We start from the raw sequence: 56371 nt of genomic DNA, 5'->3' as shown, positions 1-56371 counted from the left end.
CGCTGCGATCCGGAGCCGTTCGCACCGCGCACGGTGGGCTCCACGAGCTCGGTGCGAGCCCAGTAGTCCAGCTGACGGTAGGTGATGCCGGCGGCACGGGCCGCCACGGCGCCGCGGTAGCCGACCTCGTCGTCCATCGCGGGCAGACCGTCCGTGAAGAGGAGTTCGGTCACGAACCGCGGGTCGCCTGCGAGCTCATCCGCATTCATCTGAAATCCTCCCTGGAACGGTTATCTCCACGGTAGAGCAGGGTCCCGGCACCGGCAACGACATCCGTGCGACGCCGAAGGTGTGTCGCAATCAGTTCGTTACGAAAGGATCCGGGTGAGCGCGTCCTTCACGAAGAGTGTCCGCACATCGTCGATCCGCGTGGCCAGCTCCGGGGCCAATTCGTTGGCGCGAGCACGGGACGCCGCGTCCGTGCGACGCAGCAGCGTGGAGAGCGCCGACTCGATGAGCGACACCTCACGCTCGGCGCCCTGCCGCAGGGAGCGCAGGTGCCGAGGCTCGATGCCATGCCGATCGAGGGCGACGAGCCCGCGGAGCAGCGCGACGGTGGATTCCGGGTACGTCTCCTGGGCGGTGATGACACCCGTGCTGATCGCGTCGTTCAGCAGCTGTGGTCCCGCGCCCGCCGCGGCGAGCAGCTCCTCGCGGCGGTAGCGACGCGGCGCAGGGGCGATGGAGGGCGGCGGCGCGAGCGCGGCGGTCTCGCCGGACGCCTCCGCGTCATCGAGCTGCTCGCGGATCACGCTGAGCGGAAGGTAGTGATCCCGCTGCAGCGTGAGGCCCAGACGCAGCCGCTCGATGTCGGACGCGGAGAACTTGCGGTAGCCGGATTCGGTGCGGGAGGGGCGGACGATGCCCTGCACCTCGAGGAACCGCAGCTTGCTGGAGGTCAGGTCGGGGAACTCCGGGGTGAGGCGGGCGAGCACCTGACCGATACTCAGCAGGCCCGCGGACGCCGAGCGTTCGCGGGCGGGATTCGCCGCCATCAGGCGTTCGCCGCGCGGTCGAGCGGAGAAGCGAAGAAGTTCAGACGGAACTTGCCGACGCGCAGCTCGGAGCCGTCCGCGAGGGCGCTGCGATCGACGCGCTCCCCGTTCACGTAGGTGCCGTTGAGGGAGCGCTGGTCGATGATCTCGAACGTCGTCCCGGTGCGGGTGATCTCCGCGTGACGACGGGACACCGTGACGTCGTCGAAGAAGATGTCGGCCTCCGGGTGACGACCGACGGTGGTGACGTCGGTGTCGAGGAGGTATCGGGCGCCGGCGAGGGCGCCGGAGCGGACGAGCAGCAGGGCGGAGCCCGAGGGCAGCGCCGCGATGGCCGACTGCTCGACATCGGTCAACTCCACGCCGAACGGCACGAACGACAGATCGGAATCGTGTCCGAACGTCTGCGTCACATCGTGTCTCGGCTCGCCGGAGCGATGGATGGCGGCTTCACCGGCCGGTCGGCTGTCGCTGTCTGTCACTGTGCCCTCCTGGTCGTCCAGACTATCCGATCCGAAGGGGTGCGCGGGAGGCCGCTTTCGCACTCAGCGGTCCCATACCGGGGATTCATAGGCTGGACTCGTGAAGACCACAGCCCTGCGCCGCACGGCGGCCCCGATCGCCCTCGCGGCCACCCTCCTCGCCGCGTTCCTCGTCCTCTTCTCCCCGCTGTCGGCCTCGGCCCACGACGCCCTCGTGTCGTCGTCGCCCGCGGCGGACAGCAGCGTGGAGACCCTGCCGTCGGAGCTGACCCTGACGTTCAGCGCCAAGCTCATCGACGGGGAGGGTGCGACGGAGGTCGTCGTCACCGACCCGGACGGCGAGTCCGTGACCGACGGCGCCCCGACGGTCGACGGCGCGATCGTGACCCAGCCCCTGACCGGTTCGGGACCCGCCGGCGAGTACCACGTCGTGTGGAAGGTCGTCTCGAGCGACGGTCACCCGACCTCTGAAGAGTTCTCCTTCACCGTCACCGTCGGCGACGAGGGCGCCGCGACGGACGAGCCCACCACCGCTCCCCCGACGGCGGCACCGACGACGGAGCAGACCGCCACCCCCGAGGCGACCGCGACGACGACGCCGGACGCCGGAGAAGACGTCGGAGCCGCTCCGGCATGGATCTGGGTGCTCGTGATCCTCGGCGCGCTCGCGGTGCTCGCCCTCGTCCTCTGGCTCACCCTGCGCGGTCGTCGGCGCCCCGCTCGGACCGATTCCGACGCCCCCTCGGAGCGATAGGCTTAAGGCATGCCACATTACGACGTCGTCATCCTTGGTGCAGGTCCTGGCGGATACGTCGCTGCGGTTCGCAGCGCACAGCTCGGCCTGTCCACCGCTATCATCGAGGAGAAGTACTGGGGTGGTGTCTGCCTCAACGTCGGCTGCATCCCTTCCAAGGCGCTCCTGAAGAACGCGGAGATCGCGCACACCCTGAACCACAAGGCCGACTTCTTCGGGATCTCCGGAGAGTTCACGATCGACTACGGCAAGGCGTTCGACCGCAGCCGCGTCGTCGCGGACGGCCGGGTCAAGGGCATCCACTTCCTCATGAAGAAGAACAAGGTGACCGAGTACGACGGCCGCGGCACCTTCACCGGCCCCAAGGCCATCTCCGTCGCGAAGGCGGACGGCTCCACCGAAGAGGTCACGTTCGACAACGTGATCATCGCGACCGGCTCCAAGGTGCGCCTGCTCCCGGGCGTGCAGCTCAGCGACAACGTCGTGACCTACGAGGAGCAGATCCTCTCCCGTGAGCTGCCGAAATCCATCGTGATCGTCGGTGCCGGCGCCATCGGCATGGAGTTCGCCTACGTGATGACGAACTACGGCGTGAAGGTCACGATCATCGAGTTCCTCGACCGCGCCCTCCCCAACGAGGACGCCGACGTGTCGAAGGAGATCACCAAGCAGTACAAGAACTACGGCGTCGACATCCTCACCTCCACCAAGGTCGAGTCGGTCGTCGACAACGGCTCCTCCGTGACCGTCTCGTACACGGGCAAGGACGGCCAGCAGGCGTCGATCGAGGCCGACAAGGTGCTCATGTCGGTCGGGTTCGCCCCGAATGTCGAGGGCTTCGGACTCGACAAGACGGGTGTGAAGCTCACGGAGCGCGGCGCGATCGACATCGACGACCACATGCGCACCAACGTCGAGGGCATCTACGCCATCGGCGACGTCACCGCCAAGCTGCAGCTCGCCCACGTCGCCGAGGCGCAGGGCGTCGTCGCGGCCGAGACCATCGGCGGCGCCGAGACCATGACGCTGGGCGACTACCGCATGATGCCGCGGGCGACGTTCTGCTCGCCGCAGGTGGCCTCGTTCGGACTGACCGAGCAGCAGGCCAAGGACGAGGGGCGCGAGATCAAGGTCGCGACCTTCCCGTTCATGGCCAACGGCAAGGCCCACGGCCTCGGCGAGCCGGTCGGCTTCGTCAAGCTCATCGCCGACGCCGAGCACCTGGAGCTCATCGGCGCGCACATGATCGGCCCCGACGTGTCGGAGCTGCTTCCCGAGCTCACGCTCGCACAGAAGTGGGACCTCACGGCTCTCGAGCTGGCCCGCAACGTGCACACGCACCCGACGCTGTCGGAGGCGCTGCAGGAGGGCTTCCACGGCCTCGCCGGCCACATGATCAACTTCTGATCCGACGCCTCGAGAAGGCCCGGTCCGCGCATCGCGGATCGGGCCTTCTCGCGTCACAGACCGCGCATGGTGATGAGGCCGGTGGTCCACCCGCGCAGCGTCGAGGAGCCGAGCACGCCGACCAGGCCCTCCCGCGCAGCGACGACCGGCGCGATCGCCGGAGCCCCCATCGCCATGAAGAACGCAGAACGACGATGCGCCTTCCGCGCGGTCCGCTGGACCTCCCGGGCGAAGCCGTCCAGGACCGGGACGGCGCCCCGGTCGGTCCGGCGCAACGCGTCCCGGAGCCGGAGCGCATCCGCCCAGCCGAGGTTCATGCCCTGACCGCCGATGGGGCTCACCTCGTGCGCGGCGTCCCCGAGCAGGACGATCCGTCCGCGGTGCAGCCGCCGAGCCGCGTGCTGAGCGGCGCGGAACGACGAGACCGCCGCCGCGGGGTCCACGTCGAGGAGGTTCCCCGTCCGGCGCCCGACGATGTCCGCCAGCTCGCCGGCGGACGCCACCGTCCGGTCGCCGTCTTCGCGCACCACCCAGCGGCGCCGTCCACCCGGCAGCGGGAAGGACTCGACGAGACCGTCCGGCTCGAAGTACAGCACGGCGCGATCGTCGGCCTGCGGATCGTCGACGTCGAGCATCGCGTAGCCGGCACTCCCCGACCGCCGACCCCAGCCGGCGCCGAACGCCGCCCGCAGAGGACTCCGCACACCGTCGGCGACCACCACGACCGACGCCGTCTCCTCGACGGGCCCGTGCTCACCGTCGATCCCGACCCGGACGAGCGGACCGTCGTCCTGGACGGACCGGACGGCGGAGCCGAACTGCAGCGCATCGGGTCGCAGCGTCCGCAGGCGGTCGCGCAGCAGCTCCTCGGTGCGGGGCTGCGGCAGCGTGAGGATGGGACGCTCGGGAGGGAAGGTCAGGGCGGCGAGCCGTCGCCCGCGGCTGCGGACCTCGCCGCTCGACAGGCGGAGCGCCGCGGAGCGGACGTCGGCGCCCACTCCGGCGGCGTCGAGGGCATCGAGCCCCGGACGATGGATCCCGATCGCCCGCGTCTGCAGGCCGGGCGCGGCGCGACGCTCGCATACGCGCACCCGACGACCGTCCTGCGCGACGAGACAGGCGAGGAGCAGCCCGACCGGACCGCCCCCGACCACGAGGACGTCATGGTCGACCATCCCCACCCTCCCAGCGCAGCTCCAGACGAGCGGGCAGGTGCGAGCGCACCTCCCAGCCCGGCGGGGCGACGGCCGCGAGCTCCTGCGGCGTGTACGAGCGGCGGATGCTCAGGAGACCGTCGACCCGGATGAAGGACCCGGCGAGGAGGTTCCGCGCGAACGGCCAGGTTCCTGCCGCGAACGCCCCGTAGGCCAGGCGGCTGCGGGCGATGTCGTGGTGGGAGATGAGTCCTCGGTCACCCACCAGCGCACGGGAGTCGTCGAGCACCGCGTGCAGTGCTGCGGCGTCGAGGTGGTGGAGGACGTGGTTGGAGAGCACGACGTCATAGGTGTCGCCCGCCGCCACGAGGTCGCAGGAGAGCGCATGGCGATAGTGGATGCCTGCGCCGTCGTCGTGCGCCGAGGCCCAGCGGATCGCACGCTCGTCGGCGTCCAGAGCGGTGATGTCGGCGCGGAGGCCGTCGCGTCGCAGTCTCCGGACGAGGTCGCGGCACAGGTCTCCCCCACCGGCACCGATGTCGAGGATGCGCAGCGGACGCCCGGCCACCGCCCGCGGGCGGATGTCCCGCCGATACAGCCGCCCGGGGCGGGAGACGACCGCGTTGACGGCGCTGAAGCGCCCGTACGTGCGACCGAGCGCCTCCTCGTCGGCGGCGGGGTCGTCCATGAGCTCGACGAGGTCGACGGCGCGCGCCGACAGATCCACGCTCACGGTGCGGGTGCGACGACGGTCAGCAGCGCGCTCTCGGCGGTGAGCCCCGGGCCGAAGGCCATCGCCGCCACACGGTCGCCGGGTTCCGCATCCTCCTGCTCGAGGATGCGCTTCAGTACGAACAGCACGGTCGCACTCGACATGTTCCCGTACTCCCGGAGCGTCTCCCGCGCCGGTCGCAGCTGCCCGTCACTCAGCGCCATCCGCTCCTGCACGCGATCGAGGATGCTCCGCCCGCCGGGGTGGATCGCCCAGTGGCGCACCCGGTCGCCCACCCGCCCGGCGGCGAAGGCCTCCGCCAAGCCGTCCTCCCGCCCGTAGAGCGGCGCGAGTGCCCCGATGATCGACTCGCCGATGATCTGCGGGACGGCGGTGGAGAGGATCATCTCGAAGCCGGAGTCGCCGATCGTCCAGGCCATGTCGTCCACGCCCTCCGGCACGATCGCCGTGTGGAAGCCGTCGAGCCGGAGCGCGGGGACGGTCGTGGGAAGGTCCCGTGCCGTCACGATCCCGGCGGCCGCCCCGTCGGCGAACAGGGAGGAGGCGACGATGGTGTCCGGGTCCTCGGAGGAGCGCAGGTGCAGGGTGCACAGCTCGACGCTGACGACGAGGACGACGGCGTTCTCGTCGGCCGCGCAGAACTGGCCGGCGGCGCGGAGGGCCGGCATCGAGGCATAGCACCCCATGAAGCCGAAGTGATAGCGCTGGACGGCGTCGGACAGGCCGAGCCCGCGCACGATCTCGTACTCGGGGCCCGGGGCGTGGAAGCCCGTGCAGGAGACCGTGATGACGTGCGTCACGTCCGCCGGGCTCAGGTCGGGGTCCGCCTCGAGGGCGCGGCGCGCGACCTCGACGAAGAGACGGGAGGCCTCGCGCGTGTAGACGTCGTTGCGTGCCCTCGTACCCGGCGCCAGCAGCTGCCCGGAGACGCGATCGTAGAACAACGGGTCGTCCGGGGAGGCGTCGTCGGCCAGCTCCGCGATCACGGTGTGGCGCGTGTCGATGCCGGAGACGTTGAACGACGTCGCCACGATGCGCTGCGCCAGCCGTCCCAGGCCGGGCTGGGCGGCGAAGACGTCGCGCACCTGCTCCTGCACGAGGACGGTCTCGGGGACGATCGTCTGCAGCGATCGGAGCACGGGCGGTCGACTCATGTGGTCACTCAACCACCCTGCAACCGCACGCGGAAAGGGGTTGCATCCGAGGAGTCGGCGGCCTAGAAGCCGAGAGCCCGGGCGAGCTTCGAATCGGAGCCCGCCTCACGGCCGCCGGCGGCGTGCACCGCACGCTCGACCGCCGCGAAGAACGCCGCACGACCGGCGTCGTCGGAGGGGCCTGCGGGGCCGAGCTCGACCTCCCACTCCCGCCAGGCTCGGCGAGTGCCGCTGCGCAGGTCGGTCGCGCGCACGTGGTCGTCCACGAACTCCGCCACGACGCCGTCCGGTCCGGTGAGGAGGTAGGCGGTTCGGTCGTTCTCGATGCGTGCGAGAGGCTCCAGCGGCGCAGTGGTCCAGGCGGCGATCGCTGCGCGCACCGCCGTCGGGACCTCCTCGCCGCCGAGGGGCCAGCCCTGCTCGACCCGGCCGTCGCCCTGCCGCGGGCCCTTGATGTGCCAGCCCTCGTCCGGTCCCCCGGAACGACGGCGCACCGCGACGCCGGCGCGGGCCAGCGTTCCGTCCGCGGTGTCCAGGTAGCGGGCGTCGAGAGCGCGATGCTCACCGGGCGAGACCGCATCGACGCCGGGGATCGCCGTCCAGTCGGGCAGGGGCGTCCCGTCGTCGACGTCGTACTTGCGCTCGACCTCGACGGTGCGAGAGGGCTCAGTCATCCTCGAGCGTGAGGTCTTCGAGGGCTTCCTCGAACCAGTAGTCGATCTCGGTGGGGCCGTCGCCCTCGCCCGTGTTCTGCGGCTCGCCGCGGCGGTTGTAGACCACCTGCGTCTCGCTGTAGGGGACGATCAGCTTGTCGTCCGCATCGTCGTCGAGGGGGATGATCTGCCCGTCCAGCGGGCCGCCGTGAAGTCGTGCGAGTGCCATGTGCCCAGGGTAGCGCCGCCCTCCCCCATTCGGGGCGACCTGCACGGTCAGCCGCCGAGGACGCCGAGGACGGCCCCCGCGATCATCCACGGCCCGAAGGCGATGCGGGTCCTCCGATCGGCCCGGCCCGCGGCGAGGAGCACGAGCGCGTAGACCGCTCCGAGCACGAAGGCGGACACCGCGCCGAGGAGGAAGGCCCCCCAGCCGTGCCAGGCGAGGACGAGCCCGATCACCAGGGCGAGCTTCACATCGCCTCCGCCCATGCCCGCCCGGCTGAGCAGCCGCAGGGCCGCATAGAAGCCGCCGAGCACGAGGGCTCCGAGCAGGCCCCGCCCCAGAGCGGCGGCGTCGGTGGTGACGACGGCGTCGGCGACCGCCGCCAGGAGCAGCAGGAACAGGGTCGGCAGCACGATGCGGTTCGGGAGCCGGTGCGTGCGCGCATCGATCACGGTCAGCAGGATGCCGATCGCGAGGAGGCCGCCGTGCACGAGGCCGAGGAGGGCGAGACGGATGTCCATCCCGGCAGGGTAGGGGGATCCGGGACGGCGCGGAGCGCACTGTGGACAACCCGGAGGGCGATGTCGGATGTACGAACTAGCGTCAGTCGCGTCACTTGCTTTATTCGTACATATCTTCGAGGATGGACACATGGGGATCGGGCTCGATGCGATGACCGCGCTCTCTCCGACCAGCGATACCCGCGCCGGAGAGGTCCTGCGACTGCGCCGCGAGATCAGCCGGATGCAGCGGCGGCGCAGCGAGCACACCCTCCTCCCCCTCGATCCCGCCTTCGCCGCGCTGCTGCCGGACGAGGGACTGCAGACGGGCACCTCGTACACCGTCTCCCCCTCGCCCGCCCTCGTGCTCGCCCTGCTCAGCGCCTCCTCCGGCCGCGGGCACTGGTGCGCGGTGATCGGCATGCCCACCCTGGGGGTCGAGGCCGCCGCCGCCTACGGCATCGATCTGAGCCGGCTGATCCTCGTCCCCGAACCGGGGGACCGCTGGCTCGCCGTCGCATCCGCGCTGGCCGAGGTGGTGCCCCTGATCGTCGTGCAGCCCACGACGAGGGCACGCGACGCCGATGTGTCCCGACTCAGCGCCCGTCTGCGCGACCGCGGGTCCACGCTGCTCGTGGCGGAGGAACCGGGCGCGGGGCGCTGGGCGCAGAGCGAGGGGACCATCCGGCTCCACGACCCGGACTGGCATGGGCTCGGCGAGGGGTGGGGGCTGCTCTCGGACTGCACGGTGACGGTCACGGCGCGGACCAGGCACAGCCCTCGCGCCTCGAGCGTGCGCGTCCGACTGCCCGGCGGACACGGAGCCGTGGAGACCGCGGCCGCGGAGCTGACCGCTCTGCCGCCGCTCGCTCCCTCTGCGACGGGCAGCGCCGTGGCGACAGACGATGCTGTGGCCGGGTCGTCCGACCTCCTCTTCTGGGCGGAGGCAGGATGAACGCCCCGCTCCGCGTCCTCGTGCTCTGGTTCCCCGATTGGCCGCTGCGAGCGGTGCTGGGCGGAGGCCCGCACCCGCCGACGGCCCTGGTGCAGGCGAACACGGTCGTCGCCTGCACCGCATCGGCCCGCGCACACGGCGTCCGCATCGGCCAGCGCCGCCGCGTCGCCCAGGGCCTCCTCTCCTCCTTGCAGGTCCTCCCCCACGACGCCGAGAAGGACGAGCGTGCCTTCGTTCCCGTGCTGCAGCTCATCGAGAAGCACGCCCCGGGCGTGACGCTGCTGCGCCCCGGCCTCGCGATCCTGCGCGCCCGCGGCATCGCCCGCTATCACGGCGGGGAGACCGAGGCGGCGACAGCCCTGTCCGCGGTCCTCGCCGCTGCCGGCTTCCCCGAAGTGCGTGTCGGCGTCGCCGACGGACCCTTCACCGCCGAGATCGCGGCCCGAGGAACGGCGTCCTGCACGGTCGTGCCCCCGGGCGGCTCCCGGGAGTTCCTGGCCCCCTACCCCGTGCAGGTGCTCCGCGACGAGCAGATCAGCGATCTCCTCCTCCGCCTCGGCGTGCGCACTCTCGGCGAGTTCACCGCGCTCGCCCCTCTCGACGTCCGCGACCGCTTCGGCGAGCACGGTGCCCGCCTGCAGGCCCTCGCCGCCGGCGCCGACTCCCGACCTCTGGCTCCCCGGCCGCCCGACCCCGAACTGGCCAGGACCATCGAGTTCGAGTCCCCTCTCGGGGGCACCGACCAGGTGGCCTTCGCCGTGCGGCAGACCGCCGATGCCGTGATGCTCGCTCTGGCGGACGCGTCGCTCGTGTGCACCGAGGTGCGGATCGACCTGACCGACGACGACGGCGCCGTCCACTCCCGCACCTGGCTGCACCCGACGAGCTTCGACGCCGCCGACCTCGTGGACCGCGTGCGCTGGCAGCTGGAGGCGCTGGCCGCCCTGACCGCGAGCGCGCCCGTCGACGAGGCGAGGGCATTCGGGGGCATCGTGGCCGCCCGTCTCCTCCCCGTCGCGGTGGATGATGCGGCCCACCACCAACCGGGGCTCTTCGGCTCGGGTACCGATGAGCGACTGCATCACGCGGTCTCCCGGGTGCAGACCATGCTGGGGCATCAGGGCGTGGTCACCGCCGCCCTCTCCGGAGGGCGCTGGCTCGCCGATCGTCAGGTGCTCACGCCGTGGGGCGAGCGCCCGGTCCCGCCTCGTGATCCACGGTCCCCCTGGCCGGGGAGCCTCCCCGACCCTCTCCCCTCCGAGGTGTTCCGCCCACCGCGCCCCATCGGCGTCGTCGCCGCGGACGGGAGCACGATCGACGTCGACGATCGCGGCGCCCTCACGCATGACCCCGCCCGCATCGACGGGGCGACCGTACAGGCCTGGGCCGGGCCGTGGCCCGTGCACGAGCGGCGGTGGAGCACGGGCGGTGGCAAACGAGGCCACCGGCTCCAGATCGTCGACGACCGTGACCGCGCCTGGCTGGTCTTCCTGGCCGGCGAGCGCTGGTGGGCCGAGGGGAGGTACCGCTGATGGGCTGGCACAATCCGCCGTTGACCTGGGATCAGCTCGAGCGCACCCTCAGCGGCGAGTCCACTCCCGAAGCGACCTCCGCACCGCGGGGGCTCCGCCCGGATCCCGGACCGGTGAGTCGTCCGCGGAAGCTCGTCCCCCCGACCCTCCCGGAGCGCCCGGAGGAGGCGGTGCCCTATGCCGAGCTGCACGCGCACTCGTCCTACTCCTTCCTCGACGGGGCGTCCTCCCCCGAGGATCTGCTCGCGGAGGCCGAGCGTCTCGGCCTGAGCGCGCTCGCGCTCACCGACCACGACGGGTTCTACGGCGCCGCGCGCTTCGCCGAGCTGGCGGAGCTCATGGAGCTGCGGCTGCAGACCGTCTACGGCGCCGAGCTCTCCCTCGACCTCCCCTCCGCTCCGCAGGGGGCCGCCGACCCGCCGGGCACGCATCTGCTCGTGCTCGCCCGGGGCCTCGAGGGGTACCACCGCCTGTCGGGGGCGATCACTGCGGCCCAGCTCCGCGGCGGAGAGAAGGGACGCCCGGTCTACGATCTCGACGAGCTCGCGGCGACCGCCGACGGGCACTGGACGATCCTCACCGGCTGCCGCAAGGGGGCGGTACGACAGGGGCTGGAGGCCGGGGACGCCGCCGCGCCGCTGCGCCACCTCGTCGACCTCTTCGGACGCGACAACATCGCCGTCGAGCTCTTCGACCACGGCGATCCGCTGGACACCCGGCGCAACGACGACCTGGCCGACCTCGCCCGCCGGATGCGGCTGCCCGTCGTGGCGACCAACAACGTGCACTACGCCCGCCCGGATCAGGCCCCTCTCGCCGAGGCGGTGGCCGCGGTCCGCGCGGTCCGGAGCATGGACGAGCTCGACGGCTGGCTCCCGGCCCATGGCGGCGCGCACCTGCGCAGCGGCGCGGAGATGACGGCGCGCTTCCGGCGGTACCCCGGTGCGATCTCGCACGGCCTGGAGCTGGCTGCGGCCTCGGCCTTCCCACTTCGGATGGCGCGCCCGGCCCTCCCCCGCCAGGACGTGCCGACGGGACACACCCCGATGAGTTGGCTGCGGCACCTGGTCTGGGAGGCGGTTCCGTCGAAGTATCCGCGGCTGGACGAGGACGGCCGTCGGCGCATCGCCCGCGAGCTCGACGTGATCGAGGAGAAGGACTTCCCCGGATACTTCCTCATCGTGCACGGCATCGTGGCGGAAGCCCGGCGACGCGGCATCCTCTGCCAGGGCCGGGGTTCCGCGGCGGCGAGCGCGGTCTGCTACCTGCTGGGCATCACCGCGGTCGATCCGATCCTCTACCGTCTCCCCTTCGAGCGCTTCCTCGCCACCACCCGCACGGAGGAGCCGGACATCGACGTGGACTTCGACTCACGGCGCCGGGAGGAGATCATCCAGTGGGTCTATCGGGAGTACGGCAGGGAGCGGGCGGCCCAGGTGGCGAACGTCATCCAGTACCGTCCGAAGAACGCGGTCCGCGACATGGCCAGAGCCCTGGGGCACTCCCCGGGGCAGCAGGACTCCTGGTCGCGGCAGGTGGACGGCTGGGGATCGGGACTCGAACCCGTCGAGGGCCACGACATCCCCGAGACCGTGCTCGACTACGCAGCCGAGCTGCTGAAGGCTCCGCGGCACCTGGGGATCCACTCGGGCGGCATGGTCCTCACGGCCCGGCCGGTCGGCGAGGTGGTGCCGGTCGAGCACGCCCGCATGGAGGACCGCACCGTCATCCAGTGGGACAAGGACGACGCCGCCTTCATGGGGCTGGTGAAGTTCGACCTCCTCGGCCTGGGCATGCTCGCGGCGCTGCAGCACTGCTTCGACCTGGTCCGGGAGGCGACGGGCGAGGAGTGGACGCTGGAGACCCTGCCGAAGGAGGAGGCCGGCGTCTATGACATGCTCTGTCGGGCCGATTCGATCGGCGTCTTCCAGGTGGAGTCCCGCGCGCAGATCGGGCTGCTCCCGCGGCTGCAGCCGCGGCGCTTCTACGACCTCGCCATCCAGATCGCCCTCATCCGCCCCGGGCCCATCCAGGGCGGCGCCGTGCACCCGTTCGTCCGTCGGAAGATGGCGAAGGACAAGGTGGACGAGGCCAACCGGGAACGGGAGGCCAGGGGCGAGCCCCCGGAGGAGTTCCCCATCCCCTACCCGCACAGCGACCTCGAGGACATCCTCGAGCGGACACTCGGCATCCCCATCTTCCAGGAGCAGCTCATCCAGATGGCCACGGCCGTCGGCGACTGCACGGCCGACGAGGCCGACCTGCTGCGCCGGGCGATGGGGTCGAAGCGGGGCCTGGAGAAGATCGAGAAGGTCAGGGACAAGCTGTACGCCGGGATGGCGCGCCGCGGGCTCGTCGACGAGGCCGCCGACCGGATCTACGCGCAGATCCAGGCGTTCTCGAACTTCGGCTTCGCGGAGTCCCATTCGCTGTCCTTCGCCCTGCTCGTCTACGCGAGCTCGTGGTTGAAGCTGCACTATCCGGCCGCCTTCCTCGCGGGCCTGCTGCGGTCGCAGCCGATGGGCTTCTACTCCCCCGCGACCCTCACGGCAGATGCCCGTCGACACGGCGTGGAGGTCCGGCGCCCGGATCTCCACCTCTCCGGCGCCACCGAGACCCTCGAACCTCTCTCGCCGGACGCCGCAGGGACGACCGGGAGGGACGACTGCCTGGCCGACCCGCAGCCGCCCGTGCACCGGTTCGACCGGAGCGCACCGGACGAGTCCGCGGCGCACCGGCGGGACGGACGGTTCGCGGTGCGCCTGGGACTCAGCGGCATCCGCGGGATCGGAGTGCCGATGGCAGAGCGCATCGTCGCCGAGCGGGAAGCGCACGGCCTTTACCGCGATCTGCACGACCTCGTGCGCCGGACCGACGCCACGGCCGCGCAGTTGGAGGCCCTCGCCACCGCCGGAGCCTTCGCGTGCCTCGGGCTGGAGCGCCGGGAGGCCATCTGGCTCGCCGGGGCCGCCGCGGAAGACCGCGCCCGATTCCTCCCGGGGACCACGGTGGCGGTGCAGCCGCCGCTGTTCGCCGACCAGACCAGCTACGAGCGCCTCTCGGCCGATCTCTGGGCCACGGGCATCTCGACCGACGACCACCCGATGACGCACTTCCGCGACGACCTCCGGGCTCGCGGCGTCCTGACGGCCGCAGACCTGCAGCGCCACGAGACCGGACGACGCGTCGAGGTGGCCGGTCTCGTCACCCATAGACAGCGCCCCGCGACGGCCGCCGGGGTCACCTTCGTCAACCTCGAGGACGAGAGCGGGTTGGTGAACGTGATCTGCTCGACGGGGGTCTGGGGCCGGTTCGGTCGCATCGCCCGGGAGTCCCCGGCGCTCATCATCCGCGGCATCCTCGAGCGCTCCCCGGAGGGGGTCGTCAATGTGCTCGCCGACGCCTTCGAAGACCTCCGTACGGGGGTCATGCACCGCTCGCGGGACTTCCGATGACTCCGGTGCGGGAGGGGCCCCGGCCTCCGGCGGTCACCAGAAGCGTTCGGGCTCCTCCGGCGGGGGACGGTCCGAGCCACCCCAGCGATCCGCCTCCGCCTTGGCCGCGTTGACCGCCGCATCCGCGCCGCGCAGAGCGATGCCCGCGCCGCTGGCCGACGGCCCGATGGGATCGATCAGCAGCGACGTCCGCGGAGCGACGCCCACCGCCACCGTGCAGTCGAGGACACGGCCGATCCAGTGCGTCACCTCGGCTCGGGGCTCCTCGGCGCGGCGGTAGCGGATACCGGTGTCCAGGTCGAGCAGCGACAGGACGACGGGCTCCTGCGTCTGGGGGTCGACGAGTTCGGAGACCTCGACCCGGTGCCCGACCGGGAGTGCGACCTGACCGGCGAAGACGAGCATCCTGTCCATGCTCCCACCCTACGGAACGGTCCGTATCGGCGACAGGGCCGGGAGCCGCGCAGAATTTTTCGAAGAAACTTTTGTCCCCCAAATGGCGGACAAGAGGATTAAGGGATATTCTGCTCTTCGTAGCGGGGGCTACCGGCTGAATCTCTGGGGGATCAGCTGTAGAGACAGCGAGACTTCGCCGCCTCCCCAACCGTCCGGGTAGGACGGTGAGCCCTCTCGGCAGCACCGGGTTGGGGCGGTCCCGTCGAGAGGGCATACCCCGCGGCTAGCCATCGTCCCGCTGAGCGTCAACCCCGGCGAGGGCGCGCACCGCTCGGGCTACGGTCGTTCGTCATGACGCCTCTCCCCTGTCTCGAACGCCGCCCCGGCGCACCTGCCGCCGGAGGCCGTCAGTCGTCGGTGGGCTCGTCGAGGCCGTCCTCATCCAGCGGCACTTCGATGCGCTGCTCCGCGGCGTCCGCCGGGTCCGCCTCGATGGGGTGCGGCTCCGGTGCCGAGGGGGTCGGCGCTTCCGGGTCCTCGGGAACCTCCTCCGCAAGCCGCTCCTGCTCCTGCAGGTCGGCCTCGGGCTTCACATCGTCGATCGGATGGTCATTGAGAGACATGGCTCCTCCTCCTTCGGTGTGGATGCTTCCAGCCTGCCGAGGCCGCACGACAGCGGCAAGGGGCTTGACCCGACGGAGCCGGCCATGAGGAGGAAGAGCACGCAGGGCCGGGTACGCATCGGCGTCTCCGGGTGGCGGTACGCCCGGTGGCGCGGCGACTTCTACCCGCGCGGCCTCCCGCAGCGTCGAGAGCTGGAGCACATCGGATCGCAGTTCCCCACCGTCGAGCTCAACGGCTCGTTCTACTCTCTGCAGCGGCCCGAGAGCTACCGCCGGTGGGCCGTGAGCGTTCCCGACGACTTCGTGTTCGCGGTCAAGGGCCCCCGCTACGTCAGCCACATGCTGCGACTGCGGAACGTCGAGCAGGCACTGGCGAACTTCTTCGCGTCGGGCGTCCTCGCCCTCGGTCCCCGCCTCGGCCCGATCCTGTGGCAGCTCCCCGAGCGCCAGCGCTTCGACCCGGAGCTCCTGGAGTCCTTCTTCGACGCGCTTCCCCGGACAACGGCCGACGCTCTCGCGCTCGCCCGGCGGCATGACGAGCGGCTGCAGGACCGGGCGTGGCTGGAGATCGATGCCGACCGCCCGCTCCGCTATGCCCTCGAACCGCGTTCCGCTTCCTTCGCCGACCCCTCGAGCCTGAGGCTCCTGCAGCATCACGGGGCTTCCCTCGTCATCGCAGACACCGCAGGCAAATGGCCGCGATTCGATGCCCTCACCGCGGACTTCGTCTACATCCGTCTCCACGGCGCGCAGATGCTCTATCACAGCGCCTACACCGAGACCGAGCTGCGGGAGTGGGCGGCGCTCATCCGCGGGTGGGCCGACGGGACCGGCGCCGACGACGGGAGGCCACGCGACGTCTTCGTGTACTTCGACAACGACGCCCGCGGGCACGCGCCTCACGACGCGCTGGCGTTGAGCGCGCTCGTGGCGGACGCGCCTTCCTGACGCGGCGAGCGCGGCGGCTACCGGTCGCCGACGTGACCCGGAGCGGTGAGCGACAGCACCCGCTCGACGAACGCCGCGTACTCCTCCATGTAGTGCGCGAGGAACTTCTCGGTGTCGGCGTCGTGCACCTGACCGTCGGCGCCGAAGACCTCGGGCCGGAACGTGATGTACGCCTCCGGGGCGTTCAGCTGCGGCGCGTTGAGGAAGCTCAGCACGCTCCGCATCGACGACTGCATGACCGCGGTGCCGATGGCTCCCGTCGAGGCGCCGATGATGCCGGTGGGTTTGCGTGCGAACGAGTTGTGACCCCAGGGTCGCGAGCCCCAGTCGATGGCGTTCTTCAACGCCCCGGGGATCGAGCGGTTGTACTCCGGCGAGACGAGCAGCAGACCGTCCGCCCCCTCGATCGCGCTCTTGAACGCGGTGACCGCAGCGACGGGTTCGAGCTCGTCGTCGCGGTTGTAGAGGGGGAGGTCACGGATCGGGATCTCCACGAGTTCGAGGTCCGGCGGGGCGAGCCGTACGAGCGCCGTGGCCAGGACGCGATTGATCGAGTCCGATGCGAGGCTGCCGATGAGGTAGCCGATCCGATGGGTCATGGTGAGGTCCCCTCGTCTCCGTGCATCTCCAGGATATCGCCGGGGTGGGGGCTTGCCACAAGGCCCCCCTCGGGAGGCAGAATCGACGGCTCGCGTGCCCCCGCATGCCCTCGCGAAGGAGATGTCCCGTGCTCGACCCCTTTGATCTGTCCGACGACCACGCGGCGAAATCCGCAGACGACCTCATCGCCGCCGACCGCGCCCACCTCCAGCGCCTCGGCGCCGCTCTGTCCCGGGAACAGGACGCCCTGACCGCTCGTCTCGCCCTCGTGCGCCGGCAGGCCGCCGACGCGGGCGTCACGGCGGTCGATCGCGACCTGGAGATCCGCCGCCTCAGCGCGACGCTGCGCCTGCGGGAGCGGTACGGCATCGACATGTGCCTGGGCCGGATGACCCCGGCGGCCGGACCGCCGGTGTACATCGGTCGCGCCGGGGTGTCCGATGCGGACGGCATCCGCCTGCTGGTCGACTGGCGGGCTCCGGCAGCGGAACCGTACTTCGCCGCGACCTGGGAAGACCCCCGGGGCCTCCTCTCCCGGCGACGGTACCGGTGGAACCGAGGCAGGATCACGGACTACTGGGACGAGGCGCTGTCCCCCGAGGGCCTCGACGGCGCCGCCTCCCTCGACGACCAGTCCGCTTTTCTCGCGAGCCTCGACGCACACCGGACCGGGCGCATGCGGGACGTGCTGGCGACGATCCAGGCGGATCAGGACGCCATCGTGCGCGCCCCTTCGCCCGGCGCTCTGGTCGTGGACGGCGGCCCCGGCACCGGGAAGACCGTCGTCGCGCTGCACCGGGCGGCGCACCTTCTGTACGCCGAGCCGCGGCTGACCACCGGCGCCGGGGGCATGCTGCTCGTAGGACCGAACCCGCAGTACCTCGGCTACGTCGAGGACGTGCTGCCGAGCCTCGGCGAGGACACGGTGCGGTTGTGCACTCTGCGTGATCTCACTCCCGAGGGCGCGGGCGCGATCGCGGAGACGGATTCCCGCGTGGCCGAGCTCAAGCAGAGCCTCGACCCGGAGCTGGTGATCGCGGCGGCGGTCTCCGAGCTCACCCGGCCGCCGATGCACGCGCTCCGCATCGAGGCGCCGTGGGCCGATCTCTGGGTGAGCCGAGAGGACTGGGCCGATCTGTTCGCCCGTGCGGATCCCGCCTCGCCGCACAACGAGGCTCGTGACGAGGTGTGGGAGGAGGTGCTGGAGATGCTGGTGGACCAGGTTGATGATCCCGAGGTCCCGGAGTCCTCCGTCCGTCGGTGGCTGCGGCAGGACGACGATCTCACGACGACGTTCGTACGCGCGTGGCCGCTGCTCTCTCCGGCGGCGGTGGTCGCCACCCTGTGGGCGTCTCCGGCGCTGCTCTCCCAGTGCGCGCCGGATCTCCCGGCGGAGGAGCTCGCCTTGCTGCACCGCGCAGAGGGGGCGCCGTGGACGGACGCCGACCTTCCCCTGCTCGATGCCGCGCACCGTCGGCTGGGCGACCCGGAGGCCGTGCGGGAGCAGCACCGCCGGCAGGTCGCGGCCGCGGCGGCGCGGGAGCAGATGTCGGCCGTGGTCGACCACCTCGTCGAGAGCGATGACAGCGAGATGAAGGTGATGTCGATCCTGCGCGGCGCCGACGCGCGGACCGTGCTCGCCGGAGCGGACGTTCCTCCTCCGCTCCCCCCGGACGAGCTCGCCGGCCCGTTCGGGCACATCGTCGTGGATGAGGCACAGGAGCTCACCGACGCGCAGTGGCGCACGTTGATCGCACGGTGTCCGTCCCGCAGCTTCACGGTGGTGGGCGACCGAGCCCAAGCACGGAGGGCGTTCACGGAGTCGTGGAGCGAGCGTCTGCAACGCCTCGGCCTGCGGAACGTCCGGGTCTCCTCGCTCCGGGTGAACTACCGCACGCCCACGGAGGTGATGGCGGTCGCCGCACCGAGCATCCTCGAGGCCCTGCCCGATGCCAACGTCCCGGTGTCCGTGCGGGAGAGCGGCATTCCGGTCCGGCACGGGAACGCCGTCGAGCGTGACGAGGTGGTGGCGGAATGGCTCGCAGCGAACCCGGAGGGAGTCGCCGCCGTCATCGGCGACCCGGGGTTCGCTCCGCGGCCCCGGGTGCGCGCGCTGAGCCCGGAAGGGGCGAAGGGACTCGAGTTCGATCTCGTCGTCCTGGTGCGCCCGGAGGCGCTCGGCGAGGGCCGGACGGGAGCGGTCGACCGCTACGTCGCCATGACCCGTACGACGCGGGAGCTCGTCATCCTGCGGTGAGCACCCCCTGGTCCTGGCGGACCGGGCGCTCTAGCCTGGGGCGATGACGAACGGCGAGGGGGCGGCACCGCATTGCCCGGAGGACGATGTCGTGATGCTCGCCATCCCCGGTGGCTGGAGGTGCCCGGATTGCGGACACCTCCAGCAGGCGCAGGATGTCGAGGAGCCGGAGGCTCCGGACGAGTTCACGCCGCGGCGGTGACGATCAGGCGTCGTCGGGTGCGCCGCCGTCGGTGATGGTGCCGGTCGGCTCGCTGTGCTCGATCTCGTGGCGGGCACCGTGCTCCGCCGCGAGAGCTTCCCCCTCTTCGATCGCCTCGTCGCGGCTGGTGTAGCTGCGAGAGAGCTCGGGGGCGCCGTCCACCTCGTTGACCCATTGCCCGTTCTTCGACCGGGTGACGACCGCCGTGACGGCCATCAGAGGTCCCCCGGCCCCAGGTCGCCCTGCCCCTCGTCGCCGAGGTCGGCGAGGACCGGGTCCTCCCCCTGGCTCTCGGGCTGCGGGGCGGAACCCGGCAGGTCCTCCGCCGGCACCTCATCGTCGGGGTCGGGGATCTCGTCGGGATCGCGACCGGTGGCGGTCGACGCCTCCAGATCCTCCGGTGCCGCACCCTCGTCGAGGGCTTCCGTGCGCTCCCATTCCGCCTGCGCGGGATCGTTGCTCGGGTCGGCCTCGGTGGTCGCGTCGCCGTCGCGCAGCGGCTGACCGCCGACGTCGTCGGGTGTCGATTCCATGTCTCCTCCTTCGATCGGGCTGCCCCCAGTCTCCCGGCTGGGATCAGAGTGGCCGAGGGGCTTGAGGAGACCTTGCCGAGCAGCTAGGTTTCGGAGCCGGATGGGACGGTCAGGAGCGGGTCAGGCGTAGCCGAGATCGGGAGCACCCACCCAGAAGAGGCCCTCCCTCGCGCCGGCCGGGAGCAGGCCTTCTATCCATTCGGCGACGACCACGAGGACGGCTTCCTCCAGGCGATCCCGCGTCCATCCGCGCGGGCGCGAGGGCACCGCGGGCTCCCAGCCGTCCGCGGTCCACTCCACACCGAACAGGTGGCGCTGGTCGTCGAACCGCCGGTCCAGGTCGAAGGCGTCGGCCCCGTCGAACCGCGCCCAGACGTCGAAGGGGCCCTCGCCGTCCTGGTCGACGAAGACGTCGATGAGGATCGCTTCCACACCGCTCTCCGCTTCGACGGCGGCCCGATGTAGGGCACCCAGCGCGGCGGCGACGCGCTCGCTCTCCCGGTCGAGCACGGTTCGCAGGGCGCGGGCGTAGGGCTCGGTGCCGTCCGCCTGCTCTGCTGTCTCCGGAGCGCTCATGGAAGGCGTCAATCCTCGGAGTCGATGAGCTCGAGAAGCTTCCGCAGCTCGTCCCTGATCTCCGTGTGGTCATACTGCCCGGCGCGGCTCTCCCCCGAGATCACGCCGGAACGACGCACCTTCCGGAAGTCGCCGAAGGGAAAGCTGTACGCCTTCTTCGTCTCGGGGTTCTCGCTCTTGTCGATGCCGAGGTGCCAGTGGGCGAACTCCGTCCACCCGTGCTCGTCGATGAAGCGGTTCTCGTCTTCCGCGCTGGGCGCCGCCTCGGACCAGTCGTCGCGTTCGTCCCGCACGACCTTGCCGTCGCGGACGAGGGAACGCGCGAGCTTGAGCGCCGGTCGGTTCAGTTCGATAGCCATGGGGGAACGGTAGGACGGGGGACGACGGCGCCCTACCCCCTTGACGCCCGAGGCCGAAGAGAGCAACCGCGAAGGTCGCCGGGCTCAGCCGCCGATCTGCGTGCGCACTGTCCGTCCTGCGAGCACGGCGTACAGGCCCACCGAGACCAGGAGCCCGACCGGCACCGAGAGGTCGAGCCCGCCCAGCGCCGCGCCGAGCGGGCCGGTCCACACGGTCGTCGACAGGAACATCGCGGTGGCGAAGCCACCGGCGACCACGGAGACGAGACCCGGGATGCCGAAGCCGCCGGTGTACCAGAACCTGCCGCCGGGCCGCTCGTCGAACAGGTCGGTCCCGGAGTACCGGTTGCGGCGCAGGACGATGTCGGCGACGTAGACGCCCATCGTGGGCACGGAGATGATCAGCAGGAACTGCAGCATCAGGTTGACGGCGCTGATCAGGTCGGATGCCACGACGAGCACGATCGTGAACGCGCAGCCGAGCGCACCGATGAGGATCGCGGAGGGGATGCGGCGGATCGGCACGCCGATCGACTGCAGGGCCATGCTCGCCGTGTAGGTCGTCATGCCGTTGAGCGAGATGCAGTTCACCAGAACGCCGAGCACGAACAGCGGGGCGAGCCACACCGGCAGCTTCTCGAGCAGGGAGTACTCGATGCCGTTCGCGAGACTGTCCGGCCCGATGGAGCCGCCCAGCACGACGCCGAAGGCGGTGATGAGCACCGCGGGGAAGAGCTGTCCCAGCGCGGTCGCGCCGATGATGCCGGACGCTTTGGTGTCGCGTGGCAGATAACGGGCCATGTCGGCGCTGTTGCTGAACGACAGCGGCGACGATGCCATCAGCGCGAACGCGATCGTGACGCTCACCCACAGCGGCAGCCCGCTGAGCGGCTCGGGCTGCGCGAATCCCCCATCCAGCGCGGGGGCGATGAAGCCGATGACGAGTGCGAAGATCACGAACAGCCCGATCGAGATCGCCAGGTAGGCCTTCAGGATGAGGGCGTGACCGTACACGGCGACGACCACGGTGATCGTCGAGACCACGACCGCCACCAGGATCGATGCCGCGATCGGATCGGGGAAGCCCCACCGCACGAGCAGTTCGCCGCCGATGAATGACGCCGCCACCCAGTTCAGCGCGAGGAAGACGCCCGAGATGAACCAGCCGTAGAACGCGATGACGATCTTGTTGCCGTGGATGCCGTAGATCGCTCGCTGGACCACCGAGCCGGAGGTGCCGGCTGCCGGTCCGGAGATGGCGACGATACCCGGCAGCAGAGCGAGCGCGCTCGATGCCAGAATCACGAGCAGCGCCTGCCAGATCTCCAGGCCGAGCACGAGCGTCATCGAGGCGCCGACCGTGATGTTCAGCACGCTGACGCCCGGTGCGCTCCAGACGAAGAACAGATCGCGCGCTCTCCCGTGCCGTTGGGCGTCGGTGATGAGTTCGATGCCCCGCGTCTCGGGGGTGCTCGCGGAGTCGACGAAGTCGGATTCGGATCCGGGCGCGACGGCACCAGGAGCGGGGATGGCGGATGTGTCGGACATGACGGTCCTTCCAGGACGGGCACCCTCCTGCGTCACTGCAGGGGGCGTTCGGGATTCAGGAGCGGGAGCTCATGGCCGCCGGTAGGCGACCTCGCCGTGCACGAGGGTGAGCAGCACGGCACCGGTGAGCAGGTCGTCGGTCGGCGCGGACAGCGGGTCGATGTCCAGCACGGCGACGTTCGCGAAGAAACCGGGCGCGATCCGGCCGTAGGCGTCGTCGATCGCGCCGACGTGGGCCGCGCCGGACGTCGCCGCAGCGAGTGCCTGCGCGGCGGTGAACGCACGCTCCGGGTGGTACGGCGGCAGCGCGCGGTCGATCGAGGATCGCCCGGACATCGCGATGAACAGGTTGTGCAGAGCCTCGTGGGGTGCGGTGGGGGCGTCGGTACCCAGCGCGATGGGAACATCGACGTCGCGGAACCAGTTCCACGGGAAGCCGTCCTCGGCGCGCTGATCTCCGAGCATCGCCATCCAGTTGTCCAGGATGGCGGGGTCGCAGTGCACCGGCTGCATGGATGCCGCGATGCCGTGCGCGCGCATCCGTGCGACCGTCTCGGGCGCGACCGACTCCAGGTGCTCGATGCGCGGGCGGCGGGCGGTGCCGGTGCCGTTCGCCCGCTCACAGGCCTCGACGAGGTCGACGGCTAGTGCGCTCGCCGCGTCTCCGATCGCGTGCATCGCGAGCTGCAGGCCGGCGTGGTCGGCGGCGATCGCGACCGGCGTCGCGGCCTCGCGGCTCCAGATCGGGTCGGCGTTCGAGCCGTCGGCGTACGGGCGCACCATCGCGGCGGTGCACGCGTCGATCACGCCGTCGAGGATGAACTTCACCCCGACGACCTTCAGCCACGGCGTGCCCGTGGCCTCGAGTTCGTCACGCAGCTGGACCGCACGCTCGACCTGGGCGAGATCGGATGCCGGGTCGCCGGTCGAGCTCAGCCACCAGTGCGCGGTGACCGGGAACGGCAGCCGACCGTCGCGGTCGAGCCGACGCCGCAGCGCCGCCATCGGCTGCTCCGTCATCCCCATGTCGGCGGCGCCGGTAACGCCGGCCGCCAGGTACGCGGCGAAGGCGAGCTCCAGGTGGCCGTCGACCTCCTCCTCGGTCCGGATGCCGTCGAGATAGTCCGCGAGCAGATCCATGGCCGCGGTCTCGAGCAGGAACCCGGTCGCCTCTCCGTCCTCGCCCCGCACGACCTGGCCGCCGATCGGGTCGACGGTGTCGCGGTCGATTCCGGCAGCGCGCAGCGCGGCTGTGTTCACCCAGGTGCTGTGCAGGTCGTTCGCGTCGAGGAAGACCGGGATGTCGTCGATCACCTCGTCGATCATCGCCGCGGTCGGCTGGGTGACGCCGTCGGGCAGCGCATCGAACAGCCAGCTGACGCCCTCGATGATCGTCGCGTCCGGGTTCATCCCCCGCGCCTCGAGCAGCCGCTGCTGGATCTGTGCCACCGAGGTGCAGTCGCGGAGTTGCACCTTGCCCTGCGCGTGGCCGAACATCGCCAGGTGCGCGTGCGCCTCGATGACACCGGGCATCACGAAGGCCCCGTCAAGGTCCACGACCGCGGCACCCTCACCTGCCGCGGAGCGGACCTCCGTCTCCGTGCCGACAGCGAGGATGCGATCGCCGCGCACGGCGAACGCGGACTGCACCGGAACATCCGCGAACCCGTCGAAGACGGTGGCGTTGCGATAGACGGTGGCGGTGTCGGTCATGGTGGTCCCTTCGATCGGGTCAGAGCGCGAGCGCCAGATGCGGGCGGGTGGCGGTTTCAGCCGGAGTGCCGTCGAGCACGTCGGCCCGACGACCGACGGGGTCGAGCACGACGGTGGCCAGGCTGGCCCACCGCTGTCCCATCGGAAGCGCGAGGTCGGGTACGCAGGTCACCGGAGGCTCGCGGTCGCCGGTCACGAGCATCGCGCGCAGCTGCTCGGCATCCGTCGGTGCGCTGGCCGACAGCAGTCGGCCCCGCAGGAAGTCCCAGCGCTGACCGGAGTCGGGCTGGTACAGCCAGGTCTTCTCGTGCGCCGCCGGCGCTTCGGTGAGGAAGTGATTCGTGCGCAGCCAGGTTCCCTCCGTGATAGCGGGCGCGGAGAACACGCCTTCAGGGCTGATGTCGAGCAGCACGGCGTCGCCCGCGGCGTCGAAGAGCGCGAACGAGCCGGAGCTCGTGACCGGCGCCTCGCGCACCAGTTCGACGGCGTGCGCGACACTGGAGGCCTCCTCGAGCACGAGAGCGGCGAGCACGTGCATCGGGATGCCCTCGGGCCGGTCGGACCGGTGCCCGAGGATGTTGAAGTGCAGCGCGACGCCGGCGCTGTTCAGGCCGATCTTGCCGAGGATGCCGCATTCGGTGAGCCCGGCGTAGTCGTGGACGCCGCCGCGCGAGATGATCGTGTGCCAGTACGGCGCGATCTCCATGTGCCAGTCCCACGTCTGCACGCCGAGGGTGCGCGCGCGGCCGTCCGCATCGCGGATCGAGCGCACGATGGTCGAGCACTCCCCCGGCGGTACGGCGACGCTGCGGGACAGGATCTCCGTTCGCCCGTTCAAGGCTGCGACGCGCCAGATCTCGGCATCCGCACCGGCGGCGATGCCCTCGATCTGCGCGCGCAGCGCCGGACGGTGGGCGTCGACCGCGTCGAGCAGCCGTTCGGCGTCGTCGCGCACGGTCTTCTCGTCGACGGCGCCGAGGCGGAAGAGCCGATCATACGCGTCGATCGTGCCGGGCAGAGTCTCCCGCAGCTGCATGCCGCGCTCGACGCCGCGCTGGAGCGGATCCGAGGCATCGGCCGTGATCTGCAAGCGCCGCTCCGGGCGCGGAAAGGGCGACGTCACGAGAGTTCCTCTCCGGGAAGGGCGGGAGTGCGCGGCGGTGCAGTGCGGCGCTCGCCGGTCGCCTCGAACGCGGCGGCGAGGCGCAGCAGGGCGGTGTCGTCCCAGCCGCGGCCCGCGATGGTCAGCCCCACCGGCATCCCGATGTCTGCCGTCGTGCCCATCGGCACCGTGACGGTCGGGATGCCGAGATGACGGATAGCGAGATTTCCATTCGCGACCCACACCCCGTTGCGCCAACCGGCGTCGGCGGATGCCGGGTTCACGTCCATGTCGGCGGGGCCGATGTCGGCGACCGCGGGGAAGATCACGGCGTCGAGGCCGAGCGCGTCCATCCACTCCTCGAGGTCGACGCGGCGGGTCTCCTCGAGCCCGCGCACACCCTCCTCGAGATGCGGGATGTCGGTGAATGACGCGTACGGGCGCTCGCGGACGAAGGCCGGATACTCGGCGATCTCGTCATCGAAGCCGGTGTAGCGATCCGGGAGGGCGCCTCCCGGATGCGGGAAGATGCGCGCGCCGTCGACGAGGTCGAGCCGATCGAGCGCGGGGTCGCCGTTCGCGCGCAGGAAGTCGTCCCACGCCCAGGCCGAGAGATCCTCGATCTCGGAGCGCAGGAACCGCTCGGACACCAGTCCCCTGGTGCTCACGGTCGGCGCCCCGGCGCGGTCGCCCTCGTAGTTGGTGACGACCGGGAAGTCGACGTCGACCACGTGGGCGCCGGCGTCTTCGAGGTCTCGACGTGCCTGCTCCCAGAGCTCGATGACGGACGCCCGTGTCACGATGCGCTGTCCGGTCGCGCCTCCGATGGTGGTGCCGGTGCCGGCATCCGGATCGGCATTGACGTACATGCGCGGCACCCCGAAGCGGCGGCCGGCGAGAGCGGAACGAGGGTCGGCCGCGGCGAGGTCTCGGTACGACGCCGGACGCACCTCGGATGCGGCAGGGATACGCACCCACGGCTGGGCGCGCCAGAAGTCGCCGCGGACGTCGGCGTCGTCGGCGACGATCACGTCGAGCACCTCGAAGAGATCGGCCATCGTGCGGGTATGCGGCACCACGACGTCCATCGTGGGCACCAGCGGCCAGTTGCCGCGCACCGAGATGACGCCGCGGCTGGGCGTGTATGCGCAGAGGGCGTTGTTCGACGCCGGTGCCCGACCGCTCGACCAGGTCTCCTCGCCGAGTCCGAAGGCAGCGAAGCTCGCGGCGGTCGCGGTGCCCGATCCGTTGGAGGAGCCGGATCCGAATGCACTCGTCAGCCAGTCGGCGCTGTACGGGCTCTCCGCCCGTCCGTACACACCGCGCTGCATCCCGCCATTCGCCATCGGCGGCATGTCGGTCAGGCCGAGGCAGATCGCCCCGCCGGCCCTGAGCCGTTCGATCGTGAACGCGTCCCGCTGCGCGACCAGATCCGCGAACGCCGGGGAACCGCATGCCGCGGTGAGCCCGGTGACGAGGTAGCTGTCCTTCGCCGTGTACGGGATGCCGTCCAGCGGGCCGAGCGATCGCCGGGCCGCCCTGCGGCCATCGGACGCCGCGGCTTCGGCGAGGGCGTCGGGGTTGCGGACGACGACCGCGTTGAGCGCGGTCTCGGTGCCGGGTGCGTCGTACGCGTCGATGCGCGCGAGATAGGCCTGCACCAGCGCGACGCTCGTGGCGGCACCGGTCTCCAGCGCTCGCCGCAGGTCCGCGATGGATGCTTCGACCACGTCGATCATGCGGGTGCCTCGCTCGTGGCCGGCTGCTGCTGAGTGATGCAGTGGATGCCGCCGCCGCGCGCGAAGATCGGGCGCGCGTCGACGGTCACGATCTGTCGCCCGGGGTACGCGGATCCGAGGATGTCCCGCGCGCGGGCATCAGCGGCGTCCTCACCGAACCCGCACGCGATCACGGCGTCGTTCACGATGAGGTGGTTGATGTAGCTCCAGTCCACGAAGCCGTCGTCGTCGCGGAGGGTCTCGGGGGCCGGGACGTCGATGATCTCGAGCGGGCGGCCCGCGGCATCCGACTGGTCCTGCAGGAACGCCTTCAGCTCCCGCGTGACGACGTGGTCGGGGTGTCCCGCGTCGTTCTGGCGGTGCAGCAGCACCCGGCCCGGAGCGGCGAACGCGGCGACGATGTCGACGTGTCCGTTGGTGCCGAACTCGTCGTAGTCGCGCTTGAGGCCTCGGGGCAGCCAGATGGCTGTGGTCGCGCCGATCGTGCGTGCGAGTTCGGCCTCGACGCGGCCTCTGTCGGCGTAGGGGTTGCGGTTCGGGTCGAGCTGCACCGTCTCGGTGAGCAGCACCGTGCCCTCGCCGTCGACGTGGATACCGCCGCCCTCGTTCACGAGCACCGAGCTGATGTGCTCCGCTCCCACGTGTGCGGCGACGATGCGTGCGATGCCGGCCGACACCTGCCACTCGGCCCATGCGGGCGCACCCCAGCCGTTGAAGATCCAATCGACCGCGCCGAGGACGCCGGGCCGATCGTCGTCGAGGACGAAGGTCGGGCCGAAATCGCGCATCCAGAACTCGTCCAGCGGCGACTCGACGATCTCGACGGCCGAGCCGAGCATGTCCCGCGCCCGCGCCATCTCGGTCGGGTCCACGACCATCGTCACCGGTTCGAACTCGGCGATCGCCAGGGCGACGTCGGTCCATGCGCGGTACGCGGTGTCGCGCCAGGCGGCACCGTCGCCCAGGGTGACGCCCACGCGCGGAAACGCCATCCAGGTGCGTTCGTGCCGATCGCCCTCGTGCGGCATCCGCCAGCCCATGTCATCTCCTTTGCCGACAACGGCTTGTTGGTCACATGACCAATACAGGAATGTTCCTACACTGAGGCACCATGTCAACATCCGATACGCGTCCACGAACCAGGAAGACGCCGGAGCAGCGCGCTGGCGAGATCTACGACGCCGCGATCGCGATCGCCAGGGAGAAGGGACTGTCCGCACTGACGCTGCGGGCGGTCGCCAGCAGGGCAGGGGTGGCGCCGGGGCTCGTCTCGCACTACGCATCGAGCATGGATGAGTTGGTCTCGCGCACCTTCCGCGAGCTCACGGCATCCGAACTGGACGACGTCCGCACCCAGGCCGAGACCGAGAGCGAGCCGGCGGCACGGATGGCGCGGATGATCTCCACGGTCCTCAGCAGCGATCACGACGACATCACGCTCGTGTGGGTGGACGCCTGGTCCCTCGGCCGCGGCAGCGCGGCGCTGTCGGTGGCCATCGACGAGCAGATGAGCGCCTGGCAGTCGTTCATCGCGCAGCTCATCGAGGATGGCCGGCGCTCCGGCGTGTTCCGCACCGACGACACGGATGCCGTGGCCTGGCAGATCCTCGCCATGATCGACGGCATCGCAGCGCATGCGCTGACCCGCCGTACCGACGCCGCGCTGTTCGCCGCTCGGTTGACACAGGCCTGCGAGACGCTGGTCGGCGCGGCCCCAGGGAAGATCGCGGAGCTTCTTCGGACGCACTGACGGTCGCAGAGGGTGGCATCAGGCGTGCCCTCTTGGCGCCCTCGGCGATCCCAGGCCGGAAACTCTTGCGAGATTCCGGCCCTCAATGGTCGGGCTGACAGGATTTGAACCTGCGACCGCTTAGAGGATCCGGTCAATTTCCGGTCTCCGCCGATCGCCTCGGGAACTCGCGGATTCCCCTGTGTTTACAGGGAACCGGGCGGTTCGCTTGATGCGAGTGAAGCCGATTGGTGGCGGGTCGTGGCGGGTGATCTAGGTGGGTTCCTGCTGGATCGAGCGCACCACCCGAACCAAGTACATTTGAACGCTCGTTGCCCATGGCGCCTGAACGTCGATCGGGCGAGAAACCGTGCTTTCCGCGCTTCTCGTAACAACGACACTACCGAGGAACATCGGGTGATGCCGAACAATCTGCAGGATTCTGGTCATGACGCTGATCACCAGTTCTCGGCATCGCCGAACCGACTGACGGGGACGAATCCAGGTCTCTCGCGGCCTGAGCGATGGCCTCGCTGCCTTCACCAAGTGCAGCAAGGAGCTGCGACGCCGTGAGCACCTCGTATGGGCGCGAGACCCAGTAGCCGGCTGGCGTTAGATGGCGAGTAACGAATCGTGTCTGAAGAACGTAGGCGCCCTGATCCGGCATTGGCTCCAGACCGAGCTTCTTCGCTATATCTTCAAGATTCGGCTTCAACTCTGCTTCCTTCCGCGCGAGCTGAGTGGCATAGCAAGGCTTAACCCTGCCTTTGTTCTCCGAGTCGCTGTAGAAGGTCCGCAGCTGGCGCGCTGTCTCCGCAAAGCCATAAACGGATGCGGGGTCTTTCGCCTCGATCAACCAGATATTCGGATCGCCGCCACGTCCACAAACAAGGTCGACTTCTGTCGTCAGCTCCGGGACGCCCAGACGAGCGTGGTCGCCAGGCTTGACGCGCGCGATGGTCTTGAACCCAACTTCTTGAAGCTGCCGCTCAAGTGTTCGCTCGAACGCCTTGTTCCTCCCCGATCGTCTCTCAGCAAGAGCCTTGGACACCTTGTCAGGCACCTCGCCCGTCCAGGGAAGAACGCCCTGCGTCAGGTGATTGTTGTAGACGCTCAGGGTTGTCAGGAGATACTGCGGAGCGATCAGGATGGCGCCATCCGCACGTCTTACAAGCGGCTGAACAAGTAGACGATGCCTGCGGGTCCGTGTCTGCCACGGCTCCCAACTACTGGATCGCAGAAGATCTGAGGACACTGTGAGCATTTGCAATGCGTGCCGGAGACGCAACTGCTGCTCTTCACCGGGATCACCGGCTGCTTCAAAGACCCAGCCAAGAACCTCGTCCTCTGAGGCAAATGTGATGCTTCTGCCATCGTCGAACGAATCCCACTGTGCAAGTGCCATCAAGACTATGAAGAGATCGGACGTGGACGCACCGAAGGATTCCAGCATCGCCGGGTCAACGGCGTCCTCAACTCCTCCTGCGCCTGCCTCGTCGTCATCGAGTACCGGTCCGAGGCGGATAGTGGCTGCCGCCGTGTTGAAAGATCCCCTTTCCAGCACCCATGAATCATCAGTCACGTGATCGTCGTCTCTGAAGGTGAGCTCGTATGCAGAACTGATCTCGATGATCGCGGGAGCAACCCGGTGGTGCAGCCGCTCGCTCAACGTCGTCATTGTGCGATATGCATCTGCGGCAGCTAGGAGCGCACTCCAGCTCTGAGCCGTAACAGGCTGTTGCCCATCAACATCCGGGTCCAGTCTCAATGCGGCTTCGACGATGATCTCGTTGCACTGCCGTAGTTCGAGCGTTTCGCTGGCAAGCTCGGCCATGCGCGCCACTGGATCCCACTCCGTGCTCAGATTCTGGGCGACGCGGGTCAGGTTTCCTTGTTCTTCCTGGAGGTGGTCATAGACACGATTGAGTTGCTCCATCCCCATGGCGACGATCACATCGGTGTTGTGCAACGCAATACGATCGTTGAGCTGTTCCAGAGCTGCGGGCGCGAGATGGGTTCTGACTAGCGCATTAGCTTCGATTCCACGGTACTCGCCGGGTTGTATGCCCGTCGCGTGCAAGCGACGGGCGAAAGATGCAGTTGCCGCTGATTCGTCAGACGAGCTCAGCTGCCAGGGCCTCGGCAGATGGTTGAGTTTGGTTCGCGCGGTCTTCGTCTCGAGTATCAGGAATGGTCGGCAGGTGAGCCATTCGCGTCCGATCTCTTGCGCAACACTGTCACCGACGCCGCCGTACGCAAGAAGCTGTTCGAGGACGTTGGCTGTGAGCGCATTGGCTGCCAAGGGCTTGCCGTCCGCCTGCTGCACGAACTCCTCCAGGTCGAAACTCCAGAGCGCCACGCGCGGAGCACCCTCCGTTCGAGTCCGCGAAGATGAGAACTCAACCACTTCATCGCCTCGTTCAACCGCCCGAAGCCAGAGCCGGTATCCGCGGGTTCCGAGGTCTTCGTGCGCACGTCGCCACGACTCACCGATTGCGTCGAAGGCGAAGATGAGGCCCCCACAGACGTCGAACAGGAACCGATACTCCTGGCCGTCCGTCCAGTCCGGGTCGGACCTGACGATTGCGATCGGAGGCGTGATGAGAGGCAGGGACCAGCCGATGCGATTAGGTGCATGGTGGGTTCCCCGTCGATAGTCGTATTCGCTCTCGGGGCCAAGGAACGATACGGACGCGACGTTGCCGGATGAGATTTCGGCCATCTCCGCGTGCCGTAGCGGCGGTAGCCCTGTTCCATGAAGCGCGACTTCTAAGCGCGAGAGAGCGACCGCGCGCTCCCACTCGGCTTCTCCTGCGTGCGCCTCGAAGTACATGTGTGTTGGACTGATCCCGCCTTTGAAGAAGGTCTTGTCGTTTGTCCTCCATGGTTCCCAGTAGTCAATTGCTTCCCAGCCGAAGTTGGATGGGAATTCTGGTGAGCTCAAGTCACGGACGAATCGATACAGGTCGTCGTCAGCTGTTGCTGTCTCCGCAATCCAGGTGAGGTCTTCCAGTGCCAGGGTTGCTTGGCCAGGAGCCTGAGGCACCATTAGATGGGATGCGCCTGCGACGATGACAAGAGGAACAACGCTTGCGCCGGGGAGCAATTTGATGGTGCCACCACCAGCGATCTGTGCCGAGATCGGGCCGTCGGACGGGTCATGGTCCCGGAGGCGGTCTGCCAGCGTTACGCACGCTGGCGACGACGGCCCTGTTCTAGGAAGGTCTTCGGTGAAGAGGATCGATACCGCGATGAAGTTTGGCCCGTCAACCGGAACGAGCCACTGGATTTCGTTCCCTGTCAGTGGAGGCGTCTCATCGGGTGCTTTGGGCGGCGCCTCGATCAAGGTATTCGAGAACCGCCAGAGTGCGCCGCGGATCGCATCGATGCAGGAAGCCCGGAGCGCTCGCCTAGCGTGGCTATCACGTTCAAGGTCATCGACAAGTTCCGTGACCGCGTGAGCAAGCACTTCGGGGACATAGGTCGGTGGCAGCCATCGATAGTGCGGGTCAGCGGTTGAGAGGCGATAACGCAGAGTCCGCCCGAAGGGACTCGTCGGACTTTCGTGGTTGTACTTTGCCGAGACCGCCGGCGAGGTCATCCATTCAAGCGCAAGCAGATCCGCTTGGTCTAGTTGGAGCGACTCGATCGGGTCAGCGGAAACGAGCTTGCCTGCGGCGTCCAGTTCGTTGACTGGAAGTTCGATTTCGTCGCCGAGTTCGATGTCCGGAGCCGGTTGCCACTCCGGCAGCAGAGTGTTCAGGCAGTGGTCCACGTACCTGAGCGCTACTCGGACAACGTTGGCGATGCCAAACTTGTGCCGCCGCACAAGTCGATCGTCTACCGCGTCGGCAAGTCGCAGAGCCCGGGAGAGGTCGGCTATCGGTCTCTCGATCAAACCTGGCACATAGCGCAGCAGTTCGTCATCGACTCGGACTGTCGCGACATTGGTGGGGTCGGTCGAAATGTAGTCCTCGTGCATGACACCGATGCCCTTGGACTCAGCCGCCGTGTCAACCAACTCCTGTACGTCAGGGAGAGGCTCTCTTGAACGCTCGTTGGAAACGGAACTCGCGCGGAGGCTGGCGGCGAGCGCCACACCGATTGATACGGCCCGGTGACGCGCGGACGGAGACGAAGCTGCCGCAAATAATGTGGCCCACAGCTGGTCGGGGTCGAACCGACGATACATTCGAGCAAGTTCGTCGGGTTCGGGTGCCGCCGGCTTTGCTTGAGCGCGCTTCGGTTTTCTCGTCTTACTCCGGCCCATGCCAGCCTCCAAGTTCACATGGAAGATACGATCTCATGTCGTGTTCGACAGTCGATGTCGACGCAACGCCCAACACCTGAACCGGCGCCGGATGCTGCGAGCCTATAGCTGGCCCGACATGTCCTACGGCGATGCCGCGCGGGGGCGGCTGCGAGCTGATCGTCGCGGCCGGTCTAGCTGGACGCATCAGCCGCGATGACAGGCCAGGTCTGCCCGGCAGAAAGGCTTTAGCTGTGTAGACCTAGCCTGAGGTCGACGGATCTTCGGCCGCCGTGCCGCCCTGCTCATCTTCTGGACAGCGAGACGCTTGCCTATCGTCAACCACGGTCACGCCAACGGCTGCGATCTGCATGACGATCGAGTCGTCATTGCAGAGGACTCGTCGTGCGAGCTTGGCGGCGTGCGAAAGATCGGGGTGCTCATCCACAGCGTTTCGGAGCCGATCCTGCGGCACACCCAATTCGTGAAGCAGGTTCAGGATCACCAAGCTTGCGGTGACCTCAGCGACAGCATGAAGGTGGTTCAGATCGTTATCGGCGGTTCCGACGTGCGCGAGATTGTTGCGCGCATCTTTCGCTGCTTTGGCCCACACCTCAGGTTCATGCACGAGGCGGACGCCAGCTTCGCCGACTCGGCCCACAAGATCGAGGAGCCGCTGCTTGAGAGTGGGGACATTTGAATGCTCCGTGAGACGGTCCGAGAGCCACGCCTTGCGGTCAGCTGGCGCCGCTTCCAGGAGAGCTTTGCGCAGTGACTTGAACTCTTCCGGAGGAATCGGCGGGGCCGGGTCGAGCGCACGATGGAACGACTCCGCGGCGGCAACAGCCGTAACAACTCTCGTCTCGATGTAGCCGCTCCGCACATACCGCAAACCGAGAATCATGCTGCGCGCGGCAGCAAACCTGTCGCGGACATCTAGCCAACGAGGAAGGAGCTCCTCGAAGGGAAGGTCATCAAGCGTCAGGACGTAGTTGCGCAGATCGAGGACCTTCGCATCCGGCTTGGGCTTGACTACCCGCACCTGATACACGGTGATCTCATGCGGCTGGTCCCGCATCGGATGATCCTCGGGCCAATCGTCAGGAGTCGGCGGCAGGAACACGCGCATACTGATGATCCCGCACGCACGGAGCGTTGCGAGGGACAACAGGTCTGCCATGCCTCCGAGCAGATCGAGCCAGTAATCGAAGCACTGCGGCTCCTCGCGCTCGAATCTGATGACCTGATGTTCGCGCACGTGCGTCAGGGTTTGGGACCGGGTCTGCTCAGAATACGGATGCCACGCATAGTGGCTAAGCTTGACTGTCAGCGGGCCCGATTCGGCCGTGAGAGCTTCCAGGTGCTTCAACTCGATCGCGCCGCTGAGGTCGCGTTCTGGCCCGAAATAGTGTGTCTCGTGGATGCCAGTTCTGCGCGACCAGACGGTCATGTCCTCGACGTGTGCGCAAGCAGCCGTAAACGCTGGTTCGTCCGGATCGTCCATATGCACGCCCACCAGCGCGGTGTGTGCCCTCAACTCCAGCTTGTCAGGCGTCCCGAACATCCCGCCAAGGCTGAACGAACGCGCAGTTGTGACGTGGACGCTCAACAAGGTGATGAACTTGCCGTCACCGATGCCGACGACCACTGGCCAGTGCTGAAGCTCGTCGGTGACGATAGTGGAGCCGTTCTTGCCCGGGCGCGTTACGTTGTATCGCCAGCCGCCGATGAGCCGAAGCCGTAGACCCTTGTCCGGCGAGTAGGTCAGCACCCCAGGCACCTTGTTGTCGGGATCCTCGGGTCGCCACCACTGGCCCGTCCAGTCGTGGTGCTCGTCTAGCAGAGTTTCGGTCACGCCTTCATAATGCACCACCCCACGACATCGAACCGTGTCGGAATGCCGTCGCCGCAGGCGCTGCGGCGCGACGTGTCGCTGCCCGCGATGACGCTGCACGGTCTGCGGCACATGCACGCGTCGCTGCTGCTGGCGAGCGGTGCTGACATCGCGCTCGTGTCGAAGCGGCTCGGTCACTCGTCGCTCTCGGTCACGAGCGACATCTACACACACCTGATCGGCGATGCCGCTCGACGTGCTGCGGAGAGCGCTTCAGCGCTCGTCCCGCGCGCAAGTGCACAACGAGTGCACAACCACGGCACGGCGGCGGATACGACAGAGGCTCGGAACCCCGCGACTTCCGCGTGATTCCGAGCCTCTATGTGGTCGGGCTGACAGGATTTGAACCTGCGACCCCTTGACCCCCAGTCAAGTGCGCTACCAAGCTGCGCCACAGCCCGTTGTTCTGCACTCTCGCGCAGGCAACTCCCCTATCTTAGCCGCACCGGAGGCCCTCTCGCGAACCGAGGCGTTGCGGGGTGTCGGAAGCTGCTTGTACCGTCGCCTGCATGTCGACGATCACGACCGCGGTGGCGACGACCGCCCGTTGGGATGACGTGCAGCACGCACTCACCGGCGGCGGCGATGGGGCGAGCTGCCAGTGCATCTGGCCGGTGCTGCCGAACAAGGATTGGAATCAGACGACCACGCCTCAGCGCACGGAGATGTTTCGCGCCGAGATCGACGAGGGTCCCCCTCCGGGGCTGGTCGTGTACGTCGACGGCGAGGCCGCGGGCTGGATCCGCATCGGACCGCGCGCCCGTCAGACCCGGATCCCCCACACTCGCATGATCGCCGCGTCGAGCACCGAGCCGTTCGACGACGAGTCCGTGTGGGCCGTCACCTGCTTCGTCGTCCGCAGGGAGCACCGGGGCACCGGGCTCAACGCCGAGCTGCTCGACGCCGCGATCGCCTTCGCGCGAGAGTCGGGCGCCCGCCTCATCGAGGGGTATCCCGTCGACACCCGTGGTGAGAAGCAGCGCGCGAACGATCTGTACCACGGCACGCTCGGGACGTTCCTGCGCGCAGGTTTCACGGAGAAGGCGGTGATGAAGCCGGGGCGCGTGCTCGTCGCCCTGGAAATCGCACCGAACGAGAGCGATAGCGTGAAGGCATGAGCGCCGCGAACTCCTCTCTCGATGATCCCGACCTCGGACCGCTCCATCGCGCGACCTCCGAGCTCGACGACGGCTCCGTCCTCACCCACGACTGGTTCGTCGGCAGCACCGAGGTCGACGGCAGCACCTACGAGCTGATGGTCGAGGGCGCATCGCCAGGCGATGTCGCTCCACTGCTCCCCCGGCTGCGTGCAGTCATCGCCGGCCTCCCGGGCCTCCGCCGCGTCGCCTCGGATGCCGTGGTGACAACGTTCAGCACCGGAGACCCAGACCCCAGCGACCTGGACGAGGCGGCGGACGACCTGGACCTCGAGACCATCGAGGCCTCCGGCGACGGCACCGTCGTCCTCCACTTCACAGACTCCTGCGGCGAGCACTTCCCGGAGGGCTACTGGCCCGCCGTGCACCTCAATGCCGAGGGTGCCGTCGCGACGGTCACCGTCGAGTCCTGAGGCGGGCCGGTCCGATCGACCGCCTTCGGGACGACATGCCCCTCCGGTCATACGATGGAGGGATGCAGCGCCGCACCCTCCCCCCCGCGATCGTGTGGGCGTTCGTCCCCTACGCCGTGGTCTCCGCCCTGCACGTCGTGCTTCTGGCGCTCGGACACGATCTCGCGGGTCCGACGAAGCTGCTGCTCATGCAGCTGCTCGCGGTGCCGGTCCTCGTGGCGGCGCGACGGATCGACCCGCCCGTGACGGTGGCCCTCCTCCTCGTCGCCCTACTCTTCTCGTGGCTGGGCGACGGCGCGGGCGCGCTGTTCCCCGCGGCACCCGAGCTTCCGCTCATGCTGGGCTTCTTCGGTCTCGCGCACATCGCCTACATCGTCCTCTTCGCCCGCCACCTCGCGGGCCGTCGCCTGCCGTGGTGGACGGCGATCTACGCCGTCTGGTGGCTCGCGATGATCCTCGTCCTCGGCCCGCACACGGGCCCGCTCCTCGTCGGCGTCGCGCTGTATGGCCTGCTCCTCGCGGGCACCGCGGCGTTCGCTGCGCGATGCCACCCGCTCGTCGCGACGGGCGGCGCGTTCTTCCTGGCGAGTGACACGATCCTCGCTTTCCGACTCTTCCTGCCCGACGCGCTCCCGGCCTGGAGCAGCCCCGCCGTGATGCTCACCTACACGCTCGGCCAGGGCCTGATCATCGCCGGCGCCCTCGTCTCCCTGCAGCGGAGGGCCGCCTGATGGTCGACAGCGCGCGGGTGGACAGCTGGCTCTGGGCGGTGCGCGTCTACAAGACCCGGTCGGCGGCGACCACCGCATGCCGTGCGGGGCATGTGCGCGTCAACGGCGACAAGGCGAAGGCTGCACAGGCGGTTCGCGTGGGCGACGAGCTCCGCATCCGCATCGCGGGTTTTGACCGGATCCTGATCGTGCGCCAGATCCTCGTCAAGCGCGTCGGCGCGCCGCTCGCCGCCCTCGCCTACGAGGACCGGACGCCTGAACGCGAGCCGCAGGCAGCCCTCGGCGTCCGGGACCGGGGCGCCGGACGACCGACGAAGCGGGAGCGTCGGGACATCGATCGCCTCCGCGGACGAGGCGATATACAACACGACTGAACCCTTCCTTGATTCGAACATAGGTTCTAAAATCGAGGTATGACGAACCCGCCGACCGATCCCCTCAGCCTGGAGGAGCGGCGGCGCGTGCGAGACGCCTGGGCTGAGACCCGTCGACGCATCGCAGCGCTGGAGGCAGAGGCTGCAGAGCTGCTGGTGGCGCAGATCGCTTTCCATGACGAAGACGTGGCCGCGGCCCCGCACCACCGGGATGCCATCCACCGCTCGATGGTCGCCGAGTACGCCACCGCGGCGCGTCTTTCCACCGGCACCATGGAGTTCGCGTTCGCCGATGCTCTCGCCCTGAGCACGGCACTCCCCCGCGTGCGAGAGGCCTTCCACACGGGTGCTCTGAGCTCCTCGCACGTGCGGGAGATCGCGCGGGTGAGCGCGATCGTGGACGAGGCCATCCGCAACCGCGTCGTCGCACCCGAGACGATGGCGCTGCTCGAGACGGCGGTGCTCGTCGTCGCTGAAGCCGAGACCGCGGCGCGCACGCGGGTGCATGCCCGCCGCGTCGCCTCCGCGCTCGTCGGCGAGACGATCACGGAGCGACACCGCCGCGCCGCGGACGAGCGCTGCGTCACGGTGCGATCGGTCGACGACGGCCTCGCGGTCCTGACGGCAATACTCCCGGAATGGGCGGCGGTGGCGATCGCCGACCGGTTGAGCCAGCTCACCCGCACCGTCATCCGAGCCCGTGATGCGGCTCCCGCGCGTGATTCGAAGGCTGCGGGCGCTGCGGGGTCGGACGAGGCGTCGGACGAGGCGACGCTTCGCCGGACCCTGGCGCATGACGACCTGCTGACTGCTCACGGCGTCGCGACGGATCGCCCGTGCGGCGAGACTCGGTCGGACACAAAGATCTCCAGCGCCGATGGCGACACCTACGCCCTCGACCCCGAGGCGGAATCGCTCCCCGCAGACACCCGCACCTGGAGCCAGGTGCAGGCCGACCTTCTGACCGATCTGCTCCTCACCGCCGATCCGAGCGCTGTCGAGGGCGAGGGCCTCACGGGCGTGCGCGGCCGCCTGCAGGTGACCGTGGCGGCGACGACCCTCGCGAGGCTCGACGACCGTCCGGCCGAACTGGACGGACACGGCGCTCTGCACCCGGACATCGCGCGAGCTCTGGCCGGTCGCGACGGGGGCTGGACGCGGTTGTTCCTCGATCCGCACGGGCAGGTCATCGAAACGGACGCCTACAGCCCGACCGAGAGCATGCGCCGGTTGCTCCGGGCCCGGGATCAGCACTGCCGGTTCCCCGGGTGCCGACAGCCGGTACACCGCTGCGACATCGACCACACCTGGGATCACGCGAAGGGCGGCCCGACCCGCGTCGACAACCTCGCGCATCTCTGCCGCGGACACCACGTGCTGAAACACCCCGATATCCCGGAGGCTCAGCGCTGGACAGTACGACAGCGACCCGGTGGGGTCCTCGAATGGCGAAGTCCCCTCGGCGCAGTCCACACCGATCGCGCCCCACGTCGGGTCGCCTTCGTCTGAAGCGCGCCGCCATCACGACGACGGGTCCTTCGATCGCAGTGGCGCACGCCACGCCACGCCACGCCACGCCACGCCACTGTACGAGTACCGGAATCCGCGGAGCGTGGCGCCCGCGTCTCGCTCAGGCGTCGAGAAGACGGAGGAGCCAGCCGCTCGAGCGCACCTGCGCCCCGGCGGCCTCGACGCGGGACTGCAGCTCGCGGTCACTGGTCACCGCGAGAACCGGCGACGCGCCCGCGACCCGGCGTTCGACCTCGGCCACGATCGCGTCGTCACCGGCGCCCTCCGCGCGCACGACGTCCAGAGCCGAGCCCGCGACTCCGGCTTCTGCGGCCGCCGCATCTGCCGGCGATCCCCCCGCAGCGGCCTCCGCGATGTCCCGCGCGCGACCTTCCACGACGAGCGAGACCTCCGGGAACCAGGCGTCCCCCGCGAGGCCGAGGTCGTCCGCGGGCACGGCCAGCCCGGTCAGACGATCGCGCAGTCGTGCGGCGGCTCCGGCGCGATCCTTCCACCAGCCGTCCGGCACCGAGCCCACGACATTGGCGGCGTCGACCACGACCGCCGGGTGCGCCGAGAGCTGAGCCCGCAGCATCGGCCACGCCGCACCGAAGCCGGGGTGCAGGGGCAGTCCGTCCACGTCCTCGACGGGCACCCACGACAGCGCGACGCTCTCGGGGTCGCTGATCACGGGGTCGAACGGCGTCCGCACATCGGCGACGACGGTGGTGTACGACCAGATGCCGAGGTCGAGCACGCTCGTGAAGCGCGGCCGCACCGCGCCATCCGGCACTCCTGCCTCCTCCTGCGCCTCCCGCACGGCGCCCACGATGGCCGCCTCGCCCTCGTGCAGCGCGCCGCCGGGCAGGCCCCACGTGCCGCCGAAGTGGCTCCACGCCACGCGATGCTGCAGCAGGATGCCGCGCTCTGGGTCGACGGCGAGGAGGCCGGCCGCACCGAAGCGTCCCCAGTACCGCTCACCGGTATCTGCAACCACCCAGGCATCGCCCGGATCGCGGGGCCCCTCGGGGCGACGCGGTTCACCGGCGGCGGGAGGTACGACAGTCACCCCCTCAGCTTTTCACAGCATCGGGGCTCCGGCGCCACCGCCGCGACATGCGCGGCAACGAGTCAGCGCTGGCGACGCTCCCGCACACGCATGTTGATGACGATCGGCGTGCCCTCGAACGGGTAGAGCTCGCGCAGGCGGCGCTGGATGAACCGGCGGTAGCCCGGGTCGAGGAAACCGGTCGTGAACAGCACGAACGTCGGCGGACGGGTCGAGGCCTGCGTCCCGAAGAGGATGCGCGGCTGCTTCCCGCCGCGCACCGGGTGCGGGTGCTCGGCGACGAGCTCGGCGAGGAACGCGTTGAACTTGCCGGTCGGGATGCGGCGGTCCCAGTTCTCCAGCGCCATCTCGAGCGCGGGGACGAGCTTGTCGAGGTGACGACCCGTCTTCGCCGAGATGTTGACCCGCGGGGCCCAGGCCACATGGGCGAGGTCCTGCTCGATCTCGCGCTCCAGGTAGCGGCGGCGGTCGGCGTTCTCCAGGTCGTCGTCGTTGAGGCGATCCCACTTGTTGAACGCCAGGACGAGCGCGCGACCGGACTCGAGCACGAGGTCGATGATCCGCACGTCCTGCTCGCTGATCGACTCCGACACGTCGAGGACGACGATGGCGACCTCGGCCTTCTCCAGCGCGGCAGACGTGCGCAGCGACGCATAGAAGTCGGCGCCCTGCGCCATGTGCACGCGGCGACGGATACCGGCCGTGTCGACGAGGCGCCACATCTTGCCGCCGAGCTCCACGACCTCGTCCACGGGGTCGCGCGTCGTGCCGGCGAGATCGTTGACGACCACACGCTCCTCCCCCGCGGCCTTGTTCAGCAGCGAGGACTTGCCGACGTTCGGGCGTCCGAGGATCGCGACGCGGCGCGGACCGCCGATCTCCTGCTTCGCCACCGCGGAGATCTCCGGCAGCTTCGTCAGCACGGCGTCGAGGAGGTCGGCGACACCACGACCGTGGATCGCGGAGACCGGGTGCGGCTCGCCGAGACCCAGGTTCCACAGGGCGGCCGCCTCCGGCTCCTGACGCGCGTCGTCGATCTTGTTGGCGACGAGGAAGACCGGCTTGCCGCTCTTGCGCAGCAGCTTCACGACGTGCTCGTCGGTCGAGGTGGCGCCCACCATGGCGTCCACGACGAACAGGACGACATCGGAGAGGTCGATCGCGACCTCGGCCTGCGCCGCGACCGAACGGTCGATGCCGCGGGCGTCGGGCTCCCAGCCGCCGGTGTCGACGACCGTGAAGCGGCGGTCGTTCCACTCGGCCTTGTACGTGACGCGGTCGCGGGTGACGCCGGGAGTGTCCTCCACGACGGCCTCGCGACGGCCGAGGATCCGGTTCACGAGCGCGGACTTGCCCACGTTCGGCCGCCCGACGATCGCCACCACGGGGAGCGCAGGCAGGAACTCGATGCCGTCCTCGCCCAGCGCCACGCCGGCGAGGAGCGCGGCGTCCTCGTCGTCGAGCTCGTAGTCGGCGAGCCCGGCGCGCAGGGTCTCCGCGCGCTGTTCGGCGAGCTGGTCATCGATCTGCTCGAGCTTCTCGGCGAGCTGGTCGGGACCGCCTTCGTATTCGTCGTCAGCCACGGTCTGCTCCTCGGAGTCGTTCGATCACCGAGAGGACGGCGTCGATGGTCTGGGGGAAATCGAGTGCGGTCGAGTCGACGACCTCCACGCCCTCCGCGGCGTTGAGGAAGTCGACGACGGCACTGTCGGAGGCGTCGCGCTTGTGCAGGGCATCCGCCACGGCAGCGGCGTTCTCGCCGGCGAGCTCACCCGCGCGACGGGCGGCCCGCACCTCCGGTGCTGCGGTCAGCAGGATGCGCACGGGGGCATCCGGTGCCACGACGGTCGTGATGTCGCGTCCTTCGACGACGACGGCCGGGTACGGCGCCTCGGCGACCAGCGCCCGGAAGAGCTCGTTGACCTGGGTACGCACCTCCGGCACGCGGGCCACGCCGCTCACGGCACCGGACACACGAGGTTCGCGGATCGCGTCCGTCACGTCGACGTCGCCGACGCGCACCGTGCGGTCGTCCGGATCGAGCCCGAGGCGGACGGGGAAGTCGGCGGCCGCGGCGCGCACGGCCTCGGCGTCGTCGGTGTCTGCACCGCGATCGAGCACATGCCAGGCGAGAGCCCGGTAGGCCGACCCGGTGTCGAGGTAGCCGAAGCCCTCGCGACGCGCGATCGCCTTGGAGACGCTCGACTTCCCGGACCCGGCGGGCCCGTCGATCGCGATGAACTTCGTGGCGGAGATGGTGGAGGTGTCAGTCATTGGTGTTCCCTGCGATGCGCCAGCCGCGTTCCTGGAGCCCGGTGATCGCGCCGTGCAGCGCCGCGGGGTCGACACTGATCTCGGCGAGGCCGAACTGCGCGCCCGGAGAGTGCTCCAGCCGCAGGTCCTCGACGTTGACGCCCAGCTCGCCGAGCTCGCCGAACAGGCGACCCAGCTGACCGGCGGTGTCGTCGACCATGACGACCAGTGTCTCGAAGCGTCGGTTCTGCCCGTGCTTGCCGGGAAGGCGCTCGACGCCGTCGTTGCCCTGGCGGATGGTCTCGGCGAGCACGCGTCGGGCACCCGGGGCCCCGGGAGCGCGCAGCGCGTCGGCGACCTCGCTCAGGTCGGTCGCGAGCGCGTCGAGGATCTCGACGACGGGACCGGCGTTGGCCCCGAGGATCTGCACCCACAGTTCCGGAGCGGACGCGGCGATGCGCGTCGTGTCTCGCACGCCCTGCCCGGCCAGGCGGAGAGCGCCCTCCTCGGCCCCGGCCAGACGACCGGCGAGGAGGCTCGCGACGACCTGCGGCACGTGCGAGGTGAGGGCGACGGAGCGGTCGTGCTCCTCCGGAGTCATCTCCAGCGGCATCGCGCCGACGTCGAGAGCCAGCGCCTCGACCAGCGCGAGGTCGCGCGCGGTGGTGTCCTCGTCGCGGCACACGACCCACGGCCGGCCGATGAAGAGATCGGCTCTCGCCGAGATCGCCCCGCCGCGCTCCCGACCGGCGAGCGGGTGCGAGCCGATGTAGCGGGCGAGGTTCACGCCCCGCTCCCGGAGTGTGCGGAACGGCTCGAGCTTCACGCTCGCGACATCGGTCACGACGGCGTCGGGGTACCGCTCGAGCTCGGCCTGGATCACGTCGGCGGTCACGTCCGGCGGCACGGCCACGACGACGAGCACCGGGGCGTCGTCATCCTGCGGAAGGCGTCCGGCGCCGTAGTCGACGGCGAGGCGCAGTTGCGCAGGGGACGCGTCGGTGAGGACGACATCGATGCCCTTCGCACGGAGGGCATGGCCGACGCTGGCACCGAGCAGCCCGGCGCCGACGATGCGCACGGTGCCGGACAGACGCGGCGCCACGGCACCGCTCTTCCGCGCCGCGGGCGCACTCGTCGTCTGGGTCATTCGCTCTCCTGCTCGCCTGGCGCCTCGGCGACACCGGATTCCCGGCGCGCGAGAGTCAGCAGCGCGCCGAGTTCGATTTTACTCAGTTCCCGCGTCCGACCGGCCGGGAGGGTTCCCAGGTGCAGCGGACCGAACTGTCGCCGCACGAGTTCCGTGACCGGGTGGCCGACCGCCGCCATCATCCGGCGCACGATCCGGTTGCGTCCCGAGTGCAGCGTGAGCTCGACGAGGCTCGTGCCGCGGGACGTGTCCAGCAGGCGGGCCTTGTCGGCGGCGATGGGGCCGTCCTCCAGCTCGATGCCCTTCGTGAGCTTCGAGATGGTCTGCGCCGTCACCGCCCCCTCGACCTTCGCGATGTAGACCTTGGTGACGCCGAAGGAGGGGTGCGCGAGGACGTGCGCGAGCTCGCCGTCGTTGGTGAGCAGCAGCAGCCCGCTGGTCTCGGCGTCCAGACGCCCGACGTTGTACAGCCGCTCCTCGTAGTCCTTCGTGAAGCGTCGGAGGTCGGGGCGTCCGCTCTCGTCGCGCATGCTGCTGACCACACCCGTCGGCTTGTTCAGCATCACGTAGCGCTTGGACACGTCGAGCTGCACCGCGGTGCCGTCCACGTCCACGAGGTCCCGCTCCGGGTCGATGCGGCGGCCGAGCTCGGTGACCACCTGGCCGTTCACGCGGATGCGTCCCTCGACGATGTACTGCTCGACGACCCGACGGGAGGCGACGCCGGCCGCGGCGAGCACCTTCTGCAGTCGCACGCCTTCGGGAGCGGCGGAATCGTGGGTGTCGGTGGTCATCGGACCGTCCCTTCGTCGAAGCCGTCGGCGCCGTCGTCGAGGAGCGGCGAGATCGGCGGAAGCTCATCCAGAGAGTTGATGCCGAGATGCTGGAGGAGTGCATCGGTCGTGCCGTAGTTGATCGCGCCGGTCTCGGAATCGGCGAACAGTTCGGTGATCAGCCCCCGCGCGAGGAGGGTGCGGACCACGGAGTCGACGTTGACCGCGCGGATCGAGGCCACCTGGCTCCGGGTCACCGGCTGCTTGTACGCGATCACCGCGAGCGTCTCCAGCGCCGCCTGGGAGAGCCGGGCCGGCGCCTGACCGCCGACGAACTCCGCCACGACCGGATCTAGGTCCTCGCGGACGTAGAGCCGCCATCCACCGCCGACCTCCCGCAGTTCGAAGCCGCGCCGCGGACCCGCGCCTCGACCGTCGTAGTCCTCGACCAGCGACTCGACCGTCTGCCGGACGGCGGGCACCGGCGCGCCGACCGCGGCGGCGAGGGCCACCAGGCCGATCGGCTCGTCGACGATGAAGAGGATCGCCTCCACACGCTCGCTGAGCGGCAGCTCGGAACCCGTCGCGGCGTCGGGCTCGTCGGGGAGGCCGGTCTCTGCCGCGGTCACGTCATCGGTCATAGTCGGCCCCCAGGGTCGCGAGTGTCTCGTCCGACCAGGAGTCGGCGGCCCAGCGGAGGGTGAGCTCCCCGAGCGGTTCCAGTTGTTCGAAGGAGAGCGCCGCGTGGCGGTACAGCTCCAACACCGAGATGAAGCGGGCCACGACGATACCCGGCTCCGAGACGCCCGCGACCAGCTCGCGGAAGCTCAGCGACTCGGTGCCGCGCAGCAGCGTGACGACGATCGCGGCCTGCTCGCGGATGCTGACCAAGGGCGCATGCAAGTGGTCGAGTCCGACGTGCGGGATCTCCTTCGGCGCGAAGGCCAGCAGCGCCAGCGCCGCGAAGTCGTCGGGCGTGAGCGACCAGACGAGCTCTGGTGTCTGCTTCCGGTGCTTCTCCTCCAGCGGTACCGCACGCACATGACGGCGGTCCTCCCGCTGCAGGCATCGCGAGAACCATGCGGAGACTTCTTTGAACGCGCGGTACTGCAGGAGACGGGCGAAGAGCAGGTCGCGCGCTTCGAGCAGGGCGACGGCCTCGGCGTCGACGAGCTCGCCCTGCGGCAGCAGGCCCGCCACCTTCATGTCGAGCAGGGTCGCGGCGACGACGAGGAACTCCGACGCCTGGTCGAGCTCCTCCTCGTCCTCCAGGTCGGCGAGGTACGCGATGAACTCGTTGGTGACGGCGCTCAGCGACACCTCGGTGATGTCCATCTCGTGCTTCGAGATGAGGTTCAGCAGGAGGTCGAAGGGGCCGTCGAAGTTGGACAGCGAGACGCGGAACCCAGCGGCATCGTCGGCGGAGGACGGCTCCGCGGTGTCGATCGCCTCGGCGGGTGCCGGGACCTCAGCGGTACCGAGCTCGTCAGGCGACGGCGCCACGGGCGACCAGCTCCCTGGCCAGCCGCAGGTATGCCTGTGCGGCCGCGTGCTCCGGAGCGAACTCGGTGATCGGGACCCCCGAGACCGACGCGTCCGGGAACTTCACGGTGCGGCCGATGACGGTCTCCAGCACGTCGTCGCCGAACGCCTCCACGACGCGCTCCAGCACCTCGCGCGAGTGCAGCGTGCGCGGGTCGTACATCGTCGCCAGCAGGCCGTCCATCTCGATGGAGGGGTTGAGCCGGTCGCGGACCTTGTCGATGGTCTCGATGAGGAGCGCGACACCGCGGAGCGCGAAGAACTCGCACTCGAGCGGGATGATGACGCCGTGCGCCGCCGTCAGCGCGTTCACGGTCAGCAGACCGAGCGACGGCTGGCAGTCGATGAGGATGACGTCGTACTCCCCCGCCACCTGGCGCAGCACGCGGGCGAGGATCGTCTCGCGGGCGACCTCGTTGACGAGGTGCACCTCCGCGGCGGAGAGGTCGATGTTCGCGGGAAGGACGTCGAGACCGGGCACGTTCGAGTGCACGATCGCGTCGTGCGCATCGCGCTTCGTGTCGAGCAGGAGGTCGTAGACCGTCGGGACGTCGTGCGTCTGGATGCCGAGACCGGCGGACAGCGCGCCCTGCGGGTCGAAGTCCACGGCGAGCACCTTGCGGCCGTACTCCGCGAGCGCGGCGGCGAGGTTGATGGAGGTCGTCGTCTTGCCGACGCCGCCCTTCTGGTTGCAGAGCGCGATGATGCGGGCCGGGCCGTGCGACTTCAGAGGCGCCGGGATCGGGAAGCCCTGGTACGGACGGCCGGTGGGTCCCATGGGGGTGTCGTCGGCCTTCTGCGCCTTCGCCCTGGACTTCGCCACTTTCTCAGCCACCGGTTCTCCTGCTCCTTCGTGCTTGCTCGATTGTAGCCGCCCAGCGTTCCTCAGCCGGCTCGGCGCGCGGCGGTCCCGGTACCGGCCGCGGCCTGCGCGGTCAGCGCGCCCGGGGATGAGAGGTCGCGTAGATGTCGCGGAGAGCATCCACCGACACATGCGTGTAGATCTGCGTCGTCGCGACCGAGGAGTGCCCCAGCAGCTCCTGCACCACCCGCACGTCGGCGCCGCCCTGCAGGAGGTGCGTCGCGAACGAGTGGCGCAGCGTGTGCGGGGAGACCTCGGTCGTGAGCTGTGCGCGCTCCGCGGCGGAACGGATCACCAGCCAGGCGCTCTGTCGCGAGAGCGGGGCACCGCGTGCGCCGAGGAAGAGCCGGGCCGATGCGCGGCCCTTCGCCGCGAGCTCCGGGCGGACCCGGGTGAGGTAGGCGTCGACGGCGGCACGGGCGTACGACCCCACCGGGACGATGCGCTCCTTCGAGCCCTTGCCCCGCAGGCGCAGCACCTCGCCGTGCGCCATGTCGTCGACGTCGAGCCCGACCGCCTCCGACACCCGGGCGCCCGTGGCGTAGAGGAGCTCCAGCAGCGCCCTGTCGCGGATGCCGAGCGGCTCCTCGGCCGACGGCGCGGCGAGCAGCCGCTCCACCTGGTCGATCGTGAGGGCTTTCGGCAGCCGGCGCGGGGTCTTGGGCGGGCGGAGCCGTCCGGTCGGATCGTCCGCCTCGATGCCCTCACGGGCGAGGAACCGGTGCCAGCCGCGCACCGAGGACTGCAGGCGCGCCAGACTCGTCGCGGCCCGGGGCGGCTCCGCCGAGGCGCGGTCGGCGATGAAGCGGTCGATGACGGCGGGCGTGATCTCCGCGGTGTCGTCGATCCCCTCCGCCGTGAGCCAGTCCCGGTAGCCCTCGAGGTCGCGGCGGTAGGCGCCGACCGTGTGCGCGCTGAGCCCGCGCTCGATCGTGACGTGACGCAGATACGCGTCGAGGGCGCGATCGAGCTGCATGCTCAGCTCCGGTCGCGCAGCCTCTGCGCGGTCGCCAGCACGCCGAGCGCGAGGATGCCGTTGCGCAGGCGTCCCGCCAGGACTCCGGCGACCGCCTCCTCGAGGGGAAGCCAGGCGAGACGGATGTCCGCCTCCTCGTCTTCGCGGGCGTGCGCGGCCGCGGCGGCGGTGAGCCCCGTCGCGAGGAACACCTGGATGAGCTCGTCGTTGCCTCCCGGCGTCGTCCACGACGACACCAGGGGCTCCCAGTGCGCGGCGACGAGGTCGGCCTCCTCCGCGAGCTCGCGTCGGGCGGCCGCCAACGGCTCCTCCCCCGCGATATCGAGGAGGCCGGCCGGCAGCTCCCAGTCGCGGTGGCGGATCGGGTGACGGTACTGCTGGATGAGCAGCACCCGTCCCTCGTCGTCCAGCGCGAGGATCGCGACGGCCCCGGGGTGGGCGACGTACTGTCGCACGATCTCGCCCTCGCCGTAGCGGACCCGGTCGGAGCGCACGTCCCAGACGCGCCCCTCGTAGACGAGGTCGCTGCTCAGGACCTCCGGCTCGAAAGGCTCGTCGCGCAGCGGCTCCGCGACGGCCGGCGCCTCCGACTCACTCATCGACGGGCACGTCGAACAGCTCGCTCGCGCGGTGGCGGGCGATGGCCGCGCCGACGAGCCCGCGGAACAGCGGGTGCGGGTCGGTCGGACGCGAGCGCAGCTCCGGGTGCGCCTGGGTGGCGATGTAGTACGGGTGCACGTCACGCGGCAGCTCGACGTACTCGACGAGGTCCAGCTCCGGGTTGAGGCCCGAGAACACCAGACCGGCCTCCGACAGGCGATCGCGGTAGGCGTTGTTCACCTCGTAGCGGTGGCGGTGACGCTCGGACACCTCGGCGGCGCCGTAGACCTCGCGCGCCAGCGAGCCCTCCGCGAGAGCCGCCTGGTAGAGGCCGAGGCGCATGGTGCCGCCCAGGTCGCCGCCGTCGAGGATCTCGATCTGCTCGGCCATGGTCGCGATGACGGGCTCCGCGGTGTCCGGGTCGAACTCGCTGGACGAGGCTCCGGCGATCCCGGCCACGTCGCGGGCGTACTCGATGACCATGCACTGCAGACCCAGGCAGAGGCCGAGGGTCGGGATGCCCTGCTCGCGGGCGAACTTCAGCGCACCCAGCTTGCCCTCGATGCCGCGGATGCCGAAGCCTCCGGGGACGCAGATGCCGTCCAGCTCGGCCAGCTGCTCCTGCGCGCCCTCGGGGGTCTCGCAGAGGTCGGACGGGATCCAGCGGATGTTGACCTTGGTCTCCTGCGCGAAGCCGCCCGCCTTGAGGGCCTCGGTCACGGAGAGGTAGGCGTCCGGAAGGTCGATGTACTTGCCGACGAGGCCGATCGTGACCTCGTGCTTCGGGTTGTGGACCGCGTGCAGCACCTTGTTCCAGCGCGTCCAGTCGACGTCGTCCGCCTTCTGGTCGAGCCCGAGGCGGCGCACGATGTAGGAGTCGAGGCCCTGCTCGTTGAGGGTCGACGGGATGTCGTAGATGCTCGGCAGGTCGACGGTGTTGATGACGCCTTCGACGTCGACGTCGCACATCAGGGCGATCTTGTTGCGGTTGCTCGCGCTCACCGGGCGATCGCTGCGGAGCACGAGGGCGTCGGGCTGGATGCCGACCTGGCGGAGCGCGGCGACCGAGTGCTGGGTCGGCTTGGTCTTCTGCTCGCCGGACGCTCCCATGAACGGCACGAGCGAGACGTGCACGAAGAACACGCTGTCGCGGCCGAGCTCGTGGCGCAGCTGGCGGGCCGACTCGAGGAACGGCTGCGACTCGATGTCGCCGACCGTGCCGCCGACCTCGGTGATGATCACGTCGGGACGCGGGTCCTCGGTGGCCTGCAGCCGCATGCGGCGCTTGATCTCATCGGTGATGTGCGGGATAACCTGCACGGTGTCGCCGAGGTACTCGCCGCGACGCTCGCGGGCGATCACCTGCGAGTAGATCTGACCGGTCGTGACGTTGGCCGCCTCGGACAGGTTGATGTCGAGGAAGCGCTCGTAGTGGCCGATGTCGAGGTCGGTCTCCGCACCGTCGTCGGTGACGAACACCTCGCCGTGCTGGAACGGGTTCATGGTGCCCGGATCGACGTTCAGATACGGGTCGAGCTTCTGCATGACCACGCGGAGTCCGCGAGCGGTCAGGAGGTTGCCCAGGCTGGCCGCGGTGAGCCCCTTGCCCAAAGACGAAACGACACCACCAGTCACGAAGATGTGCTTGGTCGTGTCGTTCTTGGGCCCCGCAGAAGAAGAGTTCATCACGGGCTTCTATCCTAACAGTTCATTCAGACGCCGAGGCTGAGAAGCTCGCGGGCGTGGGTGAGTGCGGCATCGGAATCCGCGAGTCCGGAGAGCAGACGGGCCATCTCGGCCTCGCGCTCCTCCCCGTCGAGCCGCCGCACGCTGGAGGCGGTGACGGCGCCGTCGTGCGATTTCACGACGGTGAGATGGTTGTTCGCGAAGGCGGCGACCTGCGCGAGATGGGTGACGGCGATCACCTGAGACTTCTCGGCGAGTCGGGCGAGTCGCCGACCCACCTCGATCGCCGCCGCGCCGCCGATGCCCGCGTCGACCTCGTCGAACACGAAGGTGGGCACGGGATCGGTCGCCGCGATGACGACCTCGATCGCGAGCATCACCCGCGACAGCTCGCCGCCGGAGGCGCCCTTGGCGACCGAGCGGGGTTCGGCGCCGGGATGCGGGGCGAGCAGGATTGCGACGTCGTCGCGGCCGTGGGTGCTCTCGGCCCCCGGGGCCACAGAGACCTCCAGGCGCGCGTCCGGCATCGCCAGCGCGTGCAGCTCGGCGGTCACGGCCTCGCCGAGCCGGCCGGCCGCCTCGCTCCGGGCCGCGGTGAGAGCGTCGGCCCGGGCGTCGAGCTCCGTCCTGGCCGCGTCGCGCTCGGCGGTGAGGCGTTCCAGGCGCTCTCCGTCGTCGTCGAGTTCGGCCAGCCGCGCGGATCCGGTCTGCCACAGCGCCAGGGCGTCCGCCAGCGAGCCGTGCTGACGGATGAGGACGCCGAGCGCGGCCCGCCGCTCCTCGACGGCGGCCAGCTCGTGCGGACCGGACTCGTCGAGGTCGGCGAGGAAGCCGGAGAGCACACCGGCGGCGTCGGCAATGCGGTAGCCGATGTCGGCCAGGGTCTCCGCGACCTCCGCGAGCTTCGGGTCGGACACGCGCTCGATCGCTCGGCGCGCTTCCGCGACCAGCGCCGAGGCATCGGGCTCGCCCTCCTCGTTCGAGAGGGCTCCGTGGGCCAGGGCGGCGGCGACGCGGAGTTCCTCCGCGTTCGCGAGGCGCTCGGCACGAGCCGTCAGCTCCTCGTCCTCGCCCTCCTCGGGGGCGGTCGCCTCGATCAGGGCGAGGTCCTCCCGGAGCCGGACGGCCTCCTCGGCACGCCGGTCACGGTTCGCGGTGATGTCGGTGATCTCGGCGTCGAGCGTTCGCCAGCGCTCGAACGCGGCCTGGTACTCCTCCAGCGCCCGAGCGATCGGTTCGCCGCCGAAGCGGTCGAGGGCGTCGCGCTGCGCGGCGGCCGACCGCAGCCGCAGCTGCTCGGACTGTCCGTGCACGACGATGAGCTCGTCCGCGAGCGAGGACAGCACTCCTGCCGGCGCGGCCCGCCCGCCGACGCTCGCGCGGCTGCGGCCCTCGGCGCTGAGGGTGCGCGAGACATAGAGCTCAGCGGTGCCGGCACCGGCCGGCTCCAGCTCTCCCCCGGCCTCGGCCACGATGTCGGCGACCTCGCCCTTCTCGGGCACGATCCACACCCCGGCCACCGAGGCCTGCGCGGCTCCCTTGCGCACGGCGCCCGAGTCGGCGCGCTGGCCGAGGAGCAGCCCGAGCCCGGTGACGACCATGGTCTTCCCCGCGCCCGTCTCTCCGGTGATGGCCGTGAAGCCGGGCCCGAGCGGCAGGACGGCGTCGGCGATCACGCCGAGCCCCTGCATGCGCATCTCCTCGATCATGCGTCGCTCCTCCGCTCCTGTCCGCGCCATCCTTCGACGGGCAGTTGGAACTTCCGCACGAGACGGTTCGTGAACGCCGTGGGGTGCAGACGCGCGAGGCGGACCGGGCGCGACGAGCGGCGCACCACGACGCGGGCTCCCGGCGGAAGGTCGTGGGAACGACGGCCGTCGCACCAGAGGATGCCGGAGCCATCCGTCCGCTCCAGCATCTCGATGGCCACGGCCGCCTCGGGGCTCACCACGAGCGGCTTCGCGAAGAGCGCGTGCGCCGACAGCGGGACCACCGCGATGGCCTCGACCGTCGGCCAGATGACCGGGCCGCCGGCGGAGAAGTTGTAGGCGGTCGAGCCGGTCGGCGTGGAGATGACCATGCCGTCGCAACCGAAGCTCGACAGCGGCCGCCCGTCGATCTCGAGCACCACCTCGATCATGCGCTCACGGCTCGCCTTCTCGACGGTCGCCTCGTTCAGGGCCCAGGTCTCGAAGACGACATCGCCCGAGGCGTCCTTCACGCGCACCGACAGTGCCAGGCGCTCCTCGACCTCGTAGTCACGGGCGATGACGCGGCGCATCGCGTCGTCCATGTCGTCCCGGTCGATCTCCGCGAGGAAGCCGACGTGCCCCATGTTGATGCCGAGCACCGGAGCGCCGCTGTCACGGACGAGCTCTGCCGCGCGAAGGATCGTGCCGTCGCCCCCGAGCACGATCGCGAGCTCGAGCGTCGCCGGTCCGGAGGCGTCCAGCACCTCGACGTCCGCGAAGAACGCATCGACCGCGGCGAGCTCCGCATGGTCGTCGGCTGCCAGGACGGGACGGACCCCCGCACCGCGGAGGGCGTCGATCACCCGACGGGCGGCCGCGACGGTGTCAACGCGACCCGCGTGGGCGACGACCAGGATCCTGCGCTCGTTCATCGTCCCCCTGCCAGCCGGTTGATGGTGTCCATCCATTCTGTCGGATTGCTGCCGCCGCCCGGCACGAGGTGCACGAGATACTCCGCATTGCCGTGGGTCCCGAGGATCGGGGAGGAGACGATCCCCGCCATCCCCATCCCGGCGTCCCACGCGCTCCACACCACGCGGGCGACGGCATCGGCCCGGGTGGCGGGGTCGGTGACGAGGCCGCCGCGCACCGCGGTCCTCCCGACCTCGAACTGCGGCTTGACCAGCAGCAGCACGCCGGCGCCCGGCGCGGCCACGGCGACCACCGCGGGCAGCACGAGCTCGAGCGAGATGAAGGAGAGGTCGCCCACCACCAGGTCGGGCGACGTGGACTCCCCCGTCGCTGCGGTGAGGCTGTCACGCGTCATGTGCCGCACGTTGAAGCCCTCGACGGCGATGACGCCGGTGTCGGCGGCGACCGCGGGGGCGAGCTGACCGTGGCCGACATCCACGGCGAGGACACGACGCGCGCCGCGTTCCCGCAGCACCTGCGTGAAACCGCCGGTCGAGGCCCCCATGTCGAGCGCGAGGCGTCCCTGCACCGGGATGCCGAAGCTGTCGAGCCCGGCGACGAGCTTGTGCGCAGCGCGGCTGACGTAGTGGTCGGCGCCGGCGACCGTGATGGTGTTGTCGTCGCTGACCGCGGTCGAGGCCTTCACGACCGGGCGGCCGTCGACGCTCACGAGGCCGTCGGCGATGAGGGTGGCGGCATGCGTGCGCGAACGGGCGAGTCCTCGGGCAGCGAGGGCGGCGTCGAGTCGCGTCATCGTGGTCCCGGGGTCTCCCGCAGGTCGTGCCGGGATCCGCTCTCGAGTCGTCGCGAGAGTTCGTCGTGCAGGGCCGAGTACGCGTCCGCGCGTGCGGCGAGCGGCTGCCCTTCGATCAGGCGCAGACGACTCCACAGGCCGTCCGTCGGCGCGCTGGTCGTCGTCTCATCGCTCACGCTTCCACTGTACGCGGCGCCGCCGACGGGCGGCGGCGCCACGCGTGGCTCAGGGGCGGTGGAACGGGTCCGCGTACAGCCGTTCCGGAACACGGAGGACGAACACCGGCGTCCCGGACGCCCAGATCGCGGCGGCGCCCGCACGGAGCAGGTCGAGCTGGTCGCCGGACTCGGCGACGATCTCGACGTCTGCGCCCCGGACGCGGACGGCGGCACCGTTCACGTCGAACACGCCGTCGGTCACGGTGGGCTCGGGGTACGGCTCGTGCAGACCGCGCAGGTCGCCGAGGATATAGGTCGGGCGCGATCCTTCGGGCGCGGCGAGGACGTGCTTGGGACGGTCGATACCGGTCAGCACCAGGGCGGACTCGATGCCCGCACGGCTGGCACCCATGATGTCGGTGTCGAGGCGGTCACCGATGAAGAGCGCTTTCGCCGCGCCGAAACGGGCGAGCGCCTCCTCGAAGATCGGGGTCTCCGGCTTGCCCGCCACCGTCGCCAGGCGACCGATCGCGGTGTGCACGGCGGACACGAGAGTGCCGTTCCCCGGGGCGACGCCCCGCTCGCGCGGGATCGTCCAGTCGGTGTTCGTGGCGATCCACGGGATGCCGCCCTCGTCCTCGGGGACCTTGAGGGCGAACGCCGCTTCGGCGAGGTCGGTCCAGGCGACCTCGGGCGCGAAGCCCTGGACCACGGCCTGCGGCGCGTCCTCGGCGCTGCGCGTGACCGTGTACCCGGCCTTCTGCACCTCGTCGACGAGGCCGTCGCCGCCCACCACGAGGATCGTCGCCGGCGCCGGCACGATCCCGGACAGCAGACGCATCGCCGCCTGCGGGCTCGTGACGACGTCCTGCGGAGCCACGTCGAGCCCGAGACTCGTGAGGTGCGCGGCCACCGAGGCGTCGGTGCGCGAGGCGTTGTTCGTGATGTAGCCGAGACGCACCGCGTGCGCCGCCGCGTTCAGGCTCTCCACCGCATGCGGCAGAGCGCCGGGACCGGCATAGACCACGCCGTCGAGGTCGGCGAGGACGGTGTCAACGCCTTCGAGCGGCGTGCGACCCGCCGGCCGCTTCCGCGCTTTCGCTGTGAAGAGCCCCACTACGCCTCCGGCTTCTCGGACGCGGAGGGCGAGTCGTCCTCCGTCTCGTCATCGTCCGTTTCGTCGTCCTCGCCGAGCAGCTCGCGCACCTCGTCCTCGATGGACGGCTCCGCGGGCTCGGGGGCCTCGGCCGCGTCGTCGGCTTCGGTCGCGTCGTCGGCTACGGTCGCGTCGTCGGCCTCGTCCTCGGCCTCCTCCTCGTCCTCGACAGAAGCGACGTCAGCGTCGGAGAACTCGTCGTCAGAGAACCCGTCCTCGATGAGGCCGTCCTCCACGTAGAGCTCCTCATCGCCGGCCTCGTCGACACCGAGAGCCTCGGCGGCGACCTCGGCACGGCGCGCCCAGAACTCGGCTTCGTCCGTACGCCCGAGGTCCTCCAGGACGGCGGCGCGCGCGGCGAACAGCGCGGGGCTCCACTCGAATGCGCGGTCCGGGTCCAGCTCCGGGATCTCGAGCTCTCCGAGCGCCAGCTCGAGGTCTCCCTGGTCGAGCCGGGCACCCGACATCGCGATAGCCAGGGCGACTCGCACGGGCGTGGTCAGAGCTGATCGGTCCACCGCCCGACCGGTCTCGAGGGCGCGGTCGGGGCGCCCGATACCGCGCTCGCTGTCGACCATGAGGGCGATCTGGTCATCCTTACCGGAGATCCGGCGGTAGGTACGCAGCTCGCGCAGCGCCAAGGCGAAGTCGCCGGTCGCATAGGCGGTGATGCCGAGGGTCTCGCGGACGATCGCGATCCGGCCGGCACGACGCGACGCCGCCAGCGCATGCTCGTGCGCCAGAGCGGGGTCCTCGTCGATCAGCCGGGAGGCCATCGCCAGGTGACGAGCGACGAACTCGGCGTTCTCTTTGCTCAGCGTCTTCAGCTCGTTGCGCGCGGACGGGTGCAGGTCGCGCGCGGTGACCTCGTCCGGGACGCGGGGCTCGTCGAAGCGCGGACGCTCGTTCGCCGCGTTGGCCGGACGCTCCCGCCCAGCCCCGCCGCGCTGCGGGAAGGGCCGCGACCGGTCACTCCCCCGCTCACGCTCGAACCCGCCCTCGCGACGCGGAGCGGAGTCACGGTTGTAGCCGCCCTCGCGACGAGGACCGGAGTCACGGTTGTAGCCGCCTTCGCGACGCGGAGCGCTGTCCCGGTTGTAGCCACCCTCGCGACGGGGCGCACCACCGTCGCGGTTGTAACCACCCTCGCGGCGAGGGGCACCACCGTCACGGTTGTAGCCACCCTCACGACGGGGCGCACCACCGTCACGGTTGTAGCCACCCTCACGACGGGGCGCACCACCGTCACGGTTGTAGCCGCCCTCACGACGGGGCGCACCATCGCGGTTGTAACCACCTTCGCGACGCGGGGCGCCGTCACGGTTGTTGTAGCCGCCCTCGCGACGAGGCGCACCACCGTCACGGTTGTAGCCGCCCTCGCGACGCGACGCACCATCACGGTTGTTGTAGCCACCCTCACGACGCGGAGCACCATCGCGTTTGTAACCACCCTCACGACGCGGAGCGCTGTCACGGTTGTTGTAACCGCCCTCGCGACGAGGCGCACCACCATCGCGGTTGTAACCACCCCCACGACGCGGAGCACCACCATCACGGTTGTAGCCACCCTCACGACGCGGAGCACCGTCACGGTTGTTGTAGCCGCCCTCGCGACGAGGCGCACCACCATCGCGGTTGTAGCTGCCTTCACGGCGGGGGGCAGCACCGTCACGGTTGTTGTAGCCGCCCTCGCGACGAGGCGCACCACCATCGCGGTTGTAGCCGCCCTCACGACGCGGCGCACCACCATCACGGCTGTAGCCACCTTCGCGACGCGGGGCACCGTCACGGTTGTAGCCACCCTCACGACGCGGGCCGCGGTCGCCGGAGCGAGATGCGCCGTCGCGGTAGACGGGGCGACCTCCGGAAGGACGATCGTTGCGCTGGTTCCTGTCGTCGTTGCGACGTGGACGGCGCTCTTCCTCTTCCGGCATGGTGCTCCCTGTTCTCTTCGTGCTGTAAACGCAAAATGGCCACCCAACGATGGGTGGCCATTTCGACTAAAAGGAGTCCGGCGGTGTCCTACTCTCCCACAGGGTCCCCCCTGCAGTACCATCGGCGCTGTGAGGCTTAGCTT

At 69.9% G+C, this 56371-nt stretch carries 55 protein-coding genes and 1 tRNA gene (1 of these 56 cut by a window edge); 15 read left to right on the top strand and 41 right to left on the bottom strand.

What is annotated here, in order from left to right; all coding sequences use genetic code 11:
* The 3 genes from BV453_RS05475 to BV453_RS05465 form a co-directional block, all read right to left on the bottom strand.
* A protein-coding gene (locus BV453_RS05475; RefSeq protein ID WP_025105106.1) for a MerR family transcriptional regulator crosses the window boundary here: on the bottom strand, positions 1-209 show its 5' portion. The gene continues 337 nt to the left of window position 1, outside the view; only the first 209 of its 546 coding nucleotides appear in the window; the start codon lies at positions 207-209; the stop codon falls past the left edge of the window.
* 99 nt (positions 210-308) lie between these two features.
* Positions 309-995: a MerR family transcriptional regulator gene (locus BV453_RS05470; RefSeq protein WP_249521061.1), complete on the bottom strand. Its 687-nt coding sequence runs from the start codon at positions 993-995 to the stop codon at positions 309-311.
* A complete protein-coding gene (locus BV453_RS05465) occupies positions 995-1477 on the bottom strand; it encodes an FHA domain-containing protein (RefSeq protein WP_025105108.1) in 483 nt (160 codons plus the stop codon). The genes BV453_RS05470 and BV453_RS05465 overlap by 1 nt, the downstream gene beginning before the upstream one ends.
* A 100-nt stretch (positions 1478-1577) precedes the next feature.
* On the opposite strand from BV453_RS05465, the gene BV453_RS05460 reads away from it, so the two are divergent.
* Together BV453_RS05460 and lpdA are read left to right on the top strand one after the other, a co-directional pair.
* Positions 1578-2231, top strand: coding sequence for a copper resistance CopC family protein (locus tag BV453_RS05460; protein WP_249521060.1), 654 nt, complete (start codon positions 1578-1580; stop codon positions 2229-2231).
* 9 nt (positions 2232-2240) lie between these two features.
* Positions 2241-3638: a dihydrolipoyl dehydrogenase gene (gene lpdA / locus BV453_RS05455; protein WP_025105110.1), complete on the top strand. Its 1398-nt coding sequence runs from the start codon at positions 2241-2243 to the stop codon at positions 3636-3638.
* Between the two features lie 53 nt (positions 3639-3691).
* Here the strand turns inward: lpdA and BV453_RS05450 are convergent, their stop codons facing one another.
* The 6 genes from BV453_RS05450 to BV453_RS05425 form a co-directional block, all read right to left on the bottom strand.
* Positions 3692-4813, bottom strand: coding sequence for an NAD(P)/FAD-dependent oxidoreductase (locus BV453_RS05450; protein WP_249521059.1), 1122 nt, complete (start codon positions 4811-4813; stop codon positions 3692-3694).
* Positions 4800-5525 carry a methyltransferase domain-containing protein gene (locus tag BV453_RS05445; protein ID WP_249521058.1) on the bottom strand — a complete coding sequence of 242 codons (726 nt, stop codon included), beginning with the start codon at positions 5523-5525 and terminating at the stop codon, positions 4800-4802. The genes BV453_RS05450 and BV453_RS05445 overlap by 14 nt, the downstream gene beginning before the upstream one ends.
* Positions 5522-6679 carry a type III polyketide synthase gene (locus tag BV453_RS05440; RefSeq protein ID WP_029989872.1) on the bottom strand — a complete coding sequence of 386 codons (1158 nt, stop codon included), beginning with the start codon at positions 6677-6679 and terminating at the stop codon, positions 5522-5524. The genes BV453_RS05445 and BV453_RS05440 overlap by 4 nt, the downstream gene beginning before the upstream one ends.
* 62 nt (positions 6680-6741) lie before the next feature.
* Entirely contained in the window at positions 6742-7353 is a 612-nt protein-coding gene (locus BV453_RS05435; protein WP_249521057.1) for a CYTH domain-containing protein, read from the bottom strand.
* Entirely contained in the window at positions 7346-7561 is a 216-nt protein-coding gene (locus BV453_RS05430) for a hypothetical protein (protein ID WP_025105115.1), read from the bottom strand. The genes BV453_RS05435 and BV453_RS05430 overlap by 8 nt, the downstream gene beginning before the upstream one ends.
* A 47-nt stretch (positions 7562-7608) precedes the next feature.
* Complete coding sequence (locus tag BV453_RS05425) at positions 7609-8079, bottom strand: A24 family peptidase (protein ID WP_025105116.1); 471 nt, start codon at positions 8077-8079, stop codon at positions 7609-7611.
* Positions 8080-8209: 130 nt separating this feature from the next.
* Here BV453_RS05425 and BV453_RS05420 point away from each other — a divergent pair, with 130 nt between their 5' ends.
* The 3 genes from BV453_RS05420 to BV453_RS05410 are packed head-to-tail and all read left to right on the top strand — an operon-like array spanning position 8210 to position 14000.
* On the top strand, positions 8210-9013 hold the full coding sequence (locus tag BV453_RS05420) for a hypothetical protein (protein ID WP_249521056.1): 804 nt from the start codon (positions 8210-8212) through the stop codon (positions 9011-9013).
* Complete coding sequence (locus BV453_RS05415) at positions 9010-10545, top strand: DNA polymerase Y family protein (RefSeq protein WP_025105118.1); 1536 nt, start codon at positions 9010-9012, stop codon at positions 10543-10545. The genes BV453_RS05420 and BV453_RS05415 overlap by 4 nt, the downstream gene beginning before the upstream one ends.
* The gene (locus tag BV453_RS05410) at positions 10545-14000 is read left to right on the top strand and encodes an error-prone DNA polymerase (RefSeq protein WP_249521055.1); all 3456 of its coding nucleotides are present in this window, start codon (positions 10545-10547) and stop codon (positions 13998-14000) included. The genes BV453_RS05415 and BV453_RS05410 overlap by 1 nt, the downstream gene beginning before the upstream one ends.
* Before the next feature lie 33 nt (positions 14001-14033).
* Here BV453_RS05410 and BV453_RS05405 read toward each other — a convergent pair whose 3' ends face one another.
* A complete protein-coding gene (locus tag BV453_RS05405; RefSeq protein WP_025105120.1) occupies positions 14034-14414 on the bottom strand; it encodes a hypothetical protein in 381 nt (126 codons plus the stop codon).
* A gap of 389 nt (positions 14415-14803) precedes the next feature.
* Positions 14804-15019: a hypothetical protein gene (locus tag BV453_RS05400; protein WP_102209630.1), complete on the bottom strand. Its 216-nt coding sequence runs from the start codon at positions 15017-15019 to the stop codon at positions 14804-14806.
* Between the two features lie 84 nt (positions 15020-15103).
* Between BV453_RS05400 and BV453_RS05395 the strand changes: the two genes are divergently transcribed.
* Positions 15104-15967, top strand: coding sequence for a DUF72 domain-containing protein (locus tag BV453_RS05395; protein ID WP_249521054.1), 864 nt, complete (start codon positions 15104-15106; stop codon positions 15965-15967).
* A 17-nt stretch (positions 15968-15984) separates the two neighbouring features.
* Here BV453_RS05395 and BV453_RS05390 read toward each other — a convergent pair whose 3' ends face one another.
* Positions 15985-16566, bottom strand: coding sequence for an NADPH-dependent FMN reductase (locus BV453_RS05390; protein WP_029989877.1), 582 nt, complete (start codon positions 16564-16566; stop codon positions 15985-15987).
* A gap of 128 nt (positions 16567-16694) precedes the next feature.
* Between BV453_RS05390 and helR the strand changes: the two genes are divergently transcribed.
* Together helR and BV453_RS05380 are read left to right on the top strand one after the other, a co-directional pair.
* Positions 16695-18824 carry an RNA polymerase recycling motor ATPase HelR gene (helR, locus tag BV453_RS05385; RefSeq protein WP_249521053.1) on the top strand — a complete coding sequence of 710 codons (2130 nt, stop codon included), beginning with the start codon at positions 16695-16697 and terminating at the stop codon, positions 18822-18824.
* Positions 18825-18867: 43 nt separating this feature from the next.
* Positions 18868-19026 carry a hypothetical protein gene (locus BV453_RS05380; protein ID WP_162817585.1) on the top strand — a complete coding sequence of 53 codons (159 nt, stop codon included), beginning with the start codon at positions 18868-18870 and terminating at the stop codon, positions 19024-19026.
* Positions 19027-19029: 3 nt separating this feature from the next.
* On the opposite strand, the gene BV453_RS05375 is transcribed toward BV453_RS05380, so the two are convergent.
* The 9 genes from BV453_RS05375 to BV453_RS05335 all read right to left on the bottom strand — a co-directional run bounded on the left by BV453_RS05375 (position 19030) and on the right by BV453_RS05335 (position 27636).
* The gene (locus BV453_RS05375) at positions 19030-19242 is read right to left on the bottom strand and encodes a DUF2188 domain-containing protein (RefSeq protein ID WP_249521052.1); all 213 of its coding nucleotides are present in this window, start codon (positions 19240-19242) and stop codon (positions 19030-19032) included.
* On the bottom strand, positions 19242-19559 hold the full coding sequence (locus BV453_RS05370) for a hypothetical protein (protein WP_085607928.1): 318 nt from the start codon (positions 19557-19559) through the stop codon (positions 19242-19244). Before BV453_RS05370 ends, BV453_RS05375 begins: the two co-directional genes overlap by 1 nt.
* 120 nt (positions 19560-19679) lie before the next feature.
* Positions 19680-20135 carry a DUF6389 family protein gene (locus BV453_RS05365; protein WP_202976244.1) on the bottom strand — a complete coding sequence of 152 codons (456 nt, stop codon included), beginning with the start codon at positions 20133-20135 and terminating at the stop codon, positions 19680-19682.
* Between the two features lie 8 nt (positions 20136-20143).
* A complete protein-coding gene (locus BV453_RS05360; RefSeq protein ID WP_249521051.1) occupies positions 20144-20494 on the bottom strand; it encodes a hypothetical protein in 351 nt (116 codons plus the stop codon).
* 84 nt (positions 20495-20578) lie between these two features.
* Positions 20579-22042: a cytosine permease gene (locus BV453_RS05355; RefSeq protein WP_249521050.1), complete on the bottom strand. Its 1464-nt coding sequence runs from the start codon at positions 22040-22042 to the stop codon at positions 20579-20581.
* Between the two features lie 69 nt (positions 22043-22111).
* Positions 22112-23755 (bottom strand): amidohydrolase, encoded by a 1644-nt coding sequence (locus tag BV453_RS05350; protein WP_025105128.1) that lies wholly within the window; start codon positions 23753-23755, stop codon positions 22112-22114.
* A 19-nt stretch (positions 23756-23774) separates the two neighbouring features.
* Entirely contained in the window at positions 23775-24878 is a 1104-nt protein-coding gene (locus BV453_RS05345; protein ID WP_249521049.1) for a C45 family peptidase, read from the bottom strand.
* Positions 24875-26596 carry an amidase gene (locus BV453_RS05340; RefSeq protein ID WP_249521048.1) on the bottom strand — a complete coding sequence of 574 codons (1722 nt, stop codon included), beginning with the start codon at positions 26594-26596 and terminating at the stop codon, positions 24875-24877. The genes BV453_RS05345 and BV453_RS05340 overlap by 4 nt, the downstream gene beginning before the upstream one ends.
* The gene (locus BV453_RS05335; RefSeq protein WP_249521047.1) at positions 26593-27636 is read right to left on the bottom strand and encodes an agmatine/peptidylarginine deiminase; all 1044 of its coding nucleotides are present in this window, start codon (positions 27634-27636) and stop codon (positions 26593-26595) included. The genes BV453_RS05340 and BV453_RS05335 overlap by 4 nt, the downstream gene beginning before the upstream one ends.
* A gap of 71 nt (positions 27637-27707) precedes the next feature.
* Between BV453_RS05335 and BV453_RS05330 the strand changes: the two genes are divergently transcribed.
* Entirely contained in the window at positions 27708-28346 is a 639-nt protein-coding gene (locus tag BV453_RS05330) for a TetR/AcrR family transcriptional regulator (protein ID WP_249521046.1), read from the top strand.
* A 379-nt stretch (positions 28347-28725) separates the two neighbouring features.
* Here the strand turns inward: BV453_RS05330 and BV453_RS05325 are convergent, their stop codons facing one another.
* Both BV453_RS05325 and BV453_RS05320 read right to left on the bottom strand, forming a co-directional pair.
* Positions 28726-32595: a hypothetical protein gene (locus tag BV453_RS05325; RefSeq protein ID WP_249521045.1), complete on the bottom strand. Its 3870-nt coding sequence runs from the start codon at positions 32593-32595 to the stop codon at positions 28726-28728.
* A 241-nt stretch (positions 32596-32836) separates the two neighbouring features.
* Positions 32837-34429 carry a HEPN domain-containing protein gene (locus tag BV453_RS05320; protein WP_249521044.1) on the bottom strand — a complete coding sequence of 531 codons (1593 nt, stop codon included), beginning with the start codon at positions 34427-34429 and terminating at the stop codon, positions 32837-32839.
* A 42-nt stretch (positions 34430-34471) separates the two neighbouring features.
* Here BV453_RS05320 and BV453_RS05315 point away from each other — a divergent pair, with 42 nt between their 5' ends.
* Positions 34472-34777, top strand: a complete 306-nt coding sequence (locus BV453_RS05315) for a tyrosine-type recombinase/integrase (RefSeq protein ID WP_249521043.1) — start codon at positions 34472-34474, stop codon at positions 34775-34777.
* A gap of 15 nt (positions 34778-34792) precedes the next feature.
* Here BV453_RS05315 and BV453_RS05310 read toward each other — a convergent pair.
* Positions 34793-34869, bottom strand: a tRNA-Pro gene (locus BV453_RS05310).
* A gap of 108 nt (positions 34870-34977) precedes the next feature.
* Between BV453_RS05310 and BV453_RS05305 the strand changes: the two genes are divergently transcribed.
* From BV453_RS05305 to BV453_RS05285, 5 genes are all read left to right on the top strand, one after another.
* Entirely contained in the window at positions 34978-35586 is a 609-nt protein-coding gene (locus tag BV453_RS05305) for a GNAT family N-acetyltransferase (protein WP_249521042.1), read from the top strand.
* Positions 35583-36038 (top strand): hypothetical protein, encoded by a 456-nt coding sequence (locus BV453_RS05300; protein ID WP_249521041.1) that lies wholly within the window; start codon positions 35583-35585, stop codon positions 36036-36038. Before BV453_RS05305 ends, BV453_RS05300 begins: the two co-directional genes overlap by 4 nt.
* Before the next feature lie 62 nt (positions 36039-36100).
* Positions 36101-36769: a lysoplasmalogenase family protein gene (locus tag BV453_RS05295; protein ID WP_249521040.1), complete on the top strand. Its 669-nt coding sequence runs from the start codon at positions 36101-36103 to the stop codon at positions 36767-36769.
* On the top strand, positions 36769-37143 hold the full coding sequence (locus tag BV453_RS05290; RefSeq protein ID WP_025105136.1) for an RNA-binding S4 domain-containing protein: 375 nt from the start codon (positions 36769-36771) through the stop codon (positions 37141-37143). The genes BV453_RS05295 and BV453_RS05290 overlap by 1 nt, the downstream gene beginning before the upstream one ends.
* Positions 37144-37182: 39 nt before the next feature.
* Positions 37183-38652: an HNH endonuclease signature motif containing protein gene (locus BV453_RS05285; protein WP_249521039.1), complete on the top strand. Its 1470-nt coding sequence runs from the start codon at positions 37183-37185 to the stop codon at positions 38650-38652.
* Between the two features lie 121 nt (positions 38653-38773).
* On the opposite strand, the gene BV453_RS05280 is transcribed toward BV453_RS05285, so the two are convergent.
* The 17 genes from BV453_RS05280 to BV453_RS05200 all read right to left on the bottom strand — a co-directional run bounded on the left by BV453_RS05280 (position 38774) and on the right by BV453_RS05200 (position 56228).
* Positions 38774-39721 (bottom strand): NUDIX hydrolase, encoded by a 948-nt coding sequence (locus tag BV453_RS05280; protein WP_249521038.1) that lies wholly within the window; start codon positions 39719-39721, stop codon positions 38774-38776.
* Between the two features lie 62 nt (positions 39722-39783).
* Positions 39784-41304, bottom strand: coding sequence for a ribosome biogenesis GTPase Der (gene der, locus BV453_RS05275; protein WP_025105139.1), 1521 nt, complete (start codon positions 41302-41304; stop codon positions 39784-39786).
* Positions 41297-41995, bottom strand: coding sequence for a (d)CMP kinase (cmk, locus tag BV453_RS05270; protein WP_144881344.1), 699 nt, complete (start codon positions 41993-41995; stop codon positions 41297-41299). Before cmk ends, der begins: the two co-directional genes overlap by 8 nt.
* Positions 41988-43124, bottom strand: coding sequence for a prephenate dehydrogenase (locus BV453_RS05265; protein ID WP_025105141.1), 1137 nt, complete (start codon positions 43122-43124; stop codon positions 41988-41990). The genes cmk and BV453_RS05265 overlap by 8 nt, the downstream gene beginning before the upstream one ends.
* Entirely contained in the window at positions 43121-43918 is a 798-nt protein-coding gene (locus BV453_RS05260) for a pseudouridine synthase (protein ID WP_249521037.1), read from the bottom strand. The genes BV453_RS05265 and BV453_RS05260 overlap by 4 nt, the downstream gene beginning before the upstream one ends.
* Complete coding sequence (gene scpB / locus BV453_RS05255) at positions 43915-44538, bottom strand: SMC-Scp complex subunit ScpB (RefSeq protein ID WP_025105143.1); 624 nt, start codon at positions 44536-44538, stop codon at positions 43915-43917. Before scpB ends, BV453_RS05260 begins: the two co-directional genes overlap by 4 nt.
* Positions 44528-45400: a ScpA family protein gene (locus tag BV453_RS05250; RefSeq protein WP_025105144.1), complete on the bottom strand. Its 873-nt coding sequence runs from the start codon at positions 45398-45400 to the stop codon at positions 44528-44530. The genes scpB and BV453_RS05250 overlap by 11 nt, the downstream gene beginning before the upstream one ends.
* On the bottom strand, positions 45384-46217 hold the full coding sequence (locus tag BV453_RS05245) for a ParA family protein (RefSeq protein WP_164498181.1): 834 nt from the start codon (positions 46215-46217) through the stop codon (positions 45384-45386). Before BV453_RS05245 ends, BV453_RS05250 begins: the two co-directional genes overlap by 17 nt.
* Positions 46218-46374: 157 nt before the next feature.
* The gene (gene xerD, locus BV453_RS05240; RefSeq protein ID WP_249521036.1) at positions 46375-47277 is read right to left on the bottom strand and encodes a site-specific tyrosine recombinase XerD; all 903 of its coding nucleotides are present in this window, start codon (positions 47275-47277) and stop codon (positions 46375-46377) included.
* A gap of 2 nt (positions 47278-47279) precedes the next feature.
* Positions 47280-47876: an NUDIX hydrolase gene (locus BV453_RS05235; protein WP_249521035.1), complete on the bottom strand. Its 597-nt coding sequence runs from the start codon at positions 47874-47876 to the stop codon at positions 47280-47282.
* Positions 47869-49563: a CTP synthase gene (locus tag BV453_RS05230; RefSeq protein ID WP_029989884.1), complete on the bottom strand. Its 1695-nt coding sequence runs from the start codon at positions 49561-49563 to the stop codon at positions 47869-47871. Before BV453_RS05230 ends, BV453_RS05235 begins: the two co-directional genes overlap by 8 nt.
* 26 nt (positions 49564-49589) lie before the next feature.
* Positions 49590-51272 (bottom strand): DNA repair protein RecN, encoded by a 1683-nt coding sequence (recN, locus tag BV453_RS05225; RefSeq protein ID WP_249521034.1) that lies wholly within the window; start codon positions 51270-51272, stop codon positions 49590-49592.
* A complete protein-coding gene (locus tag BV453_RS05220; protein ID WP_025105150.1) occupies positions 51269-52186 on the bottom strand; it encodes an NAD kinase in 918 nt (305 codons plus the stop codon). The genes recN and BV453_RS05220 overlap by 4 nt, the downstream gene beginning before the upstream one ends.
* Positions 52183-52980 (bottom strand): TlyA family RNA methyltransferase, encoded by a 798-nt coding sequence (locus BV453_RS05215; RefSeq protein WP_249521033.1) that lies wholly within the window; start codon positions 52978-52980, stop codon positions 52183-52185. Before BV453_RS05215 ends, BV453_RS05220 begins: the two co-directional genes overlap by 4 nt.
* On the bottom strand, positions 52977-53156 hold the full coding sequence (locus tag BV453_RS05210; RefSeq protein WP_025105152.1) for a hypothetical protein: 180 nt from the start codon (positions 53154-53156) through the stop codon (positions 52977-52979). Before BV453_RS05210 ends, BV453_RS05215 begins: the two co-directional genes overlap by 4 nt.
* 49 nt (positions 53157-53205) lie before the next feature.
* Positions 53206-54255 carry an HAD-IIA family hydrolase gene (locus BV453_RS05205; protein WP_062633875.1) on the bottom strand — a complete coding sequence of 350 codons (1050 nt, stop codon included), beginning with the start codon at positions 54253-54255 and terminating at the stop codon, positions 53206-53208.
* A complete protein-coding gene (locus BV453_RS05200; protein ID WP_249521032.1) occupies positions 54255-56228 on the bottom strand; it encodes a primosomal protein in 1974 nt (657 codons plus the stop codon). Before BV453_RS05200 ends, BV453_RS05205 begins: the two co-directional genes overlap by 1 nt.
* Between the last annotated feature and the right edge of the window lie 143 nt (positions 56229-56371).

Source organism: Microbacterium sp. ER1 (genome assembly GCF_023383675.1).
GTDB lineage: Bacteria > Actinomycetota > Actinomycetes > Actinomycetales > Microbacteriaceae > Microbacterium.
The sequence above is the reverse complement of the archived record's forward strand: the minus strand, read 5'-3'. Positions and strand labels throughout refer to the sequence as shown.

Bases quoted from the DNA above. Each gene is read 5' to 3' on its own strand.
- cmk (WP_144881344.1), bottom strand. From the start codon at position 41,995: ATGACTGACACCTCCACCATCTCCGCCACGAAGTTCATCGCGATCGAC.
- BV453_RS05415 (WP_025105118.1), top strand. From the start codon at position 9,010: ATGAACGCCCCGCTCCGCGTCCTCGTGCTCTGGTTCCCCGATTGGCCG.
- BV453_RS05350 (WP_025105128.1), bottom strand. From the start codon at position 23,755: ATGACCGACACCGCCACCGTCTATCGCAACGCCACCGTCTTCGACGGG.
- BV453_RS05325 (WP_249521045.1), bottom strand. From the start codon at position 32,595: ATGGGCCGGAGTAAGACGAGAAAACCGAAGCGCGCTCAAGCAAAGCCG.
- BV453_RS05420 (WP_249521056.1), top strand. From the start codon at position 8,210: ATGGGGATCGGGCTCGATGCGATGACCGCGCTCTCTCCGACCAGCGAT.
- BV453_RS05430 (WP_025105115.1), bottom strand. From the start codon at position 7,561: ATGGCACTCGCACGACTTCACGGCGGCCCGCTGGACGGGCAGATCATC.
- BV453_RS05355 (WP_249521050.1), bottom strand. From the start codon at position 22,042: ATGTCCGACACATCCGCCATCCCCGCTCCTGGTGCCGTCGCGCCCGGA.
- BV453_RS05230 (WP_029989884.1), bottom strand. From the start codon at position 49,563: ATGAACTCTTCTTCTGCGGGGCCCAAGAACGACACGACCAAGCACATC.
- BV453_RS05400 (WP_102209630.1), bottom strand. From the start codon at position 15,019: ATGTCTCTCAATGACCATCCGATCGACGATGTGAAGCCCGAGGCCGAC.
- BV453_RS05410 (WP_249521055.1), top strand. From the start codon at position 10,545: ATGGGCTGGCACAATCCGCCGTTGACCTGGGATCAGCTCGAGCGCACC.
- BV453_RS05295 (WP_249521040.1), top strand. From the start codon at position 36,101: ATGCAGCGCCGCACCCTCCCCCCCGCGATCGTGTGGGCGTTCGTCCCC.
- recN (WP_249521034.1), bottom strand. From the start codon at position 51,272: ATGATCGAGGAGATGCGCATGCAGGGGCTCGGCGTGATCGCCGACGCC.
- BV453_RS05285 (WP_249521039.1), top strand. From the start codon at position 37,183: ATGACGAACCCGCCGACCGATCCCCTCAGCCTGGAGGAGCGGCGGCGC.
- BV453_RS05340 (WP_249521048.1), bottom strand. From the start codon at position 26,596: ATGATCGACGTGGTCGAAGCATCCATCGCGGACCTGCGGCGAGCGCTG.
- BV453_RS05305 (WP_249521042.1), top strand. From the start codon at position 34,978: ATGTCGACGATCACGACCGCGGTGGCGACGACCGCCCGTTGGGATGAC.
- BV453_RS05470 (WP_249521061.1), bottom strand. From the start codon at position 995: ATGGCGGCGAATCCCGCCCGCGAACGCTCGGCGTCCGCGGGCCTGCTG.
- BV453_RS05330 (WP_249521046.1), top strand. From the start codon at position 27,708: ATGTCAACATCCGATACGCGTCCACGAACCAGGAAGACGCCGGAGCAG.
- BV453_RS05235 (WP_249521035.1), bottom strand. From the start codon at position 47,876: ATGAGTGAGTCGGAGGCGCCGGCCGTCGCGGAGCCGCTGCGCGACGAG.
- lpdA (WP_025105110.1), top strand. From the start codon at position 2,241: ATGCCACATTACGACGTCGTCATCCTTGGTGCAGGTCCTGGCGGATAC.
- BV453_RS05395 (WP_249521054.1), top strand. From the start codon at position 15,104: ATGAGGAGGAAGAGCACGCAGGGCCGGGTACGCATCGGCGTCTCCGGG.
- BV453_RS05425 (WP_025105116.1), bottom strand. From the start codon at position 8,079: ATGGACATCCGTCTCGCCCTCCTCGGCCTCGTGCACGGCGGCCTCCTC.
- BV453_RS05200 (WP_249521032.1), bottom strand. From the start codon at position 56,228: ATGCCGGAAGAGGAAGAGCGCCGTCCACGTCGCAACGACGACAGGAAC.
- BV453_RS05300 (WP_249521041.1), top strand. From the start codon at position 35,583: ATGAGCGCCGCGAACTCCTCTCTCGATGATCCCGACCTCGGACCGCTC.
- BV453_RS05435 (WP_249521057.1), bottom strand. From the start codon at position 7,353: ATGACTGAGCCCTCTCGCACCGTCGAGGTCGAGCGCAAGTACGACGTC.
- BV453_RS05450 (WP_249521059.1), bottom strand. From the start codon at position 4,813: ATGGTCGACCATGACGTCCTCGTGGTCGGGGGCGGTCCGGTCGGGCTG.
- BV453_RS05260 (WP_249521037.1), bottom strand. From the start codon at position 43,918: ATGACCACCGACACCCACGATTCCGCCGCTCCCGAAGGCGTGCGACTG.
- BV453_RS05265 (WP_025105141.1), bottom strand. From the start codon at position 43,124: ATGACCCAGACGACGAGTGCGCCCGCGGCGCGGAAGAGCGGTGCCGTG.
- BV453_RS05215 (WP_249521033.1), bottom strand. From the start codon at position 52,980: ATGACGCGACTCGACGCCGCCCTCGCTGCCCGAGGACTCGCCCGTTCG.
- BV453_RS05390 (WP_029989877.1), bottom strand. From the start codon at position 16,566: ATGACCCATCGGATCGGCTACCTCATCGGCAGCCTCGCATCGGACTCG.
- BV453_RS05360 (WP_249521051.1), bottom strand. From the start codon at position 20,494: ATGGCTATCGAACTGAACCGACCGGCGCTCAAGCTCGCGCGTTCCCTC.
- BV453_RS05335 (WP_249521047.1), bottom strand. From the start codon at position 27,636: ATGGGCTGGCGGATGCCGCACGAGGGCGATCGGCACGAACGCACCTGG.
- BV453_RS05245 (WP_164498181.1), bottom strand. From the start codon at position 46,217: ATGGGACCCACCGGCCGTCCGTACCAGGGCTTCCCGATCCCGGCGCCT.
- BV453_RS05220 (WP_025105150.1), bottom strand. From the start codon at position 52,186: ATGAACGAGCGCAGGATCCTGGTCGTCGCCCACGCGGGTCGCGTTGAC.
- BV453_RS05370 (WP_085607928.1), bottom strand. From the start codon at position 19,559: ATGGAATCGACACCCGACGACGTCGGCGGTCAGCCGCTGCGCGACGGC.
- BV453_RS05380 (WP_162817585.1), top strand. From the start codon at position 18,868: ATGACGAACGGCGAGGGGGCGGCACCGCATTGCCCGGAGGACGATGTC.
- xerD (WP_249521036.1), bottom strand. From the start codon at position 47,277: ATGCAGCTCGATCGCGCCCTCGACGCGTATCTGCGTCACGTCACGATC.
- BV453_RS05365 (WP_202976244.1), bottom strand. From the start codon at position 20,135: ATGAGCGCTCCGGAGACAGCAGAGCAGGCGGACGGCACCGAGCCCTAC.
- BV453_RS05405 (WP_025105120.1), bottom strand. From the start codon at position 14,414: ATGGACAGGATGCTCGTCTTCGCCGGTCAGGTCGCACTCCCGGTCGGG.
- BV453_RS05375 (WP_249521052.1), bottom strand. From the start codon at position 19,242: ATGGCCGTCACGGCGGTCGTCACCCGGTCGAAGAACGGGCAATGGGTC.
- BV453_RS05315 (WP_249521043.1), top strand. From the start codon at position 34,472: ATGCCGTCGCCGCAGGCGCTGCGGCGCGACGTGTCGCTGCCCGCGATG.
- BV453_RS05440 (WP_029989872.1), bottom strand. From the start codon at position 6,679: ATGAGTCGACCGCCCGTGCTCCGATCGCTGCAGACGATCGTCCCCGAG.
- BV453_RS05290 (WP_025105136.1), top strand. From the start codon at position 36,769: ATGGTCGACAGCGCGCGGGTGGACAGCTGGCTCTGGGCGGTGCGCGTC.
- scpB (WP_025105143.1), bottom strand. From the start codon at position 44,538: ATGACCGATGACGTGACCGCGGCAGAGACCGGCCTCCCCGACGAGCCC.